A 50017-nucleotide genomic window follows, 5' to 3' on the forward strand; every position below is an offset into this window, starting at 1 on the left:
TTGAACGACACGCCTCCGCGTACCTTTGTACCCAGGAGCGGGAAGTAAGTGGATTCTGGGACACCTTCAACCGCAGCGACCAAATCGCGATCAGGTTCAAAACCAAACTCGCGAACGGCAGATGCCCTTGGTGCTCGCTCGTTCGCAATGTGCCGCTTTGCAAACACCTGCTCGGCCCTGACCTCGCGGACTTGAACTTGTGGAACCACTGCCAAGGCGACGGTCTTGCCGAATTCCGGATCGACCCACTCATCCTTGACCTTGGAGTGGCCATATCCAAAAGTAAAAACGAAGGTCTTGCCGTTCCTCGGTACCCAAAGGATGCCACCTGGAGACTGGCTTTCAAGTTGGGGTGCTGCATTCGGCAGTAGCAAACTGGAAACTTGCCCCAACCATTTTGGAGGCTCCGCGTCAGAAGGCAGCGCCATAAAAATGCCGTCGGGAACCGACTCGACCAAGGGAGAGACTGACGCACTAACGGCAGTTAGTTGTTGACGTGCCTCCGTGACCTTGGATGCTCTCAGCAGGTAAACGCTAACGCTAAGCCGTACTGGGGCTCCTGAACTCGCCATGGCACTCTCCCTTCACTTGGTTTTTTGAAATAATTTTCAGGCGCGGAACACTTCTTCCGCCATGTTGTCCAGTTTCTCCTTCACCGCTCGCCAGTTCGGCATGTGGCGGTCCAGAGTTCGGTAGAACTTTGGGCTGTGGTTGTGGTGAAGCAGGTGGCAAAGTTCGTGGAGCAGCACGTATTCAATGCACTCGCGTGGGGCCTTCACCAGCAACGGGTTCAGCGTGATGCGGCCCGATGGGGAACAGCTTCCCCATTGCACGGTCATGAACTGCAGGCGTGTCGGTGGTAGCTGGTTGACCCAACGTAGTGGGGCGGCCACGGCGGCAAGACGGTCTGCGAACAGCTCCCGTGCCCGCTGCCGGTACCAGGCATCCAGTGCTGACTTGATGGTGCTCGGGTCGTGTTCCGGTACTGTCACAGAGATGAATGCACCGCGCATGCGTGCCTCAATGGCGGCGTCGGCGTTGACGATGACTTTCAGGCGATAGCGGCGGCCCAGGTAGTGCAGCGATTCACCGCTCACATAGTCGCGGGGGAGCACGTGGGCCCGTCGCGCCCTAGCAGCGCCCACATGCTGGCTGATCCATCGTGCGCGCTTCTTCACCGCAGCCAGCACGTCTGCCAATGGTGCGGCGTCCGGTGCGTCTACCAGCACGCGCGCGTCGGGCTCAACATGAATGGCAACGCGCGTCACGGTGCGCGATGACTGGCGGCGCAGGCTGAAGGCGATCACTTCGCCGCCATAGGCAAAGCGATGTTGGGATGTGCGCTCAACGTCTTGCATGCTCAAGACTTGCTCAATCCCACGCGGGTGATCTGAATGACCTGCTCCACCACCAGCTTGGCGTTGTCCAGGCCCAGCGTGCCGAACAGCAGAGGTAGCAAGCCCTTGCGGATGGCGGCTTCGATGTTCTGCGGGTTGAGCGAGTTCTCGGCCACGGCATCGCGCACCACGGTATCCATGGCCATGGCTTGCTGCACCAAACTACCCACCGCATCGCTGCTCAGCGCGGCAAACGCCTCGTCACCCAGCACCAGGCGGATCGCGCCGAAGTAGGCCTTGGCATGTGGCTTGTCTGCCAACACATCCGGCACGCCAGGCGTGACGCGGGATTCCAATTGCTGCTCAAAGGTCTGAAACAAGGCGTACTGTTTCAGTGGGTGGTCGAACATGGCCTCTGCTTCGGCGATGGCCTGCTTCAGCAGCTCGCCAAACACCTTTTGTGCATACGGGTCTTCGGCCAGTTCTTGTTCAATGGTCTTGCGCAGGCGCGTGCGGATCATGTCCGTTTCGTTGCGCGTTTTTTCCTCTGACCAGTCTTTCGGGTCTTCGGCCTTGCCCAATTGGTGCACCAGGTAAACGCCCTCGGGCTCACGCACTTCGGTGCCAATGACCTGCTTGTCCACCAGCTTGCGGATTTGCTCCTCATAAGCGCTGTAGTCCACGATCTCCATGGCGTCGCGGCGTGCCGTCTGCCGCAGTTCGGTGAAGAAGCGCAGATCGGCCTTGTACCGGGCAATCAAGCCTTCGGAAAAGCTCTTGTCCTCGAAGAAGCTGCGGCTTGATAGCGCAGTCTGCAAGCACAGACCAAACGCTGTCAGGGCCTCGTAGAAGTCATCGCGCAGTTTCTGCCGCTCGTCGTAGTCCTCACCATCGGACCCCTTCACGAACTTTGGGGTCAACAACTGGCGGTACTGTTCTCGGTCGAGCTTGTTCACCACCGACTTGAAGAACGACCACAGCTTGTCGTGCAAGGCCGGTAGCTGCTTGTACTCGGTGCTGAACTGGTGGTAGAGACCCTCCAGGTCACTCACGTCAAAGCCACCTTGGGTACGTGTCTCCAGGTCTTGATAGGCGCGGATTGCGGTATCCAGCTCCTTCAAGATGCCTCGGTAGTCCACCAGCACGCCGTATCGCTTGGCATCGTGCAGGCGGTTCACTCGCGCCACTGCCTGAATCAGGTTGTGCCCCTTCAAGGGTTTGTCGATGTAGAGCACGGTGTTGCGCGGCTCGTCGAAGCCGGTCAGCAACTTGTCCACGACGATCAGCAAGTCGGGGGCGCTGTCCGTGCCAAAGTCGCTGACGATCTGCTTTTCATACGTCTCGGGGTCATGGCCGTGGCCGACCATGTTCTGCTTCCACCACTTCTGCACTTCGGGCAGGGTGTCCTCGTCCACGTCGGAGTTGCCTTCGCGCGTGTCTGGGGCGGAGATCACCACGGCGCTGGTGACCAGGCCCGTGTCGTCAAGAGCTTTCTTGTAGCGGATGGCGTCGAGCTTGCTGTCCGTAGCTACCTGGCCTTTCAGGCCCAGACCGAGCTTCTTGATGTTCTCGTTGAAGTGGGTGGCAATGTCCCAGGCGATCAGCTCGATGCGGTTGGCCGCGCCGTAGATGGCGCCCTTCTTGGCGAACTTCCTTTTCAGGTCGGCGCGTTGCGCGTCACTGAGGTTGACGGTGATCTTGTCGAACCAGCGGTTGACGGCATCCTCGTTGATGTCTAGTTCGGGCACGCGCTCTTCGTACAGCAGCGGGGCCACGGTTTCGTCCTCCACGGCGCGTTGCATGGTGTAGGCATGCACTATGGGGCCAAACTTGTTGGCCGTCTTTTCCTCCTTCAGCAGCGGCGTGCCAGTGAAGGCAATGTAAGCAGCATTGGGCAGCGCCTTCTTCATGCGCTCGTGCGTCTCGCCACCATGGCTGCGGTGGCCTTCGTCCACCAGCACGATGAGGTTGGGGGAGTCGTTGCGGCACTCGGGCAACTTGGATGCTGTATTGAATTTGTGCACCAGCGTGAACGAGATGCGCTCCGTACCGCTGCCAATCCGCTTGGCCAGGTCACGGCCCGACAGACTGCGGCTCTTTTCGCCATCTTTCTGCGTGGCGATGCTGGAGCCAAACGCGCCACCGGTCATGAAGTTGCGCGAGAGCTGGCTTTCCAGATCAATCCGGTCGGTCACCACCACCACGCGGCATTCTTTCAAGGCATCCACCAACAGCAGTGCCTTGGTCAGGAACACCATGGTGAAGCTCTTTCCAGACCCCGTGGTGTGCCACACCACACCACCTTCGCGGCCACCGTCGGGCCGCAACAGGCTGATGCGTGCCAGCAGGGCACGGATGCCAAAGAACTGCTGGTAGCGCGCCACGATCTTGCCCACCTTGCGGTCGAACAGCACATAGCCGCGCAAGAACTCCAGCAAGCGCACAGGCGTGAGCAGGCTCACCAGCAAGCGGTCCTGGTCCGTGGCCTGCATGGGTGCGCTCCACAGTGCGTCGAAGTAGGCGACCAATGCGGCGGGCTTGCCTTCAAACAATGCGGCGCGCGTTGCAGGTTTCAATGCGGCGTTCTTGAGGGCCTGCATGTGCGCCTCATCAAACTCTTCCTCACGCCACTTGGCCCAGAACTTTGCCGCCGTGTGCGTGGTGCCGTAGCGCCCCTCGGTCTGACTGATGGACAGCAGCAACTGGGCATACGCAAACAAGTTGGGTATCTCGTCCGGCCGCTGGTTGCGCAGGTGCTGGCTGATGCCCTCGGTCACCATGGCCTTGGCTGGGTGACTGCCGCCGCCCGTCTCGGGCCGCTTGACCTCGATCACCACCAAGGGGATGCCGTTCACGTAGCCCACCACATCGGGCGTGCGGTGGTGTGTGCCCTGCGCGGCCAGCACCTCCAGTTCTTCTGTCACGTCCCAGCGGTTGGCCGTGGCTTCCGTCCAGTCGATTACGTGGATCGTGGGCTGGTGTTTCTTGCCATCGGGCATGAACTCGGTAACCGTGATGCCAAGCGCCAGCTTGCCGTATAGCCGTTCGTTGGCGGGCATCAACCCTTCGGCCAGGCTGAGCGCCGACAACTCACGCACGATCTGGTCGATCCCGCTGGGTGATAGCGGGTACCACTCGCCCTTGTATTCGTAGCGCCGGGTTTGCAACACCTCGATCAGCCGGGGTTTGAGTAATACCTCTCGTGTGCTGCCTCGCAAGGCCAGTGCCTGTGCCGTGGTCAGGAAGTTCCAGCCCAGGTTGCACAGCAGGTGCAGCGCGGGCAGATGGGCGCTGTATTGTTCGCGGGAGTTGGGCGTGGTATTCATGCCTGCGCCTCTGTTTCAGCGTCAGGCAGCTTGACTCGGCGCTTGCCGGTCAGGAGGTGGGACATGAGGACGGTTTTTTCCTGCTTGAGCAGTTCAAGATCGCGCTCCTGTTTCTCGACCCATTTCACCGCAGTCGTAAGAACGTTTGCAATCTGGCCCTGCACGTCCAACGGTGGCACCGGCACCTGGCAAGCCAGAAAGTCCACAGGTCGAATGTTCAACAGCCCATTGTTGCGAACGCCGGTGTTGACGAGGGCTCCAAGTTGGTCGTGCAAATAGTCCGCACGAAACAGATGCTCATAGAAAGCTGAGTTCAGCTTGGCTGATAGCTTGAAACAGACATAAACGTTGGGCACTAGGCCACGTTCATGCCTCTTCAACGCGAAGACGCAGCCAAACTCGTAGAGCTTGGAGTTGCCCTTGTTGTAGGCGAATTCACCGCGATCCAGCGCGATGTAGTTCTCGACGCTCTTACCAGCCATGAAGCGGCTGTATTTCTCGTCTTGGCGCACGAAGCCGCTGCCGGACGAGATCATGAGAACAGGCAAGTCCTCGTCGTCAGTCGCCCGTCGCTGAACCCTTTCAGAGACCTCGCCAATTGGAAACGTGTCCCACTCAGCTCGCGCTGCGGGCTTGATGAGCAAGTGTTGCAGTAGAGCCTCTACTTGCCTTTGACCATTCGCTATCAATTTTTCCGCAGTGGCGATGGATTGATCCCAAGTGGCGAGCATTCGGGCGACGCAACGCTGTTCATTGATAGGAGCGACGGGGACTGCGATTTGCTTGAGCAATCCTGCATTCAAATGCGAGATACCGCCGGAGTGTCCAAAGTCCCTGATGTTCTCGTACTGCGAGGAGAGAAACTGGAAGTAAAAATCTGGGTCGTGGCCATCGTTGAGCAAGATGGCTGCAGAGTTTTGATTGGTCGTAGCCTCAATACCCAGCTTTGCCACCTGCCCACGTGTCTTGCCTTGACCGTACATGGCCATCAGTAGCGTGCCTGGCGGAAAGAGCTTGGCAGACGAGTTTTGCAACCCTGCGGCCGTGATCTTCTCAGCGGTGTCGGTGATGGTGTTGAACTGGATTTCACCAGTCGTGACCCAGGGCACGTCGCCGCCCCAATATTCGGGTTTGCTCCGATCAGGTGTGCCGCCGGAACTGATGCGTGCTATTTCGCCCAACGTTGAACGGTGCCATGTTTTAGGCAGCATCGTGTTCTCCCTTTTTCGCAACCGTGCGGCGGAATTTCTGAGCGCCCGCCTTTTGAACCTGTAAGTTCGGCTTACAGGTTGCTGTGTACGGCTTGGGCGACTTACTCATAGCCCAGCTCCTTCAAATACACGGCCATTTGTGCCTCCAGGCCTGCCAGCTCGGCTTTGAGCTGTTCGCGTTCCTTGCGCACGGCCATCAGGTCGATTTCGGCTTCTTCCTCGAAGGTGTCCACGTAGCGGGGGATATTGAGGTTGAAGTCGTTCTCGGCGATTTCCGTAGGCGTGGCGAGGTGGGCGTATTTCTCCACACCCTGCCGTGTGAAGGCCGTGGTCAGGATGCGTTGCAGATCGGCTTCGCGCAGGTAGTTCTGGTTTTTGCCAGCTTCATAGTCGCGGCTGGCGTCGATGAACAGCACCTTGTCGTCGGCCTTGTTCTTGCGGAACACCAGTACCGCGGCGGGGATGCCGGTGCCGTAGAACAGCTTTTCAGGCAGACCGACCACCACTTCGAGCAGGTTTTCTTCAATCAGTTTCTGGCGGATGCGCCCTTCGGCTGCGCCACGGAACAGCACGCCGTGCGGCACCACGACGGCCATGCGGCCAGTGCCGGGCTTCATGGTTTCGATCATGTGCAGGATGAAGGCGTAGTCGCCCTTGGTGCGCGGCGGCAGGCCACGGCGGAAGCGGCTGAACTTGTCGGCGTCGGCACCTTCAAAGCCCCACTTTTCCAGACTGAAGGGCGGGTTGGCCACCACGATGTCGAAGTGCTTGAGGCTGGCGTCACTGTCGAGCAGCTTGGGGTTGCGGATGGTGTCGCCCCACTCGATGCGGTGGTTGTCTTCACCATGCAGGAACATGTTCATCTTGGCCAAGGCCCAAGTGCTGCCGATGGCCTCTTGCCCGTAGAGCGCGTATTTGCGCGAGCCGGTGTTCTCACGGATCAAGCGGCCGCATTTCATCAGCAGGGAGCCTGAACCGCATGTGGGGTCGCAAATTTCATCACCCTCTTGCGGCGCCATCAGACGCGCCATGAGCGAGGACACCTCGGGCGGGGTGTAAAACTCGCCCGCCTTCTTGCCACTGGTGGATGCAAAGTTCTTGATGAGGAATTCGTAGGCGTTGCCAATCACGTCGAGCTGGCCGACACGGCTGGGGCGCAGGTCAAGTTCAGGCTTGGAAAAGTCTTCCAGCAGGTGGCGCAGGATGTCGTTCTTCTGCTGCTCGTCACCCAGCTTGTTGGAGTTGAAGCTGATGTCCTGGAACACGTCACGCAGCTTGGTGATGTTGGCCTCTTCGATGGCGTGCAAGGCTTTGTCGATGCGCTCGCCATTGCCTGGGCTGTGCCGCAGCGTGTGCAGCGCATAGAAGCTGGCGCTGGCAGGCAGGACGAAACGCTCGTTCTTGAGCATTTCCTCGATCAGTTCGGGGTGGTCGCCGTACTGCACTTTGTAGGCGTCATAGTGGTCTTGCCAGACATCCGACACGTATTTCAGGAACAGCATGGTCAGGACAAAGTCCTTGTAGATGCTCGGGTCCACGGTGCCACGGAAGGTATCGCATGCGGCCCAGACGGCGGCGTTGATGTCGTCCTGGCTGACCGTTGAGCTTTGCGCGGGTGCGGTCTGGGTGGTGATGTCGTTCATGGTCTTGGATTCCCTGGGTTGTTCAGTGGGCAGCCTGCGCCGAATGGGCCAGGCTTTCAGCGAGTGCCTGGAGTTGTAGCTCGCGGTTGTGAATGAGTTGGTGGAGCGCGTGGCGCTCTTGGCGCGCGAGGTCGGCCAGCGCGACGATGCGCTGCTGGTCTGCCAGCGATGGCACGCACAGCGTGAGCGACTCCAGCACCGGGCGGCGAATGCTGAGCTGGCTGCTGCCTTCGGCGGCCTGCTGAAGCTGGCGCTGGAATGGCGGCTGGTTGATCTGCCATGCAAGGAAGGCGGGCAGCAGCGGCACCCGTGGCGCTACCTGGAGGTGAAAGAAGTGGGGGCTGCACACGGCCGGGGTGGGCGGCGCGTCGATGCACACTGCGTAGAAGCGCGCACCTTTGCTGACGAACAGCACATCACCGGCCTTGAGCCAGTCTGGCTGTTTGCGGCCCGCCAGGGTGGTGCGCATGACGCTTGACCAGTTCACCCCATGGTCTGGATCGACGTCTTTCATTTGCACGGCCAAGGAGTCGCCATCGGCCGACTCCTCAATGGAGCCCCGAAAGGGGTAACCACTTTGTAGAGTGGTTAGGTTCCCAATGGGAGAATATTCTGCATCAATCGCCATGACGCAGATGATATCCGATATTTTTCGGATTACAAACTATTTGTGCATCATTGAGTTTGATGCGAAGTTTATGACGCCAGGCGCTTAGCCGGTGTCAGTTGGAGGTCGTTCATGGTGTCCGGGTGGCACATCACCCGAAACCACCTCTCGGGGGCGAGCCGCAGCTCTAGCTGCCAATCGTCTGTCGGTGCATCTCGCACCAGTTGAGGCGCTTCGGACATCACATCTCCACGTACAGGCAGCATGGGGTTGAACTGATGCGACCAGTGCGCGCCTGCGGTGATGGGCAGCCAGTACTCCAAGTCGCTGACTTCGCACAGGCTGATGCGGAAGGGCAGCACCGCCTGGACTCCACCGTACCGGCCAAAGACGCTGCCGTGAGGCCGCCGAAGGTATCGGTTCGGGCTGTAACACAGCAGGGCATGGTGCTCGCATTGCAAGGCAATGGCACCAAAGCCAAGCCCCCGAGCCGAAGCGTAGGCGCCTTTTGTATCCTCGTGGGAGTCACAACCTCGCAGGGCCGTGACCGTTTGCCCCATCAGCACAGGGAAGAGGTACGGCCCGCGCATGGCTTACTTGCCGATCGCCTTCGCCATTTTCGTGACGCCGATGTACCAGGACGACGGGAGCCCGTTGAGGTCTGCGGTGCCAACACGCAGGTGCAGTTTGGTGTCGGTATGGGGGTAGGGATCGACGACGTAGGGTTGTGCCGTCTTGCCATCGCTGGAGGTGTTGCGGTGATAGAGCACGCAGCGGCCGACTTCCCAGTCAGCGTCGTAGTCCACCATGACGATGGCTACCTCGTTCGCGTCTTTGTAGTTGGCGCATTCCTTCCAGACGGTCGCCACCAGTCCGTTCCCGGCCAGCAGTTTGGCGATCATGTCGCCGTCGATCCATGCATGGTAGGGGCCAACCTTGGGGAGCCCGAGCCCTTCTGCCTGCCGAAAGATCGCGTCGGTGGTTTTGCCGGACAGCATCGCGATAACGCAAATGACATCGTCATGCCGATCTTGCTGGCCTATGCGTTTGAACGCGGGTTGGAAAGTGGTGGGGGTGGGTGTGGTTGCCATTGAGATTGCTCCTGTGCGTGAAAGAAAAACGCGCACAGCAGCACCAGCCTCTGCGGCAAGGGCCGTCGGAGGCTTGGCGGTCAACGAGGGGGATGGCTGGCAGCCCGAGCGATAAACGGGGCTGCTGTGCGAGCGGTTACCGTGCGCTGCGTGGTGTTCCCGAGCGGCGGCTTTTTCACGGTAGCACGGGGGCAGTGTGCGGATCGAGCGCCGTAAAACTTCGGCAGCCTGCACCTCTTGCGACGCCGAGGCTGATCCGATCCTTCCGACCTTGAGCCACGTGTTGTGGATTCACGTCGCGGCACTCCGCGCGGACTGTTTCCTAGAACACCAAATCGAAGCTAGAATAGAAGACTCTGCAGAACGCAGTTTTGTGGGTAGTGCCGGTGTAGCTCAGTCGGTAGAGCAGCTCATTCGTAATGAGAAGGTCGGGTGTTCGATTCATCTCTCCGGCACCAAAAAATCCATAAAAATCAACAAGTTAAGAAGCCGCCTAGTGCGGCTTTTTGCTTTCTGGCGCTGGGGCACAGCATGGCACACCGAGTTCGCGCCTTCATGCCTGTGCATCGTGGTGCGTAGATCAATTTTGTGCTGTTCGCTTTCAACGACTTGGAGCCCAGCATGAACATCACCCCCGCCACCCACCTGGAACTGAACCAGGCACTGGAAGCCCTCTATCAAGATGCGGCAGTCGCCATCGACTGGTCCGAGCTGTACCGCTGGTTTGGCGAGCAGCCCCTCAACCCCGGCAGCTACGCGCAGATCAAGCTGGGTTGGGAGCACCGATGCCGCGTGACCCATCGCCGCTATGAATTGCCTGAGTTGCGGCTGATCCTTGGCCCGGCAAAGCTGACGGTGATGCGTGACACGTTTCCTGGTGAGAGCCCCGTGATCTGCCTGGATGATCTGGCGGATGGGCAGGAGAGCTTTGCGCTGCCCTAGAAGCAGGTAGTGCTTGCGGCCAGCATTGCGATCCGCAGCACCAAGCTGATTCCGTCCTTGGCCGCCTGATGTGGCGTTTCAGCGCCGATGATCCAGTACCGCCCGCTGGCGGCGTAGGCTTCCATCAGCCGCCTCACCATTTCGTGGGTTCCTCATCGGACTCATGCGCGTCCACAGGTGTGCGCTGTACGACTCGACCCGAGACCTGTTTCGCGTGAATTTCCACCACGCCGTCCGGTCGGGCAAGGATATGCACCCGGTCGCCAGCCCTCCAGCCGACAACGTCAAGAACCGCAACGGGTAATCGGCACCCTGTGGAATTGCCCCATGCTGTCAAAAGCGGCATCGCCTACCTCCATGTGTATACAACGTATAGCCAACAAATTGCCGAGGCCTGCTGGTGGCACCGCGCGGCTTCGCGGTGACGATGACCCTCGGCGGCAGCGCCAAACCCGGTGCTGGCATGGTCTAGTGGCGAGCTGACGCTCACGACCACAAAATGGCTCCGCATGGCGCCCTTCTGGTTAATTACTTGGCTTTGGGGGGCTATGAATCGATGGCCGCACCGGAGTTTTCATCGTCGTCACGGACGACAGGCACCGAGCCGACACCACGCGCCTTCTTCCCGCCGATGGTGATCCGCAGTGGGGGCTTGCGCGGGCGTTCGGGATCGACGGCCGTGGCACCAGTGTGCTCCGGGTGCTGCGGTGCGCTCACTGGACGCAGCCAGTCGCTCAAGTATGGGTCACGACAGCGGAACAGGAACACACCCTGCTGGCGCTCCATTTCGCGCATGTCATGGGAGGCCTGGTCGAAACGCGCCGTGACGATGGCGATCTCCTTGTCGAAGTACGCGTTCAAGACCGACAAGAACTTCCGTGTCAGCATCAGTGGCAACAGCTCTACCGGCGGCTTGCGGCGGTTGGCATACCCAATCTGTTTGCCGATGGTGCCACTCAGTTCCGCGCGGTGGTCACGCAGTGAAACGCCAATCTCCACGCCACGCTTGCGCAAGATTGCGCCGTGGCGGCTGCGCGTCGCCGGGGTGAGTGATTTGTTGAGGTCTTCACCCGCGAAGTAGCGATGCAAGGTGTTGCGCACACCCACGTACAGGCCGGTTTGGTTTACCTCGTCAAGGGACTTCACAAAGGGGGTGGTCAAGCCAGCTTGCGTGAACACGTCCTCGATGGCGGTGAGCACCTTTTCGGGGTCAAGGGTGCGGGGATCGTCAATTCCGTGTTTGACCAGCATCCCGCGCTCAAGAAATGGCTCGACGCGAATATCTGAGGCTACGGCGGCCCGCAGGTGCTTGGCGAATGGCTTCATGTTCTCCGCAATGAAGCCCACCATGCGGGCCTTGCGTTCCGTGGGGCGTGCTAGCAGGGCTTTGAGGTAGGTGCGCAACATGGCGCGGTCCACATGCGCGTAGGTGGTCATGGCCTTGTTGGTGCGCATCACCTTGACTTTCCATAGGCGGTAGTGCGCCAGGCGCAATGGCGACAAGCACTCGAGGTGGCGCAGCAAGCGTTTCTGTGCGTTGGCGGCGGCCTTTGGTGAAGAGCAACTTACGTGGTAGCTGGGCTCCATGTCTTCAAGGCGCGCGGTGTCGATGAAGTACTGCACTTCGCTGGGCGTGAAGCCGAAGTGCAGCAAGAACAAACGGATGAACTTGGCGAGGGTGTGCAGAATGAACGGGATGTCGATGTGCTCGCCCAACAGGTAGTTCTGCCCGCGCAAGATGGCGTTGACGGGTAGCCAGATATGCAGACGCCAGTAGATGTCGTTCTTGTGGCGCTCCTTCACCGGCGTCATGCGGAATTGCGCACCGGTGAGCGGGCTTTGGTAGTAGCCGTCGGTGTGTTTGAAAGTTGTGCCGTTTTCTTGCAGGAATGCAACCTGCTGGAAACGGTTCGCGTCTGTGAATTTGACCGGTCTAATGAGGCCGGAGATGGTGGCGGCGTCGAGCATGGTTGCAATGTCGGTGGCTATTGTGGCGAGCAGCCATGTGTGCCGTTACTTGGTTGCTCGCCTCTGGGTTGAAGTACATGCCTGGCGTGCACTACCAGGCCTCGGCCGTCGTCTCTGACTGGCGAAACGGGTTTCGGCAACGGCCGGTGCGCAATAGGTCGATCAGCCAGCCGAGGCCGACCGTGGGCCACATGCAATAGGCTGGCAGATCGACATGCACGCCGCGTTCATGCCAGGTGACTTCCACATGGCTGGAAGTGGGCTGCGTGCGCACGTTGACTGTGGTGGTTCCCTCCGCCAGTTCGTTCAGCCGGTCGGTGTTCGCGATTCGTGCCACTTGGGACATGCTTGCAGTGGCGCCGTTGCGCAGGTAGTGGTTCTCCAGGCAAAGCATGGCCAGGCCCAGTGAATCAAGGCCCTCGAACGAAGCCTCGCGGATGCGGAATACGACACCCGCAATTCGACGGTCGATCCAGTGTTGCGGCTTGAACATCAGCGCCATGTGCAGCAACGAGTTGTCGTCGCCGATGGTCACGAACTGGCTGAAGATCGGGCGGCGGCTCTCGATGGCATCGCGGGGAGCTGAAACAGCCTGTGGCTGATATGGCAAATGAAGTTCAGTCATGGCCCCACCCGTCGTCAAGTTGCAGTCCGGCGTATTCAAGCGCGGCATTCCAACTGGTGTACTTGCCCGCCAGGACCGGCACGCGGCCGGGGCCGATAGGGTGGCTGCGCAAGTAGGAGATCAACGCCTTGACCGTGTCCGTAGTTGGTTGCTCCAAAAGCCAACTCAGCCCGTGGTCCTTCCATTTGAGGGGCGACGTCAACTCAATGGTCAGGTGCGATTTGCCATGCGCAAATACGTTGATCTCCTCTTCCTGGTGGCTCGCAATCACGTCGAAGGTGCAGACACCATCGGTCTTGAGGTTGAATGTTTGGCGTGTCCGCTGCGCCGGGTCCTTCCAGAACACTGTATGAAAGATCTGAATTCCAGCGACAGCGTGACGCAGCACCTGGTTTGGATCGCGATCAGCGCAATAGAGGCAAAACGGCGTCGTGCCGACATCCACATTAAAGGCGGTTTCACCGGCCTTTGCAGGGTCGTTGGGATCGTAGAACTTCATGTTCTGAAAGTCCTCCACCTGTACAGGTAGTTGCCACTTATGGGATTGGATGGTCATGGTGTTCATGGCGTCACCTGCGTATTGCTGTTGAGCCATTGCAGGTACTTGACTCGGTCGATGAAGACGCGGCGCTGACCCGGGGGGCGGATGATGCAACGGTCGAAGCCAATCGAGCGGCGGTACTTGCCGTCGGGGTAGCGGTTCCAGGCTTCGGAATTGAAGATCAGGTGCCGCAGCGCCGAGGGGCTGTGCGCGCCAAGCAACGCGGTTTCTGAGATCGTCAGCACGGGTTTCTCGGTGATGCTCAGCTGGGCGGGCGGTGCTGTTGCTTTGCGTTTGCGGGCCCCCTTACTGGTGGCAGCGGAATCTGCGGCCGTATCCTGTCCCGCTGGGCCAGAGGAGGCCGTCGAGTCGGCCTCGTGTTCAGTGCACCGGGTTCGATCTTGTGGGCTGAATGCCTCGACTCGCGGCGCGGTCATAGTCTCGCGTTTGTCGTGAGGGCTGGTTGCCATGGTCAGACGTAGCTCCTTCCGTTTGAACGGATGGGCAGTGCGTGGTGTGACCGGCCACGTACAAGGCATTGACGGAAGTAGTTGGCTTCACCGACTCAATGACGCACGCAACCCGCCTTCACCCGCTGCACTGCAGAGGTTGAAAGTTATCCGCTCAGCACGTTGCTGATGCGGGGGAGGAAGCCAAGCACTGCGCGGGACGCAGAGACCCGAGGGCTTGGACGGTTGGTGGTTAGAGTCGAATTCAATGCGCGGGTTGTTCATCCGCGTGGCGCGCAAGGAACCAGTACGGCACCTGCGCTGCTGCCATCAGAGTGAAGGCAACCACGCCGAGGTCATGAAGAGTTGGTCTCATGCACAACGGCGTGGGATCAATGCTATCTCGTATCGCCGTGGCCGCTCAAGAATGCTCCTGGCGCACGTCGTTCTGACTCGAATGGACAGGCGGTTTCAGTGATGTTTCCCAATGAAGCACGAGCAATCGCGACCGTCCCGTCGCTTTTTGAGTGGCGGTTTCCGTTGCCTCGACGGCGTTGATGTCGATGACTGACGAGGCGCATTGACCTGCTAAACGCTGGTCGATTTGGACTCAGAAGCGGGTGTCGAAACAGTCAAGCGGGCCTCGTTCATCCGCGTCAGGACGCCAGCGATGTGGGCCTTGCTGAGGTGGGCGTAACGCTTGACCATTTGCAGGTCTTTGTGACCGAGGATTTCGGCGATCTCCGGGCCGCTGGCACCCTCCATGGCCAACATGCTTGCCGTGCAGTGGCGCAAGTCGTGGAACCTGAAGTTTTCGATCTTGGCGCGGCGCATTGCTGTGTGCCAGGCAGTGCGCAGCTCGACCGGGGTGTCCTTCTTGGTGTCGCTGGGGAACAGCAGGTGCTCGGTGATGACGATGCCCTTGTTTGCCTGCATGTGCTCCTGTCGCAAGGATTCAACACGCGCAAGGCCCTGACCAGTCAGGGGAACGCCACGACGCTCGCCGTTCTTGGTCTCGTTGAGGATGACCAGGCTTGGCAGGCCCTGCATGTCGAGCAACAAGTCTCGCCAGCGCAAGTTCATGATTTCGCTGTGGCGCATGCCGGTGGCGAGAGCAACCTCAACCACCACGGACAGAAACTTGTTCTCCGACTGCGCGATGGCAGCTCGCAGGCGTTCGAGTTCTTCGACGCTTAAGTAGCGGATGCGGCCGTTGGCGACCTTCGGCTTTTTGACCTTGTCCATCGGTGATGCGGGCAGCCAGCCCCATTCCTTGGACGCCACATTGAAAGCGTGAGTGAGCAGGGCCATGTAACGCACCACCGTGGCGGGCGCACGCGGCTTGGCCTTCTTGGTGCCGACCGGTGTTGCCAGTAACTCGTCTCTGAACTTGCCAATGATGGCGGGCGTGATGTCTGCCAGGCTGTAGCGGCCAATCTTGCTGATCCACCAGTCCAGTTGAGGACCCTGGGTGCGCAACTCTTTGGGCTTGTGTGGGATCAGTACGCGGCTGCGGTAGTCCTCCAGCATTTCTTCCACGGTGTGGCGCTGGGCGATGACGTGGGGCATGAGGCGCCCGTCGAGCAGTTCGGCCTCAGTCCGCTCCCCCCACGCCTTGGCTTCCTTGAGCTTGTCAAAGGTCTTTGTCTGTGGCGGAAAGCCTTGTAGGCGAACTTGGACGTGATACCGGATCGTGCCGGAGGAGTCGGTGCGTTTTCGAATGCTTGCCATGTGTTTTCCCCTTCACGCTTGAAAATTCAGGGGGACATGGAGCACATCGGGTTTGACTGTCCTGGGCCGTCCTGGCTCCACTTGGGCGCTGTGCCACGAGTGTGCCAAACAACAAAAAAGCGCCACATAGGTGGCGCTTAAGTTGTTGATGCTGATGAGCTTTTTCAGGGTTTTTTCAAGGTGTGAGCAGTTCATTACGAATGAGCTGCTCTACCGACTGAGCTACACCGGCGTTAGCCCGCCATTATAGCGGGGTATGGTAGCTGGTGATGCGGTCGACCTCATTTTTTGAGCCGAGGACCACGCTCACGCGTTCATGCAACTGGCTGGGCTGGATGTCGAGGATGCGTTGACGGCCGTTGGTGGCAGCGCCGCCGGCTTGTTCGACCAGCCAGCTCATGGGGTTGGCTTCGTACATCAGGCGCAGTTTGCCGGGCTTGTTGGGTTCGCGCTTGTCCCAGGGGTACATGAAGACGCCGCCGCGGGTCAGGATGCGGTGCACATCGGCCACCATGCTGGCGATCCAGCGCATGTTGAAGTCTTTGCCGCGCGGGCCTTCCTGGCCTTGCAGACATTCGTCGATGTAGCGCTTCACGGGCTCGTCCCAGTGGCGCATGTTGCTCATGTTGATCGCGAATTCCTTGGTGTCGGCGGGAATGCGCACGTTTTCCTGGGTCAGCACGAACGAGCCTTGTTCGCGGTCCAGGGTGAACATGCTCACGCCGTCACCCACGGTCAGCACCAGGGTGGTCTGGGGGCCATAGACGCAATAGCCGGCCGCGACCTGTTGGGCCCCGGCCTGCAGGAAGTCCTGTTCGGTCACGCCAGGCGAGCCTTCGGGCTTCTTCAGTACGCTGAAGATGGTGCCGATGCTCACGTTGACGTCGATGTTGCTCGAGCCGTCGAGCGGATCGAACAACAACAGGTATTCGCCCTGCGGGTAACGGTTTGGCACCAGGTAGATGCTGTCCATCTCTTCGGAGGCCATGGCTGCCAAGTGGCCGCCCCATTCGTTGGCTTCGATCAGGACTTCGTTGGCGATGATGTCGAGCTTTTTCTGCACCTCGCCCTGAACGTTTTCACTTTCGGCGCTACCGAGCACACCGCCGAGGGCGCCTTTGTTGACGGCCTGGCTGATGCTCTTGCAGGCGCGGGCCACCACTTCGAGAAGCAGGCGCAGTTGCGATGGGATGTGACCGTCGACGCGTTGCTGCTCGACGAGGAAGCGGGTCAGGCTGATTCTGGATGCCATGTTGATTTCTCTCCTTAATCGGCGAGTGCGCGGGTGACAACCTCGCGCACGTCATTGCTGAGTTCGGCCTTGGCGGCCACGCGGGCAATGGCTTCGCGGGCGGCGCTGCGGTAGGGTTCGGCCAGCTTCTTCCAGCGATCCAGGGCGCGGGCCAGGCGGGCAGCCACTTGCGGGTTGATGGCGTCCAGTTCGATCACGCGATCGGCCCAGAACACATAGCCTGCCGCGTCGCTGCGGTGGAAGGCGCCCGGGTTGGCGCTGCAATAGCTGAAGATCACGCTGCGGGCCCGGTTGGGGTTGCGCAGGTTGAAGTCGGGGTGACTCATCAGTTGTCGCACGGCGCCCAGCACGTTGCCGTTGCGATCGGGCGCACCGGCCTGCAGCGAGAACCATTTGTCGATGACCAGGGCCTCGTTCTTGAACAGGGCATGAAAGCGCGCCAGGGCGGGGGCTGCCAGTTCGTGGCCGCTGATCACGAGGGCGCTCAGGGCGTTGAAGCGGTCGGTCATGTTGCCCGCGTCCTTGAAGCGCTGCAGCGCCTTGCCGGGCCAGACGGTGTCGCCGCTTTGGCGCGCCGCCAGGCACAGCATGGTCAGCGCCAAGCCGGCCAGGGCCCGCTTGCCCGACGATTCGGGGTCGGGGCGGTAGCCGCCGGTGTCGCGGTTGGCCTCCCAGGCCTGCTGCCAGTCGGCCTGCAGGGCGCGTGCCAGTTGCTCGCGCATGGCCTCGCGCACGGCATGGATGCGTTGTGGGTCGACCACGTCCAGCTGTTCGGCCAGGTAGGTCTCGGACGGCAGCGTCAGCACCAGTTCCTTGAAGGCGGCATCGAGGTGGGGGTCGGCCAGCACCTGGCGCATGGCGCGCAGGTAGGCGTCGTCCAGCACTTCGGCGCCAGGGGCTTGCTCGGCGGTGATGGCCTTGATGGCGCGGGCCAGCGCCAGGCGTTGACCGGCTTCCCAGCGGTTGAAGGCATCGCTGTCATGGGCCAGCAGGGTCAGCAGTTCGTCGTCGCTGTAGGCATAGTCAAGCACCACCGGGGCCGAGAAGTCACGCAGCAGTGAGGGCACGGGTGCGCTGTCGACGTTGACGAAGGTCAGTGTCTCGCTGGGCTGGCTCAACACAAAGGTGCGGGTGCCGGTTTCGGCCTGCGGCCAGTGGGCCAGCTGCAGAGGCATCTCACGGCCCAGGGTGTCGAGCAGTCCCAGGTTCAGCGGAATCACAAAGGGTTCCTTGAGGGCCTGGCCCGGGGTCGGTGGGCATTGCTGGCTCAACGTGAGCGTGTAAGTGCGGGCTTCCGCGTCGTAGCGGCCCAGGGCCTGCACACGGGGGGTGCCGGCCTGGCTGTACCAGTGCTTGAACTGGGGCAGGCGCTGGGCCAGTTCCGAGCCGGGGTTGGCATCAGCGATCGCCTGGGCAAAGGCGTCGCAGGTGACCGCCTGGCCGTCATGGCGCTCGAAGTACAGCTTCATGCCCTTGGCAAAGCCTTCGCGGCCCACCAGCGTCTGCATCATGCGGACCACCTCGGCACCTTTTTCGTAGATGGTGACGGTGTAGAAGTTGTTGATCTCGATGTAGCTGTCGGGGCGCACCGGGTGGGCCATGGGGCCAGCGTCTTCGGGGAACTGTGCGGTGCGCAGCACGCGCACGTCTTCGATGCGTTTGACCGCACGGGCCGAGGGGCTGCCTGCCAGATCCTGGCTGAACTCCTGGTCGCGGAAGACGGTCAGGCCTTCTTTGAGGCTGAGTTGGAACCAGTCCTGGCAGGTGACGCGGTTGCCGGTCCAATTGTGGAAGTACTCGTGCCCGACCACGCTTTCGATGTTGCTGAAGTCGGCATCGGTGGCGGTGGCCTGGTTGGCCAGCACGTACTTGGTGTTGAAGATGTTCAGGCCCTTGTTCTCCATGGCGCCCATGTTGAAGTCGCTGGTGGCGACGATCATGAAGCGTTCCAGGTCGAGCGGCAGGCCGAAGCGGGCCTCGTCCCAGGCCACGCTGGCCATCAGCGAGTTCATGGCGTGCTCGGTCTTGTCGAGGTCGCCAGGGCGCACGAACACCTGCAGCAGGTGGTCATGGCCGGCACGCGAGCGGATGCGCTGTTCACGTGCCACGAGCTTGCCTGCCACCAGGGCGAACAGGTAACAGGGCTTTTTGTGTGGGTCGACCCACTTGGCAAAGTGGCGGCCTTCCTCCAGTTCGCCCTGCTCGACCAGGTTGCCGTTGGACAGCAGCACCGGGTACTTGGCCTTGTCGGCGCGCAGGGTCACGGTGTAGCTGGCCATCACGTCCGGACGGTCCAGGAAGTAGGTGATGCGACGGAAGCCTTCGGCCTCGCATTGGGTGAAGAACGAGTCGTTGCTGACGTACAGGCCCATCAGCTTGGTGTTCTTGGCCGGGTTGCAGGTGGTGAAGATCTCCAGATCGAAGGCGTCCGGGCCTTCGGGCAGGTTTTCCAGCACCAACTGGTTGCCGTCCATCTTGAACGAGGTGCCTTGGCCGTTGACCAGCACGCGTGCCAAGTTCAGCTCTTCGCCGTCCAGGCGCAGGGCCTGGTTGGCCACCTCGGCGTTGCGGCGCAGGCGCATCTTGTTGAGCACGCGGGTCTTGGTCGGATCGAGGTCGAACGTCAGTTCAACGGTGTCGATCCAGTACGCGGGAGCGGTGTAGTCTGCACGGTGGATGGCCGTGGCTTGTCCTTCTCGCATCATGTGTTTCTTCCTGTGGGCCGGGGTGCCGGCTGGGGCTGGTGGGGTCAGACGCCTTGCTTGAGCGAGGCTTCGATGAAGGCATCCAGATCGCCGTCCAGCACCTTCTGGGTGTTGGAGATTTCGACGTTGGTGCGCAGGTCCTTGATGCGGCTCTGGTCCAGCACATACGAGCGGATCTGGTGGCCCCAGCCCACATCGGTCTTGCTGTCTTCGAGCTTTTGTTGTTCTTCCTGGCGCTTGCGCATCTCGTGGTCATACAGGCGCGAGCGCAGGCGCTTCCAGGCCACGTCACGGTTGCTGTGCTGGCTGCGGCCGTCTTGGCACTGCACCACGATGCCGGTGGGGATGTGGGTCAGGCGCACGGCCGAATCGGTCTTGTTGATGTGCTGACCGCCTGCGCCGCTGGCGCGGAAGGTGTCGGTGCGCACATCGGCCGGATTGATGTCGATCTCGATCGAGTCATCGATTTCGGGGTACACAAAGACGCTGGCAAAGCTGGTGTGGCGGCCGCCCGACGAGTCGAACGGGCTCTTGCGCACCAGTCGGTGCACACCGGTTTCGGTGCGCAGCAGGCCAAAGGCATATTCGCCCTCGATCTTGATGGTGGCGCTCTTGATGCCGGCCACGTCGCCCGGGGTTTCGTCTTCGACGGTGGCCTTGAAGCCCTTGCGCTCAGCGTACTTCAGGTACTGGCGCAGCAGCATGCTGGCCCAGTCGCAGGCTTCGGTACCGCCGGCACCGGCCTGCAGGTCGAGGAAGCAGGGGCTGGGGTCGGCCGGCTGATTGAACATGCGGCGGAACTCGAGCTGCTCGATGCTCTGGGTCAGTTGGGCGCACTCGGCCTCGATGGTCTCCAGGCCGGCCTCATCGCCTTCTTCCTTGCTCATGTCGTAGAGCTCGGTGTTGTCGGCCAGTTCGCTGCTCAGGCGGTCCAGCACCAGGACGACGTCGTCCAGGGCCTTTTTCTCTTTGCCCAGTTCCTGGGCCTTCTTGGGGTCGTTCCAGACGTTGGGGTCTTCCAGCGAGGCGGTTACCGTGCGCAGGCGTTCAGCTTTGGCAGGGTAGTCAAAGATACCTCCGTAACTCTTCGGTGCGCTGGCTCAGGTCTGCCAGGGTGGTGCCGATGAGGTTGACGCGTTCTGCTTCCATGATTTTTATCCTGTGAGTGTTCGGGGGCATGCCGAGGGGGCGCCGGGCGCCAATGGCTGGGCATGCAAACCCTGCATTTTCTCACGGGTCGTGACAGGACTCCTGGCGGGGCGGTTTCCGGCCCAAATAAAAAAGGACCGCCGAAGCGGTCCTGGAGGCAGGCAGAGGCAGAGGCAGGGGCCGGCGCCCCGCAGCTCAGTGGATCACCATGAGGGTGAAGGGCGGCACATAGGCTTGCAGCGTCACGAACAGGCCCACCAGGCAGGCCAGGGCCACCGAGTGGAAGAACACGTAGCGCAGGATGTCGCCTTCGTGGTCGAACCAGCGGGTGGCCGTCGAGGCCACGACGATCGACTGGGCGTCGATCATCTTGCCCATCACGCCGCCCGAGCTGTTGGCCGCACCCATCAGGTTGGGCGACAGGCCCAACTGGTCGGCAGCCACCTTCTGCATGCCGCCGAACAGCACGTTGGCCGCGGTGTCGGAGCCGGTCAGGGCCACGCCCAGCCATCCCATCAGGGTGCCGAAGAAGGGGTAGAACACGCCGGTGGCGGCAAAGGCCAGGCCCAGGGTGGTGTCCACGCCCGAGTAGCGGGTCAGCGTGCCCAGGGCCAGCATCAGCACGATGGTCAGCAAGGAGTAACGCACCAGCCAGATGGTTTTGCCATAGGACTTCACCAGCGCGGGCAGGCCATAGCCCATCACCAGGCCGCCGATCAGGGCCGACAGCAGAATGCCGCTGCCGGTGGCCGAGAGCAGGTTGAACACGTACTCGGCGCTTTCGGCCGTGGGCTTGGGCACCACGGGGGGCATTTTCTCGATCAGCTTGTGCAGGCCGTCAATGGCGAACTTGGGTGAGAAGAGACCGTTCAGATAGGTCTTGGTCACCGGCAGGCCCCAGGCGAACACAAAGGCGGTCAGGATGACCCAGGGTGTCCAGGCCTTGACCACGGCCGAGGTGGGGTGCTTGATCGGTGCCACGGGCTTCTGGGCCTGGCCACCGGTGGTCTCATGACCCTTGAGCGAGACCGAGGTCCAGATCTGGGCCGGCTTCCAGAACTTCAGGAAGGTGACCAGGGCGGCCATCGAGCAGATGGCCGCAATCACGTCGACCAGTTCGGGGCCCATGTAGTTCGACACCAGGAACTGCGGGATGGCGAAGCTCAGGCCGGTCACCAGCAGGGCGGGCCAGATCTGCTTCATGCCTTTCCAGCCGGCAAAGGCCCAGATCAGCCAGAACGGCACCAGCAGCGAGAAGAAGGGCAACTGGCGGCCGATCATGGCCGACACGGCGGCCAGATCGTAGTCGTGCACCTTGGCCAAGGTGATCACCGGGGTGCCCAGGGCGCCGTAGGCCACCGGGGCGGTGTTGGCGATCAGGCTCAGGCCCGAGGCTGCCAGCGGCGAGAAGCCCAGGCCGATCAGGATGGCCGCGGTCACGGCCACCGGGGTGCCGAAGCCGGCCGCACCTTCAAAGAAGGCCCCGAAGGCAAAGGCGATCAGCAGCAGTTGCAGGCGTCGGTCTTCGGTGATGCCGGCAATCGAATCCTGCAGCACCTTGAAGCTGCCGTTTTGTTCGGTCAACTGATGCAGGAAGATGATGTTCAGCACGATCCAGCCAATCGGCAGCAAGCCGGTCAGCCCGCCCAGAAAGGCCGCTTTGCCAGCCATCTCGGCCGGCATGCCGAAGGCGAACACCGCGATTGCCAAGGCGCTGAGCAGGCCCAGGCCGGCTGCGATGTGGGCTTTCAGGTGCAGAAAGCCGAGACCGACCAACATCACCACGACCGGCACGGCGGCCAGCAAGGTGGACAGGACCATGTTGCCTGTCGGGTTGTAAACCTGTTGCCAAACCATTTTTGTCTCCTGTTGTTGATGGGGCGGCGCCACTTTATCGAGGTCAACCGCTTTGTGGCTGTCGAGAAGCTGTCACAAGGTCTCAGATCTGATGAAAAAATTTCAACCGAATGTTGCAAAAATTTTTTAAGGCCTTTTCGGGTGGTTTTTGCTGGAAATAAAGAAATTTGACGTGATTTTGTCAACCGGTGATTACCTGGGGGTGGGTCTTGAAGAAGGCCACCGAACCGACCAGGGCTGTGGCTTGCTGCTGCAGGCTCTGGGCGGCCGCGGCCCCTTGTTCGACCAGGGCTGCGTTCTGTTGCGTGGTCTGGTCCAGTTGCTGCACGGCCTGGCCGATCTGGGCCACACCCAGGCTTTGTTCTTTGCTGGCGGCACTGATCTGGGCCACCAGCCGGGTCACGTCGGCGATCGCGCTGACCACCTCGGTCATGGTCGAGCCGGCCAGCCCGGCCACCTGGGCGCCTTGCTCCACTTGTTCATGGCTGGTCTGGATGAGTTGCTTGATCTCGCGGGCTGCCGCTGCGCTGCGTTGGGCCAGCACCCGCACCTCACCCGCCACCACAGCAAACCCACGGCCCTGTTCCCCAGCCCGAGCAGCCTCGACGGCGGCATTGAGCGCCAGGATGTTGGTCTGAAAGGCAATGCCATCGATGACCCCGGTGATGTCGGCAATCCGGTGGGCGCTTTGCTGCATCTGAAGGACCGAGTTCACCACCGACTGCACGGCCCCGCCAGCCCGCTGCGCCGTATTGGAGGCCTGGTGTGCCACAGCATCGGCGCGCAGTGCGTTGTCTGCGTTGTGCTCCACCGTGGCGGCCATTTCCTCCATCGAGGCCGATGTCTGCTCCAGTGCTGAGGCCTGCTGCTCGGTGCGCAGGCTGAGGTCGTTGTTGCCGGCCGCGATCTCGGCGCTGGCATGGGCCACCCCCTCGGCCCCTGAGCGCACGGTGCTGACCACCTGGGACAGGCGCGCCTGCATGTCGGACATGGCCTGCAGCAGTTCTGCCACCTCATCCCGGCCTGTGGCCCTCAGCGCAAGGCTCAGGTCGCCATCGGCCACGGCGCGGGTGACTTTCACGGCATGGCCCAGCGGGCGTGTGACCGAGCGGCTGAACCACAGCGCACCCACCGCGCTGAGCAGGCACACCAGCCCCATCACCGACAGGCTGATCCAGGTGCTGGCCCGGGCGTGGCTGGCCGCGGCCTCGCCGGATGCTTCGCTGGCGCGCCTGATCAGGGCGGTGGCCTGGTCCAGCAGGCGGGCCGGTTCCCGGTCGATGCCTGTGACCGCCTTGTCGCCGGCAGCGGGGTTGAACTGGGCCTGCTCAAATGCCTGCAGCCCTTGGCGATAGGCCTGCCCCATGTTCTGGTGGGTCTGGCTGAACTGCTCCAGCAGGGCGCGCGCGTCAGCTTGGTCGACCTGGGCGGCCAGTGCGCGCGCGCTTTGCTGAACCAGGGCTTCCTGCTTCTGGAAGGCCCCCCAATAGCGTTCGCGTTGTGCGGGGTCCTGGCCTCGCAGCAGCACGTTCTTCCATTCCTGGATCTGAACCTTGAACTCACTGAGGAGCTGGACCGCACCAATGGCGTTGTCGTGGTCTCTTTGCACCACCTCCCGGTACACACCGATGGACTGGTTCAGCTGAACCAGTCCGAACAGGGCGGCTGCCAGCAGGGCGGCCAGGGCACTGGCAAAGGCCAGTGGCAGTTTGATGCTCAGGCGCATGGTGCGGTTCTCCTCAAGCTCTGGCGAGAACCGACTTGCCACCATCCCACGCTGTCTCAAATGCCCGCGCCAGCGAGCTTCATTGTGCAGAAATTAATGAGAAATGGTGCGATCTGTGATGATTCATCCCAGAAAATCCGCCACCAGTGCTGCCAGGGCTTCGGGTTGGTCGTGGTGCAGCATGTGCCCCGCGTCTTCGATGCGGGCCACGCGGCAGTCGGGGACCCGTTGCAGGCGCTGGTGGTATTCATCCAGGGTGTACTGGCCTTTCCACCATTGACCCAGGCTGTCGTCAGAGGCTTCAACCGCCAGCAGCGGAGCACTGATGCGCGCATAAAGCTCCAGGGCTTCATCGACCCGGTACAGCTGCGCGCTGGTGACTTTGTGGGCCGCTTCACCCAGGATCTGCCACTGCGGCTGTCCGTCGGCGCCAGTCACTTCGTGGGCCCAGTGCTGGGCCAGCCACTGGGCCTTGTCGGGGCCCAGGCGGGGGTTGGTCTTCATCAGGCGCTGCGCGACGCCGTCCAGGCCGTCGTAACCCTTCAGGGCCATGGCCCCCGAGTGAACTTTCTTGAGTTCGTCCATCCAGCGGGCATAGCGCCCAGGTGCCTGAGCCGGGCGGGTGGCGGGCATGCCGAAGCCCTCCAGGTTGACCAGGCGGCGGATGCGCTCCGGACGCGCGCCTGCGTACATCATGGCCACGTTGCCGCCCATGCTGTGGCCCACCAGGTCGACGGCCTGTGTGCCGGTGTAGTGGTCAAGCAGAAAGTCGAGGTCGCCCAGGTAATCGGGAAAACTGTAGTGGTCGCAGACCGCCCCGGTGGTCAGGCCAAAGCCGCGCCAGTCGGGTGCGATCACATACCGGTCGGTGGGCAGGGCGTCGATCACGAACTGGTAGGAGGCCGCCACATCCATCCAGCCGTGCACCATCACCAGAGGGGTCTGGCCGGCCTGCGGCTCGCCCCAGACGCGCACATGGTATTGAAGGCCCCGGATGGGCACGAATTCGCTGCGGGAGAGTCGTTTGGGCTGGTACATCGCGCGGATCATACGGAACGCGCCAAACGGGCGTCAGTCAACTCCAGGACAAGGTCGTGGCACGGGCCAGCAGAAAATTCTGCCCGCCCGTACACTCTTTGCCGCCGTTGTTCGCCAGGGCTGCCGTTCTTTGGGTGGACCCATGGCATGCGCCCTCAGCGGCCCAGATTTTCATCAGACAGACCCATCGGAGTTTTCATGAACAAAGTCCAGCTTGGACAAAGCGATCTGCACGTCACGCCCATCTGCCTGGGCACCATGACCTTTGGCGAGCAGGTCGACGAGGCCACCTCTCATGCCATCCTGGACCGCTCATTGGCGGCAGGCGTCAATTTTCTGGACACCGCAGAGATGTATGCGGTGCCCGCCCGTGCCGAGACCTGCGGCGCCACTGAAACCATCATCGGCCACTGGTTCGCCAAGAACCCCGGTGCTCGCCAGCAGGTGGTGCTGGCCACCAAGGTGGCAGGCCCTTCGCGCGGCATGCCCTGGATCCGAGAGGGCGCGGGCATGACAGCGGCTGACATCGCGGCTTCGTGCGACGCGAGCCTGCGCCGACTGCAGACCGAGGTGATCGACCTCTACCAGATCCACTGGCCCGAGCGTCATGTGCCCGCCTTCGGTGCGATGTATTACGACCCCAGCAAGGAGCGCTCGGTCACCTCGATCCATGAACAGCTTGAGGCCCTGGGCCGCCTGGTGAAGGCTGGCAAGGTGCGTTATGTTGGCCTGTCCAACGAGACCCCTTATGGCGTGCACGAGTTCGTGCGTCTGGCCGAACAGCACGGGTTGCCCCGCGTGGCCACCGTGCAGAACCCGTACTGCCTGATCAACCGCAGCTACGAGAACGCCCTGGACGAAAGCTGCCATCGACTGAACGTGTCGCTGCTGGCCTACTCGCCGCTGGGCTTCGGGCTGCTCACCGGCAAATACGACGCCAGTGGTATCGAAGGTCCTGAGGCCCCGAAGGATGGGCGCATCGCCCGTTATGAGTCGATGCGCAAGCAGCGCTGGGGCCGCCCCGAGGCGTTGGAGGCCGCCCGACGCTACAACGCGCTGGCGCGCGAGCACGGCCTCACCCCCACCCAGTTGGCCCTGGCGTTCTGCTACACCAAGTGGCAGGTGGCCAGCACCATCATCGGTGTGACCTCGGTTGCCCAGCTCGATGAAGACCTGGCGGCCTGGGGCACCACGCTGTCGCCCGAGCTGTTGGCGGCGATCGACGCCATCCGCTGGGAGCAGCGCGACCCCGCCATCTGATCAGCCCGGCGGGCAGGGCTCAGGCGGCTACCGAGGTCAGCGCCCCGGTCCGCCAAGGCGCACCAGGTTCGCCCAGGTCCCAGAACAAGCCGGCCATCAGGGCCAGGCCCTCGCGTGCCACCGAGCCCAGCAGATGCTCGTTCGGGGCGTGCTGTGCGCAGGCCGGGTAGGAATGCGGCACCCACAAGGTGGGCAAGCCCAGACCGTCCGAGAAGATGTCGTTGGGCAAGGAGCCGGCCAGGTTGGGCAGCAGGCTGGCTGGCTTGCCCGTGCTGGCCTGCATCGAAGCCAGGGCCCAGTCGATCCAGGGGTTGTCCAGGGCGAGGCGGGTGGCGGCACAGCGCATGCCCATGTCCAGCCGCACGTCGGTGAAGCCGTGCGCATCCAGGTGCTCACGCAGGTGCTGCTCCGCGTTTTGCCAGTCGGTGCCTACGACAAAGCGCAGCTGGCAGTGCGCCACGGCCGAGGCCGGGATGGCGTTGATCGGCCGCACGGCCGAGCCGGCGCCCAGGCCCAGCACCTCCAGCGTGTTCCAGCCGACCAGGCGCTCGGCCGGCGTCAGGCCCGGCTCACCCCAGCCAGGGCTGAGTTCGGGGTCATCGGTGCCACCGCCCACCGGCAGGTCAAGCAGGGCCTGGCGCAGGCGTTCAGGCGGGGCCGGTGGACGGAGGGCGGCCACGCGCATTTCGCCTTGTGGCCCGATCAGACTGGCCACCGCGTGGCTCACGCGGGTGCCCGGGTTGCTCAACACCCCGCCCCAGTTGCCTGAGTGGTAGGCCCGGGGCCGCGGCTGCACCTGCAGCGAGAAATTGATGGCGCCCCGCGAACCCAGGAACAAGGTGGGGCGCTCGGCATGCACGCGCGGGCCGTCGCTGGCCAGGAACAGGTCGGCGCGCAGGGCCTCACGGTGTTGTTGGCAGAACTCGGCCAGGCCGGGGGAGCCGGCTTCCTCGCCCATCTCCAGCAGCACGGTCAGGTTGTAGCCCAGGCGCTGCTGGCGGGCCTGCAGGGTGTGGGCGAGGGCGCTGAGGTTGATGCTGTGCTGGCCTTTGTTGTCGGCGGTGCCGCGGCCATACCAGCGGTCTCCTTCGACACTCAACTGCCAGGGGTCCAGGCCGTCGCGCCATTGCGGCTTCTGGCCGTTGACCACATCGCCATGGCCATAGGTGAGCACGGTGGGGGCGGCCGGGTCTTCGATGCGGCGGGCCAGCAGGAAGGGGCCCGCACCGGGTACCGGGTTGGGCAGGATCTGCACTTCGAACCCCATCGCCTGCAGCACGGGGCTCATCTCGTCGCTCAGGTAGCCGAGCAGGGCAGCCCGCGAGGCCTCGGTGGCATCGGCCCCCAGATCGCTTTCGGTGCGCCAGGCGACCCGGCGCGCCAGGGTGGCGGCCAGGGCGCCGCTGTCGAGTTCGTGGCGGGCTTGCTGAATCAATTGGTCTCGGGTCATGTCGGGCTTTCGGTGAGGTGGGTGGGCCACCCCGACACCCCGGCGAACACGAGGGTGGGGAGGGTCAGGAGCCGATGTAGCGGTCCTTGCGGTGGTTCATGGTGAGGATCAGGTTCAGCACCACGGCGCCGGCCACTGACAGGGCCACGTTGGGCAGCGGTGCCGTCCACAGGGCCAGCAGCAGGATGGCGCAGTCGATGGCCATCTGGATATGGCCGGCCTTCCAGCCCCGGCTTTCCTGCAGGTAGAACGCCAGGATGCCGACCCCGCCCAGGCTGGCGCGGTGGCGGAACAGCATCAAGAAGCCGACGCCCAGCAGCACGCCGCCGAGCACGCTGGCATAGACCGGGTCGAGCTGCGCAAAGCTGATCCAGTGCGGGGTCCATTCGGCCAGCAGCGACAGCAGGGCCACCGCCACGATCGTCTTGAGCACAAAGGCGCGCTCCATGCGGCGCCAGGCCAGCACGTAAAAGGGCAGGTTCAGCACGAAGAACACCTTGCCGAAGCTGATGCCACTGGCGTAATGCACGATGAAAGCCAGCCCGGCCATGCCCCCGGTGAGCAGGTGGTCGTGCCCATAGATGGCCACGCCCAGGGCGATCAGCAGGGTGGCTGAGAACAGCGCGAAGGCGTCTTCCGTGAGGCTGTGGGGGGCCACACCGCTGACGGGTGAACTCGGCGCGGGCGCTGCGGCTGGGGGAGATTCGGGGGCTCCCGGTTGCGGCATTGGCGCGGCGATCGGCGCCACTGTCTGGGCAGGTTCTGGTGTGTTCATGGCGAGGATTGTCCGAAAAGTCGTGCACGGCCTGCAGCAAGAGCGGGGCCAGGCCGTGGAAAGCCGGGTAGCAGACCACAGGGCGGTGCCCGAAGGCGTGATCCGGATCAGACTTTGTCGGAAATGCAGGGTTCGGCCTGTCGAGCCGCGCCGCTGCCAGAGGGGTGTGCATGCCCGGCATCACTCCAGTGTGAGGTGGGCGCGTGCTGCAGCGGCGCGGAACTGGGTGATCTCTTGCTCCATCAGCCGGGTCATGGTGGCCGGATCCTGGTACACCGGCTCCAGGGCCTGAGCGCGAAACTGCTTTTGCACTTCGGGCAGGGCCATCACCGCGCGCAGCTCGCGGCCCAGGCGCTCCAGCACGGGGGCGGGCGTGCCGGCGGGGGCGGCCATGGCGTACCAGCCCTCGAAGCTGGCGTCGGGCAGGCCCAGTTCGGTCAGCGTGGGCACCTGGGGCAGCGAGCTCACCCGGACGCGGCTGGGGGTGGCCAGCGCACGCAGTTTGCCCGCCTTGATCAGGGGGCCGGCACTGGCCACGGTGTCAAAGGTCGCCTCGACCTCGCCCGACATCAGGGCTGTGCTGACCTGGGCGCTGCCCTTGTAGGGGATGTCTTGCAGCGTGACGCCTGCACTCAAGCCCAGCAGCAGGCCAGCCAGGTGGGGCGCGGTGGCGCTGCCATAGGTGGCGTAACGCACCGAGCCGGGTTGACGCCGAGCAGCATTCAGCAGCTCCGGCAAGGTCTTGAAGGGTGACTGGGCGGGCACCACCACCACCAGTGGGGCCCGGGCCAGCACGGCCACGGCACTCAGGTCCTTGAAGGGGTCGTAGTTCAGTCGGGGCTTCAGGGCCGGGTTCACCGAGAAGGTGGTCGAGCCCGACACCAGCAAGGTGTAGCCGTCGGGGGCGGATCGGGTCACGGCTTCGGTGCCGATCAGGGTCGAGGCCCCGGGCTTGTTGTCGATCACCACCGCCTGCCCCAGGCGCGGTGCCAGGGCCTGCCCGAGGGCGCGGCCCACGATGTCGGTGCCGCCACCGGGTGGAAAAGGCACCACGATGCGCACCGACCGGTTGGGCCAGGGCTCGGCGGTGGCCAGGGCGGTCTGGCTCAGACTGGCGCATCCGGCCAGGGCCAGAAGGGAAAGGGCACAGCGGCGTTGCATGGCATTCCTTTTTTGCCGCGGCAGAGGCTGCGGCGCTCAACAGAGGGGGGGATGAAGACTTGCTGGGCTCCATTAGAAGCCGAGTGAGGGTTTGTCAGGGCATGAAAAATGCTTGCTCTCATTAGAGAATTCACAAAGCAACGTTGCCTTGATCAGAACGTTGAATGCCAAAGGACCCGCCGTGAAACTGCCCTTGTTCAGCCTGCCCTTGCGCTACTTTGTGGTGGTGGCCCGCACCCGCAGCGTGAGCGAGGCCGCGCGCCAGCTCCATGTCGCGGCTTCAGCGGTCAGCCGCCAGGTCAGCCTGCTGGAAGACGCGTTGGGCCTGGCCTTGTTCGAGCGCGCTCACCGGGGCATGACGCCCACCCCCGCTGGGGAACGCCTGTTGGCCCATCTGTCGTCGGCCACCGAAGAAGGTCAGTTCGTGCTGGAGCAGTTGGGCGGCTTGGCCGGTCGGGTGCGGGTGCGCCTGGCTTGTACCGAAGGTTTCGCCGCGGGTTTCGTGGCTGGCGCATTGCAGTCGTTTCGACAGGCCCACCCAGGGGCCCAGTTGGCGTTGCAGGTGGTGGCTCCTGATCAGGTCAATCAGTTGCTGCGCCAGGGCGAGGTGGACCTGGGGCTCAAGTACAGCCTCAGCCCCGAGAAGGAGGTGGAGGTGCTGCACACCGTGCTGGCCCCGGTGCTGGCCGTGATGCGCCCCGCTCATCCGTTGGCGGCCAAGCCCCGTGTGCGGCTGGCCGAAGCGGTGCGTTACCCGCTGCTGCTGGGTGAACCGGGCACCACCAGCCGTCGCCTGTTCGACCAGGGCTGCGCCCTGCAGGGGCTGCAATATGCACCGGCCTTGGTGAGCAACTTCTCGCCCGCCCTGATGTCGATGATGGGTGAGCTGGATGTGTTGCCCGCGGGCTACCTGACGGTGTCGCACGCGGTGGAGCAAGGCCAGCTCAAGGCCGTGCCATTTGCCGAGCCCGGCCTGCAGCAACGGCGGCTGTGCCTGTTGGCACAAAGCGGGCGGCCTTTGCTGCCCCCGGTGCAGGCCCTGGCTGACCTGCTGGTGGCCGGAGTGGGGCAGTTCGGCAAGCGCAAGGTGCGCGCCAGGGCACCGCGCCGCGCGCCGGTGGCCAAGGCGTAACATCTCAACCCTGTTGTTTGCCGGGCCGATGGGCCCGGGACTGTCCATGGCCAAGAAAGAACACGTCTCCGAAACACCCGCCACCCAGTGGCTCAAGGCCCACCGGGTGGCCTACACCGAACACCCATACGAGTACCTGGAGCACGGCGGCGCCCTGCACAGCGCCGAGGTGCTGGGGCAGGACCCCTACACCGTGGTCAAGACCTTGATCATGCAAGACCAGGATGCCAAGCCCCTGGTGGTGCTGATGCATGGCAACCGCAAGGTGTCGACCAAAAACCTGGCGCGCCAGATCGGGGCCAAGTCGGTGGAGCCCTGCGCACCCGAGGTGGCCAACCGGCACAGCGGCTACCTGGTCGGGGGTACCTCGCCCTTCGGAACGCGCAAGCAAATGCCGGTCTACATTGAGGAAACCATCCTGGGCTTGCCCCGCATCTGCATCAACGGCGGGCGTCGCGGGTTTCTGGTCGGCATCGACCCTCAGGTGTGCGTGGCTCAACTGGGTGCCCGGCCGGTGCAGTGCGCGCTGGCAGAATGAGCGCCTTGGACCTGAAACGGGCGCATCTGCGGCCGGCTCAGGGCTTTTTGCAGATAGCACAGAGGTAGAACAAGTTGGAGATTCTTTACACACTGGCGGCCACGCTGTTGGCCTACCTGCTCGGCTCGCTGTCGTTTGCCGTCATCGTGAGCCACGTGATGGGCCTGAATGACCCGCGCACCTACGGCAGCAAGAACCCCGGCGCCACCAATGTGCTGCGTTCGGGCAGCAAGGCTGCAGCCATCGTCACCCTGTTGCTGGATGCCTTGAAGGGCTGGCTGCCCGTGGTGTTGGTGCGCTGGTACGGCCCCCGCTGGGGCCTGGACGACGGGACGGTCGCGTTGGTGGGGCTGGCAGCCTTTCTGGGCCATCTGTACCCGGTGTTCTTCCGCTTTCAGGGGGGCAAGGGCGTGGCCACGGCGCTGGGGGTGTTGTTCGGCGTTGATGCCGTGCTGGGCCTGGCGGCCGGGGCGATCTGGTTGCTGATGGCGGTGCTGTTCCGCTATTCGTCACTGTCGTCACTGACGGCGGCCGTGGCGGCCCCGCTGGTCTATGTGCTGGCCAGTGGCACGGCCTGGTATGCCGAGACGCCCGAGTTGCTGGCCCTGGTGGCCATGGCCGCTTTCCTGGTGTATCGGCATCGCGAGAACATCCAGCGCCTGCTGGCAGGCACTGAGTCACGTCTGGGGCAGAAGAAGAAATCCTGAGGCCCAGGGCCTGGTGCCTGGAACCCGTCAGCCGCAGCCTGTCAGTAGCTGCGTGGCTGTTGCGAGCGGGCCACCGAGATCATGACCGCGTGGTTGATCATGAGTTTGACGGCATCGGAGGGCACGGCGGCCTGGATGCGTTGCTCGCCCAGGGCAATGTTGCGCAGACGAGGGTGCGGATAGGGCTCGCCCCGCGGGTCGATCAGGCTGGCTACCAGGGGTTGGTTGAGTTGCGCGGTGCGCCTCAGCACCACGGCCAGGTCCTGGTTGTCAAGCCTCACGTAGGTGCCTGGCGGGCACAGGCCCACATGCCGTACCAAGGCCTGGGCCACGTCGTCATGGCGCCCCTGACTGGCACTGATGACCGCGCGCAGCGAGTCGGTCACGCTGCGACCCGGACGCGAGCGCCGCGGGCTGATCATGGCCGCATAGCGGTCGGTCACCTGCAGGATGTGGGTCAGGCGCAGCATCGGGTCGGGCGCGCTGCCGGGCAGCGTCATGGGCAGGTTCTCGTGGTGCGAGGCCACGATGGCCAGCCAGAGTTCATCCTTGATGCCCACGCGGGCCAGCAGCATGCAGCTTTTGACCGAGTGGGCGTCGATGTTGGTCTGCTGCTCGACCGAGGGGCGCGTGGTCTGTTCGGCCAGTTCGTCCTGCAGCGCCGTCATCGAGATGTTCATCGTCAAGGCGGCGGCCACCAGACTGTCGCGTTGCCCTGCGGGCAGTTGCAACTCGAGGGCGATGATGTGGCAAAGCGCCGCGCACACCAGGGAGTGGGTGGTGCTGTAGCCTGCGATCGAGGTGCCCGCCATCTGGAACAGCAGGTATAGCGCGGTGTCGGCATCCTGCTCGAGCAGTTCCTGCATCCAGCGGTCGTGCTGTCGAAGTTTTTGATGAAAGCCTTCAACGTTGTCGGGCACGGCCAGCAGCATGCCCAGCCCGGACTCCAGGTCGCTCCATTGGCTCAGCAGGTCCTCATAGCTTTCGCTCGGACCCTCCTGGGCCAAGTGCATGGGCAGGGTGTCGCCGCTCACAGCCGCTTTTCCAGCACCATCTGGTCACTGACCCGGTGCATCTGGAACCGATTCAGGAAGCTGTTGCCCAGCAGTACCACCGGCATGGCCATGGGGGTGACAACCGCCTCCACATCAAATACTTCAACATCGCCGACGCGCACGCTTTGAAGCTGGATGCGCCAACCCTGCGCCGTGCCGTTGGCCGTCTGCATCTGTACTGGCTGTCCACCGAGAAAGGCCAGCCCCATGCGTTCGGCGTCCGCGCGGCCGATGGACACCACCGTGGCCCCTGTGTCGACCACGAACTGCATGATCTGGCCGTTGATGGCGCCTTGGCTTTTGAAATGTCCGGCACTGTCCGAGGTCAGGGTGATCCGCTTGCCATTGGCCGGGCGCGCCGCCGCGCTGCCGGGCTTGAGCTGCACCGGCGACTCGCCCAGGCGCAGGGTGAAGCGCTGGCCGTCCTGCTCCAGCACGGCGCTGTCCTTGTCAAGGGACACCAGCCGCACGCCCTGAAAGGTCTCGCCCAGGGCCACGGCCTTGGGGGCGGAGGCCCCCACCAGCAACAAAGCTTTTCCACCGAGGATGCCGGACAGGACCACCTGGCCTGTCGCCGGCAGGCACAGGCCCAAAGCCAGCCCCGCCAGGGCCAGGCCGACAAGTCGGGGCCTCAGTGAGGGGGGCGGCATGAACCGGTGGGGCATGCGCAGAGGATCAGTCGCGGAAGTTGTTGAAGTCGACCGGGATGTCGGTGATGTCTTTGCGGATCAAGGCCATGGCGGTCTGCAGGTCGTCGCGCTTGGCGCCGGTGACACGCACGGCATCGCCCTGGATGGCGGCCTGAACCTTGAGCTTGCTGTCCTTGATCAGCTTCTGGATCTTCTTGGCAGCCTCGGATTCGATGCCATTGCGCACTTTGACCACCTGCTTGACCTTGTCGCCGCCGATCTTCTGGACCGCGCCCTTGTCGAGGAAGCGCACGTCCACATTGCGCTTGGTCAGCTTGTTGCGCAGGATGTCTTCGACCTGGTCGAGCTGGAACTCGGCGTCGCCGAACAGGGTGATTTCCTTGTCCTTGAGTTCGATGGCGGCGGAGGTGCCCTTGAAATCGAAGCGGGTGCTGATTTCCTTGGCCGCGTTTTCAACGGCATTTTTGACTTCCACCAGATTGGCTTCGCAGACGGTATCGAATGAGGGCATGACGGGATGAACCAGGGCAAATGAGACAATATCGCCGATGTTAGTCGAGAAAAATGTCCCGCTCCAGCCTTACAACACCTTCGGGATCGTGGCCCGTGCCCAGACCCTGGTGCGCGTGCGCGCTCCGGCGGATCTGGTGGAGCTGATGGCCGACCCCGAACTGGGCCCAGCCCCCAAATGGGTGCTGGGTGGGGGCAGCAACATCGTGCTCACGGGCGATGTGCGCGATGTGGTGCTGAAGATGGAGATCAAGGGCCTGCGCGTGCTGGACGAAACGCCCCGCGCCTGGATCGTCGAGGCGGGCGCTGGCGAGGCCTGGCATGACACCGTGGCCTGGACCCTGGACCAGAACCTGCCCGGCCTGGAGAACATGGCCCTGATCCCGGGCACCGTGGGCGCCTCGCCGGTGCAGAACATCGGCGCCTATGGCGTTGAATTGCAGGACCGCTTTGAATCACTCGATGCGTTTGATCTGCTGACCGGGCAGACCTTCAGCCTCGATGCTGCCCAATGCGCCTTCGGCTACCGCGATTCGGTGTTCAAGCACCGGGCGCCCACGTCGCCGCAGGATGCCTCGCTGCCCCTGGGGCTGGGCCTGGCCGGCCGGGCCGTGATCACCCGGGTGCGCCTGCGCCTGCCCAAGCCTTGGAAACCCGAGTTGGGCTATCTGGATCTGGAGCGACGCCGAGTCCAGGCCGGCATTGAACAGCCCGAGGCGCGGCAGATCTTCGACTGGGTGTGCGACATCCGCCGCAGCAAATTGCCCGACCCGGCTGAGGTGGGCAATGCCGGCAGCTTTTTCAAGAACCCCTCGGTCACCCCCGAACAATGTGCCGACATCATTGCCCGCGAGCCCCGCATCGTGCATTACCCCATGGCCGATGGCAGCATCAAGCTGGCGGCGGGCTGGCTGATCGACGCCTGCGGTTGGAAGGGCAAGTCGGTGGGCAAGGCGGGGGTTTATGACAAGCAGGCCCTGGTGCTGGTGAACCGCGGCCAAGGTGCCGACAGCGTGACCGGCGGCGAGGTGATGACGCTGGCACGCGCCATCCAGACCAGTGTCTATGAACGCTTCGGCATCCGGCTGGAGCCCGAGCCCGTGGTGATCTGAACCCCGGGGCCCGGGCCGGTGGGGCCGGTTCAGGCCACCATCTTCTTGAGCGAGGCGATCACGGCCGGGCCGTTGAAGGGCTTGACGATCCAGCCCTTGATGCCGGCGGCTTTGCCGCGCTCTTTCATGGCGGGTGAGTTTTCGGTGGTCAGCATGATGATGTTGACGTTGCTGTTCTTCAGCTCGCTGCGCACTTTTTCGGCCATGGTCAGGCCGTCCATGTTGGGCATGTTGACGTCGCAGATCACCAGTTTGAGGGCTGGATCGGACTTGATCTTGCCGAGGCCGTCTCGGCCGTCGATGGCAAATGCCACATTGAGACCATTGGATTTCAGAAAGTCACCGACCTCATTGCGAACGGTGCTGGAGTCGTCAACGACGAGAATTTGTGCCATGGGTTGTTCCTTCTTGGGTCAAAACAATTCGAGTTCGCCGGTCGACATCAGGTTTTCCACCGAGGCCTGGTTCTCCATGAAGTCCTCGGGGCGCCAACTCAGGTTGAAGATGAAGCGCTGGTAGATCACGATCGGCGTCATGTCCGGTTGGGCCGGGTTCGTCAAGGTGCACCGGAAGCACAGCTGGGGGTCGGTCGAGCCAAACGAGATGTAGCGGTGCAGGTGGTTGATGATGATGGGCACCTGGGCCAGCAGCGGGCCGGACGATTCGAGTCGCCCATATCGGTTCTTGAAAGCACCCCAGATCAGGTTGGTGATTTCGCCCAGCAGCCCGTTGAGGTTTCGGAAATCATCGCCATCCGTGGCTGAAATGTGGGTGTGCTCTGCTTTGACAAGCTGTTGCAGGTTGGCCTCGATGGCCTGCAGGCTCATGTAGCCGCGGCACCAGGGGCTTTCGATCGGGATCAAGGTGAAGATTTCGCCGTAAAGCAGGCGGTCGCGCACGATGTACGGCGTGTCGATGTGCAGTTCCAGGCCCTGGAACTGGCTGCGCAAGGCCGTTTGCGTGATCTCGGTGATGCCGCGCACCAGGGCGTTGGGGTAGTACTGGCAGAAGATGCTGTCCTGGATCACCGGCTCGAGGCGGGCGATGCTGCCCATGGTGTAGCCCGCCATGAACGCGCTGCGATCGGCCAGGGCCAGGTCGTCCAGGCCCTCAAGTTGCTCGCGGCGCAGAAAGATCGGCAGTTCAGGGCGCAGCTGGTGCACCTGGCGACCGAGTTCGATACCGGCCTGGGCATCGTCGCCGATGCGTTCGGCGATCAGGATGGCGCCCAAATCGACGTTGGATCGGAGCACGGCCAACAGGTTGCCGCGGTTGACCCGCAGGGGAGACAGGCTGTGGCTGGTGCAAAAATCCTTGATGGCGTGTTGGCAGTCGGGGTCGCTGTCGAGGACCAGCACTTTGCTGATCACGGTGGCGGCTTCGGTCATGGACGGTTCCTGTTGAAACATTGAAGTGCAGGTGTCAGAACATTTCGAGTTCGCCGGTGCCTTGCTCGGCCAAGTCGGGGAGCTGGAAGTCGAAGTCGAGGTCTTCCGATTCGCTCACGCAGAGGGTCAGAAAAAGGGGCGGGCTGTCGGTCACACTGAGCCGGAAGTGCTGCAGATGTCCGTACTTGAGGATGCCCAGATGGGTCGTGCAGCGGCTGTCGATGATGTTGGGGGTGGACATGCCCACCCAGGGGAAGATCGAGCCCAGATCGCGGTTGACGCCGCCGCAGCACAGGTTGCCTGCTTCGCAGATGGCATCCAGAAATGATTGCTCCGACATCTCTTCGACCTTTTGCCGGCTGAGCCGGGCAAAGTGGTGACGCATGGCATCGTTGTGGCTGAAGTGCAGCACGATCAACATGCGAAACGTCAGTGAGGCAATGCTCAGCATGGCCGCGTGCGATTCGGGTGGCTGCTGCAACCCTGGCACGGCGACCAGGTCCGTCACCTCGTCAGGCGAAGGCGCCAAGGCGGCCCTCAGACCCTGCATCACCATTCTGTCGAAGCCCGCTTTGGCTCGGCTGCTGATCATGCGGTGGCGTCCTGTTCTCTGACAAGATTCAGGATCTTTCGGTTTTGCAGTTCCAGCCCGGTGACGGCACCCACGATCATCTTGCCGCCGGCCTGCATGTCCTGGAAGGTGGTGGTGGTGATCAAGTCGTTCTCGTACAGGCTGCTGCGGAAATCCTGGGCCAGCTTTTCGGCGCGCACCGACAGTGAGCGCATCTCGTCGGCCACGACCGCAAAGCCGCGACCCATGGTGCCGGCGCGCGCTGCTTCGATCGAGGCGTTGAGCGCCACGATCACCAACTGGCGCACGATGGAGGCGAATTCGTCGTTCTTGTTGTGCATGGCCCGGTTGTGGCCGAGCAGGAAGTCCATGCTGGCGTGCCAGCGTTCGTAGGTTTTGCCCACGTTGCGCAGCTCGGTGATGGAGCGGTCCAGCGTGCCGCACTGGTTGGCGATCTGGGTCTGAGACTGGCTGGCCTGCGCTTGGCTGTGCGTCAGGCGCAGCTGTTGTTCGCCGATCAGTGCCTGCTGGCGGGTGTCCCATTGCCGTTGCGCATCGTGCAGGCGCTGCTCCAGGGCTTCGATCTGCTCTTGCAGATCGTCGATCCTGGCCTGGGCGCGCTGCTTGCTGTCTTCCATCAGCTGTCGCGGAACCATGGTCTGCAGGGTGGCGTTCAGCCTGTGAACACGCCAGCCCAGCAGCAGGCTCAGCACGATGGCGCCCAACAGCAGGGTCATCATCAGTGTGGTCGTCATCTCGCGTACCTTTTCTTGCTCAAGCGGTTTGCGGTCGTTGTTGCGTCATGGCGTACACACCCAGTGAAGCGGGGAGGTGGATCCGGGTCTCGAAGGGCACGTATTCGCGCTGGGTCGCCTCGGACAAAAGGTGCAACTCGATGCGACCACCAGCTGATTCGACAAATATCTTCACGGCGTCCATGCCGACGCCTCGCCCCGACACCTCGGTGACTGCGCTGGCCGTGGAGAAGCCGGGGGCGAAGATCAACTGGGCCAGATCCTGGGCTTCGGGGTGTTGGCTGGCATCGAGCAGGCCTTGTTCGATGGCCTTGGCCCGAATGCGCTGCAGGGCCAGGCCTTTGCCATCGTCGCTCAGCACCAGGTGCAGACCTTGGGCGTCCAATTGCAGGTTGATCCGGATGGTGCCGGCTACCGGCTTGTCGGCGGCGATGCGGTCCAGGATGGGCTCAATGCCATGATCCAGGGCGTTGCGCAGCAGGTGCATGAACACATTGCGCAACAAGGGGCCGGCCTCCGGCCGCAGCAGCACGCCGTGATCGGCCAGGGCCAGCTTGGGCGCCTCCTTGCCCAGTTCGAGGGCCAGCGAGGGCAGCGATTCAAACACGCTGGACAGTGTTTCCTGCAGCGATTTACTGCCCAGGGTGGCCAGGCGGCTCTTGATGTCTTGGATGGCCTGTGCAGCGGCGCTCAGGTCGCTGGTGTCCACGCCCTCCAACATCTGCAGCGTGTGCTGTATTTCGGCCTGCGAGACGGTGTGGCTGGTCTCATTGGCGGTATTTAGGCCGCGGCTGAGCTTGTCGGCATTCAGGGTGGCGTATTCCTCCAGCGTGTTGCAGGCCTGGGCCAGTTCACTCAGATAGCGCTCGTTGTCCCATTCCAGGCCTTCCTGCTGGCGCAGGTCGTCATAGCTTTGTTCGGCCTGGTGCAGCACGTCGGTCAGGGTGTTCAGACCGTAGGTGCGCGCGTTGCCCTTGACGGTGTGCATGTTGCGGAACAGAAGCCCCAGTTGCTGGCGCCGCGTCGCGTCGTCCTGGCTGGCGGCGGTTTCGAGGGCTTGCTGGTTCTGGTCGAGGAACTGGCGTGCACTGGCCAGGAAGCCATTGAAGCGATCTTGTGGCACCGACAGAATTTCCCCGATCATGGCCAGCTCGCGTTTCTGGGCATCGGCCGCCTTGGCCAGGGATTTGAGTTCGGTCACATCACGCACGCACAGCAGCAGGCGCTCGGTGCTGTCTTGCTCGTTGGTGATCGGCGACCAGATCAGGTCCAGGATCTTGACGCGGCCATCGGGCAGGGCCTTTTCGACCTCGCGGGGCAGCAGGTGGGCATTGAAGTCGAAATTCATGCGGTCTTCGCCGATGCAGGCGGCTACGGCAGCTTCGACCTGCGAACGGGCATCGGCACCCAGGTTCACGCCGGCAAAGATCACCTCGAAGAAGTCGCGCCCGGCGATGTCTTCTGTCTCCAGCACGGTGCTCAGGAAGTCAGAAAACTCGGGGTGGATGGTGTTGCCGTTTTCGATCGTCAGAATGCCCTGGGGCACGTTGTGCAGCATGGCGTGGATGTCGGCAGTCTTCTGGCGCACCAGAGCGCTGCTTTCCTCGATCTTTTCGATCATGGTGTTGAATGCGGCGATCGAGCGCCCAACCTCATCCTGTCGGGTGACGGGCAGGCGGTGCGTGTAGTCCTGGCTGGTCGCGATCTCGGTCATCTTCAATTCCATGTCCTTGATCGGGTGGACCACCTGGCGGTACAGAATGCGGCCGATGGCCACCAACAGCAGCACGGCCAGCACGGTGGCGATGGTCAGCGTGGTGGTGGTGCTGGTGAGGTGGCTGTTCATGCTCTCGATGGCCGCATCTTTGCTGCGGCGCTTTTCGATCTGCAGGGTGTCGAGCAGGGCACCTTGTTCGCGCAGGTACTGGTCGACCGTGGCACCCATGTTGGCCTCTGCCATGTCCTTCATGCCCTTGAGCTTGAAGTTGGCGGTGTCGTCGATGGCGCTGAAGTAGTTCTTCAGGCTTTCTGCGGCCTCTTTGACCAGCCCTTTCTGGGCGGTGCTGTCGGCCATATCGAGTTGGTGGTCCAGCGCCTTTTGCAGGATCTCCTTCTTCTGGGCCAGCTCGTCGCGGGTGCGGGCCACGGTCTGCTCATCGGGGGCGGCCACCATGCTCATGGCGGCCATCTGCACATCCTTGAGTTGGCCCTGCAACTCCACCGAGTGCATGGCGCTGGGCACCACGCCCTCGGTCACGCTGCGTACCTCGGAGGCACTGCCATGGGACTGGAGGACGGCAAAGGCGCCGATCGAACTCAGTGCCAGAAAGGTCAGGGTGATCAGCAACACAATGCGTTGACGTATGTTCATGGCAGTGTCCTTCGCGAGAGTCGATCCACCGAACGCCAGATGCCGGCTTGTGGCCGTGGGGTGTGAACGGTGGTGATGGGTTGGGTGGTTTGCCGTGTCGCCTGTAAGCTGGTTGCGTGAGCAGACTGGACAGGTGCCGGGCTTGGGTTTTGATCTTCCCGGGATGCCATGACCCCCCGATGGCGAAACCGTGACGCCTGTGTGAAACGGCGCCATGCATGGCCTGGTGATGGTCGTTCGGGTGATTTTTATGATCAACGGATGTTGGTTTTACGTTGAAATGACAAAGAGTGATTCGAGGCGCCAACGTCCACCCAGTGGGCTGCGCACGAAAAAAAAGCCAGTCGGCTGCAGGCCGCTGGCTTTTGGGGGGATGCCGCTCGAAGGCAGCATCAAAGGGGGGGGCTCAGTCCTGCTTGCGCGGCAGCGAGGGCAGGGGCGAGTTGCCGCCCAACGACAGGAGGCCGGCATTGGTGTAGATGCCCAGCTTGTCGCGGGTGTCGACGATGTCGAGGTTGCGCATGGTCAGCTGGCCGATGCGGTCGGCTGGTGAGAAGGGGGCGTCTTCAACCTTTTCCATCGACAGGCGCTCGGGCGCGTAGGTCAGGTTGGGGCTTTCGGTGTTCAGCAGCGAGTAGTCGTTGCCACGGCGCAGCTCCAGCGTGACGGTGCCGGTGACGGCGCGGGCCACCCAGCGCTGGGCGGATTCGCGCAGCATGATGGCTTGCGGGTCGAACCAGCGGCCCTGGTACAGCAGGCGACCCAGCTTCAGGCCGTTGAGGCGGTACTGCTCGATGGTGTCTTCGTTGTGGATGCCGGTGACCAGGCGTTCGTAGGCGATGTGCAGGAGGGCCAGGCCGGGGGCCTCGTAGATGCCTCGGCTCTTGGCTTCGATGATGCGGTTCTCGATCTGGTCACTCATGCCCAGGCCGTGACGGCCACCGATGCGGTTGGCTTCCAGGATCAGTTCGACGGGGTCATTGAACTGGATGCCATTGAGAGCCACGGGCTGGCCTTCTTCGAAGGTCACGCTGACTTCTTCGCGCTTCACCTCGACATCGTCGCGCCAGAAGGCCACACCCATGATGGGGTTGACGATGCGGATGCCGCTGTTGAGGTTTTCCAGGTCCTTGGCTTCGTGGGTGGCACCCAGCATGTTGGAGTCGGTCGAGTAGGCCTTTTCAGCCGACATCTTGTAGCCGAAGCCTTCGGCGGTCATGAAGGCGGACATCTCGGCGCGGCCACCGAGTTCGTCGATGAACTTCTGGTCCAGCCAGGGCTTGTAGATCTTCAGGGCCGGATTGGTCAGCAGGCCGTAGCGGTAGAAGCGCTCGATGTCGTTGCCCTTGAAGGTGCTGCCGTCGCCCCAGATGTTGACGTCGTCTTCCTTCATGGCGGCCACCAGCATGGTGCCGGTCACGGCGCGGCCCAGCGGGGTGGTGTTGAAGTAGGTCACACCCGCGGTGGAGATGTGGAAGGCGCCGGCCTGCAGGGCGGCAATGCCTTCGTGGGCCAGTTGGGTGCGGCAGTCGACCAGGCGAGCCTGCTCAGCGCCATAGAGCTTGGCCTTGCGCGGGATCTCTTCGTAGTCGGGCTCGTCGGGTTGGCCCAGGTTGGCCGTATAGGCATAGGGCAGGGCGCCCTTTTTCTTCATCCACAACAGCGCGGCACTGGTGTCCAGGCCGCCGGAGAAGGCGATACCGACTTTTTGCCCCAGGGGCAGGTCTTGCAGAATGGTGGCCATGTTCGGTCCTAGTGGGTGGATCAGCCGAAATGGCAGATGTAGTGGTAAGCCTCGGTCACGCGGATCTCGAACGAGGAGTTGCCGGGGACCTTGAACGATTCGCCCGCGCCTGCCTTGACCCATTCCGTGCTGCCAGCCAGCTTGTATTCGCACGAGCCGCCCACGCCTTCCATGATTTCCGGGGCGCCGGTGTTGAAGGTCAGCGTGGCGGGCAGGATCACGCCGACGCTTTTCTTGGTGCCGTCGGCCAGGGCGAAGCCGTGGCTCACGCACTTGCCGTCAAAGTAGACGTTGGCTTTCGTGGTCAAGGCCACGTTCTGGATGGTTTCAGTGGTCATGGAGGTGAATCCGTTGGAGGTGAGGCCACAAGCCGACCTGCAGGCGTTGCGCAAGAAGTCGAATTCGGGCAAACCTCGATTTTAGGCCACGCCGCGGGCCTGTGCCCGGGCGCGCAGACTCACTGCCGTACCCATCGCGCATCGCGCATCAGTGGGCCGGGTAGGGTTGGGGCGTGTTGTTGTAGACCGGCGCCGTCACGGGCTGCGGGCCCGAGGCCGGGTAGCCGGGGTGGCTGACACGGCCATTGATGACCGGGCTCACCTGCACGGGCAGGTACTGGCCAGGGTCGTTGGGCATCTGGACCGTGTACTGGCGACCAGCGTATTCGTAGGTCACGTTGTAAGCCACGGTCCGGTTTTCATAGACCGTCTGGGTGCTGCAGTTCTGGACGTTGCGCACCTGGGGCTGGCTGGGGGCCTCAATCGAATTGCCAAGCAAGGCCCCCCCGAGCACACCGATCACCGTGGCCACGGCCTTGCCGCTGCCGCCGCCCACGGCATTGCCCACGGCACCGCCGGCCACGGCGCCCATGGCCGCACCGGCCCCTGAGGTGGTGCCGGGGGTGGCGACTTGCTGGTTGGTGCAGACCTGCTGGGGCACCGCCACCTGCTGAATGATGGGGGTGGTGGAGACCACTCGGGCCATTTCCTGGGCCGACGCTGCGCCGGCCAACAGAGTGGTGCTCAAGAGGGCCAGGCCGAAGACAAAGGGCTTGTTCATGGAAAACCTCAGTTCAAGTGTTGTTTGCTGAACGCTTGTGGGCGCTTCAGGGTTGACCCGCAGTCTAGAGAGCGGGTTCCTGAGGTGTGTCGGCGCGGCTGTAAATGGATGTAACAGGACGTGAGGCCCGACTCAGCGGCTACGCTGCGTCCAGGCTTCGGCCTTGAAGCCCACCGTGAAGCGAGGTTGGGCCTGGGGGCCCCAGTCAACGACGGGGCGCTTGATCACGCTGGGTTGCTGCAGCATGAGGGCGCGGGCGCCGGCATCGTCCTGGACCGTGGCTTGCAAGGCCGGTTCCAGCTTGCGCCAGGTGGTGCCTTGGCGGTTCACCAGCTTGTCCCAGCCCAGGGCCGGTAGCCAGGCGTCCAGCTCGGCCTCGGGCACGCCTTGTTTCTTGAAGTCATGAAAGTCGAATGCCAGCCCTTGCTCGGTGAGCCATTGGCGGGCTTTCTTGACGGTGTCGCAGTTGGGGATGCCGTAGACGGTGATCTTGGGGTGATTCATGGGCCGAGATGATGCAGCAGGCCGTGCTGCGCGACAATCCTGGGTCTTATGAGAAATCCCCTGCCTACCACCCTGGACGCCTGGCTGACCCATTGCGAGCGGCTGCACCCGAAAAACATTGAGATGGGTCTGGACCGCGTGCGCGAGGTGGCGCGTCGCATGGACCTGCGTTTTGACGTGCCTGTGATCACGGTGGCGGGCACCAATGGCAAGGGCTCGACCTGTGCCATGCTGGAGGCCATCCTGCTGCAGGCCGGCTACCGTCCCGGTGTGTACACCTCGCCGCACCTGGTGCATTTTCAGGAACGCTGCCGGGTGCATGGCGAGATCGTCACGCCCGAAGCCCTGCTCCCGCACTTTGAGGCCGTTGAGCTGGCGCGCCTGCGGGGCGATGAGGTGTCGCTGAGCTATTTCGAGTTCACCACGCTGGCGATCCTGCGCTGCCTGTCGATGGCCGGGCTGGATGTGGCCATCCTGGAGGTGGGCCTGGGCGGGCGTCTGGATGCGGTCAACCTGATCGATGCGGACTGCGCCGTCATCACCAGCATCGACCTCGATCACATGGAGTACCTGGGCCACGACCGCGAGACGATTGGCCTGGAGAAGGCCGGCATCATGCGCACCGGTCGCCCGGTGGTGGTGAGTGACCCGCTGCCGCCGCAAAGCGTGCTGGATCGGGCGCTGGAGATCGGTGCTGATCTGTGGCGTTTCGGTACGGATTTCAATTTCTCAGGCGACAAGCTGCAATGGGGTTGGGCCGGCCGCGGGCGCCGTTACAGCGGTCTGGCCTACCCCGCCTTGCGCGGCGCCAACCAATTGGTCAATGCCTCTGGTGTGCTGGCGGCTTTGACGGCCTTGCGCGAACGCCTGCCCATCACAGCCCAGGCGGTGCGCAATGGGCTGGCCATGGTGGAGTTGCCCGGTCGCTTCCAGATCGTGCCGGGCCAGCCCACGCTGGTGCTGGACGTGGCGCACAACCCCCATTCGGTGGCGGCCTTGTCGGCCAATCTCGACGCCATGGGCTTCTATCCCTGTACCCATGCGGTGCTGGGAGCGATGGCCGACAAGGATCTGGGGCCCATGCTGGCGCGCATTGCTCCCTTGGTGGATCGCTGGTATTTCACCGACCTGCCGACCCCGCGCGCCGAGTCGGCCGCCGGGCTGCAAGCCAAGTGGCACGCACTGCAGATGGTGGCGGGCGGGCGACGTGAGGTCAGCACGGCCACCTTCCCGGATCCTCAGCAGGCCTTGGCGGCGGCCGTGGCCGCCGCAGACCCGGCTGATAGAATCGTGGTCTTTGGATCGTTCTTCACGGTGGGTGGTGTTCTCAAAGACGGCATTCCCCGCCTTCACGCCAAACATCTGGACGCCTGACGCCCACACTTCATGGCTTTTTTCAAGTTTCGCTGGCCCCTGGGGGGCGCTTCCAAAGGCCGTGACGAGCGGCCGCCGGCTTCATCGCAAGGTGACAGTGTGGAAGTGCTGCGCCGCCGCGCCCGCCATCGATTGATCGGTGCCGCCGTATTGGTCTTGGCTGGCGTGTTGGGCTTTCCGCTGCTGTTCGACACCCAGCCCCGACCGATTCCGGTGGACATCCCGATCGCCATCCCGGATAAGAACAAGTCGCCTGCGCTGGCTTTGCCGACGCCGCCGGTGACCGTCGGCAGCGCGTCTGATTCAGGCATCGGCCCTGACGAAGAGGTGGTGCCTTCCTCCAGCCCGCGCACAGAAACCCGAGCCGCCGCCAAACCGGCCGCTGAACCGCGCAAGGAAGCACCCAAGGTTGAGGCCAAGGCTGAAACCAGGCCCGAATCCAAGTCTGAGCACAAAGACAAGCCAGAGGCCCGCGCGGAGCGAAAGCCCGACCCCAAGCCGGAATCCAAACCCGAACCCAAGCCCGAAGCCCGGGCCGTGGCCAAGGCCGAAGCGAAGCCGGAACCCAAACCCGAAACCAGATCCGATGGCAAGGCCGCGGAGGATGCCGCCCGGGCGCGTGCCTTGCTCGAAGGCAAGAGTGCCGCTGAAGCGCCTCATGCACCTGCCGCCGCAGACAGTGCCCGCTTCATCGTCCAGGTGGGCGCCTTCAGTGATGCTGCCAAGGCTCGCGACGCCCGACTCAAGCTGGAAAAGGCAGGGCTGAAAACGTATACCCAGGTGATCGAGACCGGTGACGGCAAGCGCATTCGCGTGCGTGTGGGCCCATTTGCGGGCAAGGCAGAGGCCGACAAAGCGGCCTCGCGCATCAAGTCACTTGATCTTCCAGCATCCATCCTGACCTTGTGAGCAGTGATGCATAAGGCTGACGGATGGCTGTAGCGGACATGGTCCTGCTGGCGGTGCTGGGGGTGTCCCTGGTGATCGGCGCCTGGCGGGGGTTGGTGTATGAGACGGTCTCACTGGCTGGATGGGTGGTTGCATTCATCGCCGGGCAGTGGTTTGCCCTGGACGCTGCGGCGTACTTGCCGCTCGGATCAGCTGATGGATCGTTGCGTTATGCGGCTGGTTTTCTGGTGGTGTTTGTGGCGGCCATCTTTGCCTCGGCGTTGGTGGCTTTCATGGCGCAGAAGTTGGTGGCGGCCATCGGTATGCGGCCCGCAGACCGCGCGATGGGGGCCTTGTTTGGCCTGGTTCGCGGGGCGGTATTGTTGCTCGCGGTGGCGGTGGTGATTCAGGTCACGCCGCTGCACGAGGGCGGATGGTGGCAGGAGTCAAAAGGTGCACCGGTGCTTGCGGCGGTGCTGGATGGTTTGAAGCCGGCGTTGCCGGCACAGTTTGGAAGATATCTTCCTTGATCGGGGTTTTGTCATGTGTGGAATCGTCGGCGTTGTCAGCAACGCCCCTGTGAATCAGCTTATCTATGATGCCTTGCTGCTGTTGCAGCACCGCGGCCAGGATGCGGCCGGCATCGTGACCCAGCAGGAGCGCAAATTCTTCATGCACAAGGCCAAAGGCATGGTGCGTGACGTTTTCCGCACCCGCAACATGCGGGCTCTGCCGGGATCGGTGGGCCTGGGTCAGGTGCGTTACCCCACGGCCGGCAATGCCTACAGCGAGGAAGAGGCCCAGCCCTTCTACGTGAATGCACCTTTCGGCATCGTGCTGGTGCACAACGGCAACCTGACCAATGCCAAGACCCTGCGTTCGGAGCTGTTTTCCACCGATCACCGCCACACCAACACCGAAAGCGATTCGGAGGTGCTGCTCAACGTGTTCGCCCATGAGTTGGAACGCGCGACCCGCGGCTTGCCTCTGCAGGCTGAAGAGGTGTTCACGGCCGTGCGTGCGGTGCACAAGCGGGTCAAGGGTTCGTATGCCGTGATCGCCCTGATCGCGGGTCATGGCCTGCTGGCTTTCCGCGATCCTCACGGTATCCGTCCCTTGGCCATGGGCCGCAGTGCGGATGGCACCGTGATGGTGGCCAGTGAGTCGGTGGCCTTGGAGGGCACAGGCCATGTGTTCGAGCGCAACGTCGAGCCGGGCGAGGCCGTGTTCATTGACCTGAAGGGTCAGATGTCGTCTCAGCAATGCGCCGACAACCCCAAGCTCAATCCCTGCATTTTTGAATTTGTCTACCTGGCTCGCCCTGACTCGGTGCTGGACAATATTTCGGTCTACCAGGCCCGCCTGAACCTGGGTGAGAGCCTGGCCAAGCGGGTGGTTTCCACGGTGCCCCCGAGTGAGATCGATGTGGTCATTCCGATCCCCGAGTCCAGCCGGCCCAGCGCCACCCAACTGGCACACCTCTTGGGTATCCCTTACCGCGAAGGGTTCGTCAAGAACCGCTATGTCGGCCGCACTTTCATCATGCCGGGCCAGGGTGTGCGCAAGAAGTCGGTGCGCCAGAAGCTCAATGTGATCGGCAGCGAGTTCAAGGGCCGCAACGTGCTGCTGGTCGATGATTCGATCGTGCGCGGAACCACCAGTCGCGAGATCGTGCAGATGGCACGCGATGCTGGCGCCAACAAGGTTTACATGGCCAGCGCAGCACCGCCGGTGCGTTACCCGAATGTGTACGGCATTGACATGCCCACCAGCTCTGAACTGGTGGCCCATGACCGCACGGTCGAAGAGGTGCGCCAGATCATCGGCTGCGACGCCCTGATCTACCAGGATGTGGATGGCATGAAGGCCGCCATCGGCTCTCTCAACAGCAGCATCAGCGGCTTCGATGCCTCGTGCTTTGATGGCGTTTACGTGACTGGTGACATCACCTCTGACGACATCGCCCGCCTCAACGAGAACCGTGTGGGACAGGAAGAAGGCGAGCCCGATACCTCGCGCTTGGCCTTGCCCAACGCCCAGGAGGCCTGAGCCCGCCAAGGCCTTTTTTGCCCTTCACCTCGCCCTGGCCACTTCGGTGGCCAGTGGCCTTTTAGAACTGAACACCATGACCACCGTTTCCCCCACTGTGCGCACGCGTTTCGCGCCTTCGCCAACCGGCTTCATCCACCTGGGCAACATCCGCTCGGCGCTTTATCCCTGGGCCTTTGCCCGCGCCAACCAGGGCGTGTTCGTCTTGCGCATCGAAGATACCGACCTGGAGCGCTCCTCCCAGGCCGCGGTCGATGTGATCATTGAAGGCATGAAGTGGCTGGGCCTGGACCATGACGAGGGGCCGTTCTACCAAATGCAGCGCATGGCGCGCTACAAGGAAGTGCTGGCTCAGTTGCAGGCTGCTGGCCACGTCTACCCGTGCTACATGAGTGTGACGGAGCTGGATGCGCTGCGTGAACGTCAGATGGCGGCCAAGGAAAAGCCGCGCTATGACGGCACCTGGCGTCCGGCACCTGGCAAAACCCTGCCCCCGGTCCCCGAGGGGGTGCAACCGGTGCTGCGCTTCAAGAACCCCCAGGAAGGTTCTGTGGTGTGGGAGGACAAGGTCAAAGGGCGCATCGAGATCAGCAACGATGAATTGGATGACCTGGTGATTGCCCGTCCCGATGGCACGCCGACCTACAACTTCTGCGTGGTGGTCGACGACATCGACATGGCGATCACCCACGTGATCCGTGGTGATGACCACGTGAACAACACGCCGCGTCAGATCAACATCTTCCGTGCGCTGGGCCAAGAGCCCCCGGTGTATGCCCACCTGCCCACCGTGCTCAATGAGCAGGGTGAAAAGATGAGCAAGCGCAACGGCGCCAAGCCAGTGACCCAATACCGTGACGAGGGCTACCTGCCCGATGCCATGGTCAATTACCTGGCGCGACTGGGTTGGTCGCATGGTGACGATGAAATTTTCAGTCGTGAGCAGTTCCTGGGCTGGTTCAGTCTGGATCACCTGGGGCGCAGCGCCGCCCAGTTTGACGAGGCCAAGCTGCGCTGGGTGAATGCACAGCATCTCAAGGCACTCGATGACGCGACCCTCGCTGGCTTGGTGTTGCCCTTCGCTGCCAAACTGGGCTTGTCGGGCCTGGATGATGGTCGCCTGCCGGCCATCTGCGGCCTGTTCAAGGATCGTTGCGACACGTTGGTGGCCCTGGCCGACTGGGTGAAGGTGTTCTACGCTGAAGAAGTCAGCCCCCAGGCCGACGAACTGGCCAAGCACGTCACGGATGCGGTGCGCCCAGCGCTCCAGGCGCTGGATGCCCGTCTGCAGGTCTGTGCCTGGGACAAGCCTTCAATTTCCGCGGCCATCAAGGAAACACTGACCGAATTTGGCCTTAAGATGCCGCACTTGGCGATGCCAGTGCGTGTTCTCACGGCTGGTACGGCGCATACGCCGTCGGTCGATGCACTGCTTGAATTGCTCGGTCGAGAAAAAATTTCGCTGAGATTGCGAAACGCCTGAAAATGTGACTATAATTTGAGGCTCAGGAGTTAACGACATAAATAAAACGATGTTGAAGACAAATGAGCTAACTTGAAGTTAAATCAAGCTAGATGTGGGGGTATAGCTCAGCTGGGAGAGCGCTTGCATGGCATGCAAGAGGTCATCGGTTCGATCCCGTTTACCTCCACCACAGTTTGATTTGATGGTTAAGTAGTCCAAGGTTTTGACCCTATCGTCTAGAGGCCTAGGACATCACCCTTTCACGGTGAGTACCGGGGTTCGAATCCCCGTAGGGTCGCCA

General features: G+C 62.8%; 45 protein-coding genes and 3 tRNA genes (1 of these 48 only partly in view). 14 read left to right on the forward strand and 34 right to left on the reverse strand.

What is annotated here, in order from left to right:
* The 7 genes from AC3WUT_RS10110 to AC3WUT_RS10140 form a co-directional block, all read right to left on the reverse strand.
* Nucleotides 1-572 carry the beginning of a TIGR04141 family sporadically distributed protein gene (locus AC3WUT_RS10110; protein WP_492346948.1) on the reverse strand. Its footprint begins 1024 nt before the window's first position, so 572 of the gene's 1596 nt are visible here — the first part of the coding sequence; the start codon lies at nt 570-572; its stop codon lies beyond the left edge, outside the window.
* Nucleotides 573-608: 36 nt separating this feature from the next.
* Complete coding sequence (locus AC3WUT_RS10115) at nt 609-1358, reverse strand: M48 family metallopeptidase (RefSeq protein WP_492347063.1); 750 nt, start codon at nt 1356-1358, stop codon at nt 609-611.
* 2 nt (nt 1359-1360) lie between these two features.
* Nucleotides 1361-4663, reverse strand: a complete 3303-nt coding sequence (locus tag AC3WUT_RS10120) for a type I restriction endonuclease subunit R (RefSeq protein WP_492346949.1) — start codon at nt 4661-4663, stop codon at nt 1361-1363.
* On the reverse strand, nt 4660-5874 hold the full coding sequence (locus AC3WUT_RS10125; protein WP_492346950.1) for a restriction endonuclease subunit S: 1215 nt from the start codon (nt 5872-5874) through the stop codon (nt 4660-4662). Before AC3WUT_RS10125 ends, AC3WUT_RS10120 begins: the two co-directional genes overlap by 4 nt.
* 101 nt (nt 5875-5975) lie before the next feature.
* Entirely contained in the window at nt 5976-7517 is a 1542-nt protein-coding gene (locus AC3WUT_RS10130) for a type I restriction-modification system subunit M (RefSeq protein ID WP_492346951.1), read from the reverse strand.
* A gap of 22 nt (nt 7518-7539) precedes the next feature.
* The gene (locus AC3WUT_RS10135) at nt 7540-7986 is read right to left on the reverse strand and encodes a restriction endonuclease subunit S (RefSeq protein WP_492346952.1); all 447 of its coding nucleotides are present in this window, start codon (nt 7984-7986) and stop codon (nt 7540-7542) included.
* Nucleotides 7987-8717: 731 nt separating this feature from the next.
* Nucleotides 8718-9215: a hypothetical protein gene (locus AC3WUT_RS10140; protein WP_492346953.1), complete on the reverse strand. Its 498-nt coding sequence runs from the start codon at nt 9213-9215 to the stop codon at nt 8718-8720.
* A gap of 382 nt (nt 9216-9597) precedes the next feature.
* Between AC3WUT_RS10140 and AC3WUT_RS10145 the strand changes: the two genes are divergently transcribed.
* A tRNA-Thr gene (locus tag AC3WUT_RS10145) sits at nt 9598-9673 on the forward strand.
* A 163-nt stretch (nt 9674-9836) separates the two neighbouring features.
* On the forward strand, nt 9837-10157 hold the full coding sequence (locus tag AC3WUT_RS10150) for a hypothetical protein (protein ID WP_492346954.1): 321 nt from the start codon (nt 9837-9839) through the stop codon (nt 10155-10157).
* Here the strand turns inward: AC3WUT_RS10150 and AC3WUT_RS10155 are convergent.
* The 12 genes from AC3WUT_RS10155 to AC3WUT_RS10210 form a co-directional block, all read right to left on the reverse strand.
* On the reverse strand, nt 10154-10282 hold the full coding sequence (locus AC3WUT_RS10155; RefSeq protein ID WP_492346955.1) for a hypothetical protein: 129 nt from the start codon (nt 10280-10282) through the stop codon (nt 10154-10156). The two genes, AC3WUT_RS10150 and AC3WUT_RS10155, sit on opposite strands and share 4 nt — an antisense overlap.
* A 421-nt stretch (nt 10283-10703) precedes the next feature.
* Complete coding sequence (locus AC3WUT_RS10160; protein ID WP_492346956.1) at nt 10704-12125, reverse strand: hypothetical protein; 1422 nt, start codon at nt 12123-12125, stop codon at nt 10704-10706.
* 91 nt (nt 12126-12216) lie between these two features.
* Nucleotides 12217-12750: a hypothetical protein gene (locus AC3WUT_RS10165; RefSeq protein WP_492346957.1), complete on the reverse strand. Its 534-nt coding sequence runs from the start codon at nt 12748-12750 to the stop codon at nt 12217-12219.
* The gene (locus tag AC3WUT_RS10170; protein ID WP_492346958.1) at nt 12743-13315 is read right to left on the reverse strand and encodes a hypothetical protein; all 573 of its coding nucleotides are present in this window, start codon (nt 13313-13315) and stop codon (nt 12743-12745) included. The genes AC3WUT_RS10165 and AC3WUT_RS10170 overlap by 8 nt, the downstream gene beginning before the upstream one ends.
* Nucleotides 13312-13536 (reverse strand): hypothetical protein, encoded by a 225-nt coding sequence (locus AC3WUT_RS10175; RefSeq protein WP_492346959.1) that lies wholly within the window; start codon nt 13534-13536, stop codon nt 13312-13314. The genes AC3WUT_RS10170 and AC3WUT_RS10175 overlap by 4 nt, the downstream gene beginning before the upstream one ends.
* Before the next feature lie 792 nt (nt 13537-14328).
* A complete protein-coding gene (locus AC3WUT_RS10180) occupies nt 14329-15471 on the reverse strand; it encodes a tyrosine-type recombinase/integrase (RefSeq protein ID WP_492346960.1) in 1143 nt (380 codons plus the stop codon).
* A gap of 244 nt (nt 15472-15715) precedes the next feature.
* Nucleotides 15716-16723: a class 1 fructose-bisphosphatase gene (locus AC3WUT_RS10185; protein ID WP_492346961.1), complete on the reverse strand. Its 1008-nt coding sequence runs from the start codon at nt 16721-16723 to the stop codon at nt 15716-15718.
* A 14-nt stretch (nt 16724-16737) separates the two neighbouring features.
* Nucleotides 16738-19425 (reverse strand): aminopeptidase N, encoded by a 2688-nt coding sequence (pepN, locus tag AC3WUT_RS10190; protein WP_492347064.1) that lies wholly within the window; start codon nt 19423-19425, stop codon nt 16738-16740.
* Nucleotides 19426-19472: 47 nt separating this feature from the next.
* A protein-coding gene (gene prfB, locus AC3WUT_RS10195; RefSeq protein ID WP_492346962.1) for a peptide chain release factor 2 occupies nt 19473-20577 on the reverse strand; the annotation gives its coding sequence in 2 pieces (ribosomal slippage) (nt 19473-20495 and nt 20497-20577; 1104 coding nt in all).
* Nucleotides 20578-20772: 195 nt separating this feature from the next.
* Nucleotides 20773-22434: an L-lactate permease gene (locus AC3WUT_RS10200; RefSeq protein WP_492346963.1), complete on the reverse strand. Its 1662-nt coding sequence runs from the start codon at nt 22432-22434 to the stop codon at nt 20773-20775.
* Nucleotides 22435-22615: 181 nt separating this feature from the next.
* Entirely contained in the window at nt 22616-24160 is a 1545-nt protein-coding gene (locus tag AC3WUT_RS10205) for a methyl-accepting chemotaxis protein (protein ID WP_492346964.1), read from the reverse strand.
* 123 nt (nt 24161-24283) lie between these two features.
* Nucleotides 24284-25198 (reverse strand): alpha/beta fold hydrolase, encoded by a 915-nt coding sequence (locus AC3WUT_RS10210; RefSeq protein WP_492346965.1) that lies wholly within the window; start codon nt 25196-25198, stop codon nt 24284-24286.
* Nucleotides 25199-25396: 198 nt separating this feature from the next.
* Between AC3WUT_RS10210 and AC3WUT_RS10215 the strand changes: the two genes are divergently transcribed.
* Nucleotides 25397-26458, forward strand: coding sequence for an aldo/keto reductase (locus tag AC3WUT_RS10215; RefSeq protein WP_492346966.1), 1062 nt, complete (start codon nt 25397-25399; stop codon nt 26456-26458).
* Nucleotides 26459-26477: 19 nt separating this feature from the next.
* Here the strand turns inward: AC3WUT_RS10215 and AC3WUT_RS10220 are convergent, their stop codons facing one another.
* The 3 genes from AC3WUT_RS10220 to AC3WUT_RS10230 form a co-directional block, all read right to left on the reverse strand.
* Nucleotides 26478-27908, reverse strand: a complete 1431-nt coding sequence (locus AC3WUT_RS10220) for a M20 family metallopeptidase (RefSeq protein ID WP_492346967.1) — start codon at nt 27906-27908, stop codon at nt 26478-26480.
* Nucleotides 27909-27972: 64 nt separating this feature from the next.
* Nucleotides 27973-28683, reverse strand: a complete 711-nt coding sequence (locus tag AC3WUT_RS10225) for a DUF6198 family protein (RefSeq protein WP_492346968.1) — start codon at nt 28681-28683, stop codon at nt 27973-27975.
* Nucleotides 28684-28863: 180 nt separating this feature from the next.
* Nucleotides 28864-29844 (reverse strand): Bug family tripartite tricarboxylate transporter substrate binding protein, encoded by a 981-nt coding sequence (locus AC3WUT_RS10230; RefSeq protein ID WP_492346969.1) that lies wholly within the window; start codon nt 29842-29844, stop codon nt 28864-28866.
* Between the two features lie 181 nt (nt 29845-30025).
* Between AC3WUT_RS10230 and AC3WUT_RS10235 the strand changes: the two genes are divergently transcribed.
* From AC3WUT_RS10235 to plsY, 3 genes are all read left to right on the forward strand, one after another.
* Entirely contained in the window at nt 30026-30976 is a 951-nt protein-coding gene (locus AC3WUT_RS10235) for a LysR family transcriptional regulator (RefSeq protein ID WP_492346970.1), read from the forward strand.
* 46 nt (nt 30977-31022) lie between these two features.
* Nucleotides 31023-31514 (forward strand): Cys-tRNA(Pro) deacylase, encoded by a 492-nt coding sequence (ybaK, locus tag AC3WUT_RS10240; protein WP_019577626.1) that lies wholly within the window; start codon nt 31023-31025, stop codon nt 31512-31514.
* A 74-nt stretch (nt 31515-31588) separates the two neighbouring features.
* Complete coding sequence (plsY, locus tag AC3WUT_RS10245; protein ID WP_492346971.1) at nt 31589-32221, forward strand: glycerol-3-phosphate 1-O-acyltransferase PlsY; 633 nt, start codon at nt 31589-31591, stop codon at nt 32219-32221.
* A gap of 41 nt (nt 32222-32262) precedes the next feature.
* Here the strand turns inward: plsY and AC3WUT_RS10250 are convergent, their stop codons facing one another.
* From AC3WUT_RS10250 to AC3WUT_RS10260, 3 genes are read right to left on the reverse strand one after another with little or no spacing between them, the layout of a single operon-like run.
* Nucleotides 32263-33255: an HD-GYP domain-containing protein gene (locus tag AC3WUT_RS10250; RefSeq protein WP_492346972.1), complete on the reverse strand. Its 993-nt coding sequence runs from the start codon at nt 33253-33255 to the stop codon at nt 32263-32265.
* Entirely contained in the window at nt 33252-33941 is a 690-nt protein-coding gene (locus AC3WUT_RS10255) for a retropepsin-like aspartic protease family protein (protein ID WP_492346973.1), read from the reverse strand. The genes AC3WUT_RS10250 and AC3WUT_RS10255 overlap by 4 nt, the downstream gene beginning before the upstream one ends.
* Nucleotides 33942-33951: 10 nt before the next feature.
* A complete protein-coding gene (locus AC3WUT_RS10260; protein ID WP_019577630.1) occupies nt 33952-34437 on the reverse strand; it encodes a YajQ family cyclic di-GMP-binding protein in 486 nt (161 codons plus the stop codon).
* A gap of 37 nt (nt 34438-34474) precedes the next feature.
* On the opposite strand from AC3WUT_RS10260, the gene murB reads away from it, so the two are divergent.
* Entirely contained in the window at nt 34475-35548 is a 1074-nt protein-coding gene (gene murB, locus AC3WUT_RS10265; RefSeq protein ID WP_492346974.1) for a UDP-N-acetylmuramate dehydrogenase, read from the forward strand.
* A 29-nt stretch (nt 35549-35577) separates the two neighbouring features.
* Here the strand turns inward: murB and AC3WUT_RS10270 are convergent, their stop codons facing one another.
* The 9 genes from AC3WUT_RS10270 to AC3WUT_RS10310 form a co-directional block, all read right to left on the reverse strand.
* Nucleotides 35578-35943, reverse strand: coding sequence for a response regulator (locus tag AC3WUT_RS10270; RefSeq protein ID WP_492346975.1), 366 nt, complete (start codon nt 35941-35943; stop codon nt 35578-35580).
* Between the two features lie 18 nt (nt 35944-35961).
* Nucleotides 35962-36936 (reverse strand): chemotaxis protein CheX, encoded by a 975-nt coding sequence (locus AC3WUT_RS10275; protein WP_492346976.1) that lies wholly within the window; start codon nt 36934-36936, stop codon nt 35962-35964.
* A gap of 34 nt (nt 36937-36970) precedes the next feature.
* Nucleotides 36971-37528 carry a hypothetical protein gene (locus AC3WUT_RS10280; RefSeq protein WP_492346977.1) on the reverse strand — a complete coding sequence of 186 codons (558 nt, stop codon included), beginning with the start codon at nt 37526-37528 and terminating at the stop codon, nt 36971-36973.
* A complete protein-coding gene (locus AC3WUT_RS10285; protein WP_492346978.1) occupies nt 37525-38262 on the reverse strand; it encodes a methyl-accepting chemotaxis protein in 738 nt (245 codons plus the stop codon). The genes AC3WUT_RS10280 and AC3WUT_RS10285 overlap by 4 nt, the downstream gene beginning before the upstream one ends.
* Nucleotides 38263-38281: 19 nt before the next feature.
* Nucleotides 38282-40633 carry an ATP-binding protein gene (locus AC3WUT_RS10290; RefSeq protein WP_492346979.1) on the reverse strand — a complete coding sequence of 784 codons (2352 nt, stop codon included), beginning with the start codon at nt 40631-40633 and terminating at the stop codon, nt 38282-38284.
* A gap of 406 nt (nt 40634-41039) precedes the next feature.
* Entirely contained in the window at nt 41040-42377 is a 1338-nt protein-coding gene (gene argG, locus AC3WUT_RS10295; RefSeq protein WP_492346980.1) for an argininosuccinate synthase, read from the reverse strand.
* 20 nt (nt 42378-42397) lie between these two features.
* Entirely contained in the window at nt 42398-42715 is a 318-nt protein-coding gene (gene ppnP / locus AC3WUT_RS10300; protein ID WP_492346981.1) for a pyrimidine/purine nucleoside phosphorylase, read from the reverse strand.
* 148 nt (nt 42716-42863) lie between these two features.
* A complete protein-coding gene (locus tag AC3WUT_RS10305; protein WP_492346982.1) occupies nt 42864-43436 on the reverse strand; it encodes a glycine zipper 2TM domain-containing protein in 573 nt (190 codons plus the stop codon).
* A gap of 132 nt (nt 43437-43568) precedes the next feature.
* The gene (locus tag AC3WUT_RS10310) at nt 43569-43940 is read right to left on the reverse strand and encodes an ArsC family reductase (protein ID WP_492346983.1); all 372 of its coding nucleotides are present in this window, start codon (nt 43938-43940) and stop codon (nt 43569-43571) included.
* Nucleotides 43941-43988: 48 nt separating this feature from the next.
* Here AC3WUT_RS10310 and folC point away from each other — a divergent pair, with 48 nt between their 5' ends.
* From folC to AC3WUT_RS10345, 7 genes are all read left to right on the forward strand, one after another.
* Nucleotides 43989-45314: a bifunctional tetrahydrofolate synthase/dihydrofolate synthase gene (folC, locus tag AC3WUT_RS10315; protein ID WP_492346984.1), complete on the forward strand. Its 1326-nt coding sequence runs from the start codon at nt 43989-43991 to the stop codon at nt 45312-45314.
* A gap of 12 nt (nt 45315-45326) precedes the next feature.
* Nucleotides 45327-46223, forward strand: a complete 897-nt coding sequence (locus tag AC3WUT_RS10320; RefSeq protein ID WP_492346985.1) for an SPOR domain-containing protein — start codon at nt 45327-45329, stop codon at nt 46221-46223.
* Between the two features lie 23 nt (nt 46224-46246).
* Entirely contained in the window at nt 46247-46732 is a 486-nt protein-coding gene (locus AC3WUT_RS10325; protein ID WP_492346986.1) for a CvpA family protein, read from the forward strand.
* A gap of 13 nt (nt 46733-46745) precedes the next feature.
* Entirely contained in the window at nt 46746-48251 is a 1506-nt protein-coding gene (purF, locus tag AC3WUT_RS10330) for an amidophosphoribosyltransferase (RefSeq protein ID WP_492346987.1), read from the forward strand.
* Nucleotides 48252-48327: 76 nt separating this feature from the next.
* On the forward strand, nt 48328-49734 hold the full coding sequence (gene gltX, locus AC3WUT_RS10335; protein ID WP_492346988.1) for a glutamate--tRNA ligase: 1407 nt from the start codon (nt 48328-48330) through the stop codon (nt 49732-49734).
* 96 nt (nt 49735-49830) lie between these two features.
* Nucleotides 49831-49906, forward strand: a tRNA-Ala gene (locus AC3WUT_RS10340).
* Between the two features lie 35 nt (nt 49907-49941).
* Nucleotides 49942-50017: transfer RNA gene (locus AC3WUT_RS10345), tRNA-Glu, on the forward strand.

The sequence above is a fragment of the Curvibacter sp. EU05-FHT14A10 genome (assembly GCF_058791075.1).

Bases quoted from the DNA above. Each gene is read 5' to 3' on its own strand.
- AC3WUT_RS10115 (WP_492347063.1), bottom strand. From the start codon at position 1,358: ATGCAAGACGTTGAGCGCACATCCCAACATCGCTTTGCCTATGGCGGC.
- AC3WUT_RS10120 (WP_492346949.1), bottom strand. From the start codon at position 4,663: ATGAATACCACGCCCAACTCCCGCGAACAATACAGCGCCCATCTGCCC.
- AC3WUT_RS10125 (WP_492346950.1), bottom strand. From the start codon at position 5,874: ATGCTGCCTAAAACATGGCACCGTTCAACGTTGGGCGAAATAGCACGC.
- AC3WUT_RS10130 (WP_492346951.1), bottom strand. From the start codon at position 7,517: ATGAACGACATCACCACCCAGACCGCACCCGCGCAAAGCTCAACGGTC.
- AC3WUT_RS10135 (WP_492346952.1), bottom strand. From the start codon at position 7,986: ATGCGCACCACCCTGGCGGGCCGCAAACAGCCAGACTGGCTCAAGGCC.
- AC3WUT_RS10140 (WP_492346953.1), bottom strand. From the start codon at position 9,215: ATGGCAACCACACCCACCCCCACCACTTTCCAACCCGCGTTCAAACGC.
- AC3WUT_RS10150 (WP_492346954.1), top strand. From the start codon at position 9,837: ATGAACATCACCCCCGCCACCCACCTGGAACTGAACCAGGCACTGGAA.
- AC3WUT_RS10155 (WP_492346955.1), bottom strand. From the start codon at position 10,282: ATGGAAGCCTACGCCGCCAGCGGGCGGTACTGGATCATCGGCGCTGAA.
- AC3WUT_RS10160 (WP_492346956.1), bottom strand. From the start codon at position 12,125: ATGCTCGACGCCGCCACCATCTCCGGCCTCATTAGACCGGTCAAATTC.
- AC3WUT_RS10165 (WP_492346957.1), bottom strand. From the start codon at position 12,750: ATGACTGAACTTCATTTGCCATATCAGCCACAGGCTGTTTCAGCTCCC.
- AC3WUT_RS10170 (WP_492346958.1), bottom strand. From the start codon at position 13,315: ATGAACACCATGACCATCCAATCCCATAAGTGGCAACTACCTGTACAG.
- AC3WUT_RS10180 (WP_492346960.1), bottom strand. From the start codon at position 15,471: ATGGCAAGCATTCGAAAACGCACCGACTCCTCCGGCACGATCCGGTAT.
- AC3WUT_RS10185 (WP_492346961.1), bottom strand. From the start codon at position 16,723: ATGGCATCCAGAATCAGCCTGACCCGCTTCCTCGTCGAGCAGCAACGC.
- pepN (WP_492347064.1), bottom strand. From the start codon at position 19,425: ATGCGAGAAGGACAAGCCACGGCCATCCACCGTGCAGACTACACCGCT.
- AC3WUT_RS10200 (WP_492346963.1), bottom strand. From the start codon at position 22,434: ATGGTTTGGCAACAGGTTTACAACCCGACAGGCAACATGGTCCTGTCC.
- AC3WUT_RS10205 (WP_492346964.1), bottom strand. From the start codon at position 24,160: ATGCGCCTGAGCATCAAACTGCCACTGGCCTTTGCCAGTGCCCTGGCC.
- AC3WUT_RS10210 (WP_492346965.1), bottom strand. From the start codon at position 25,198: ATGTACCAGCCCAAACGACTCTCCCGCAGCGAATTCGTGCCCATCCGG.
- AC3WUT_RS10215 (WP_492346966.1), top strand. From the start codon at position 25,397: ATGAACAAAGTCCAGCTTGGACAAAGCGATCTGCACGTCACGCCCATC.
- AC3WUT_RS10220 (WP_492346967.1), bottom strand. From the start codon at position 27,908: ATGACCCGAGACCAATTGATTCAGCAAGCCCGCCACGAACTCGACAGC.
- AC3WUT_RS10225 (WP_492346968.1), bottom strand. From the start codon at position 28,683: ATGAACACACCAGAACCTGCCCAGACAGTGGCGCCGATCGCCGCGCCA.
- AC3WUT_RS10230 (WP_492346969.1), bottom strand. From the start codon at position 29,844: ATGCAACGCCGCTGTGCCCTTTCCCTTCTGGCCCTGGCCGGATGCGCC.
- ybaK (WP_019577626.1), top strand. From the start codon at position 31,023: ATGGCCAAGAAAGAACACGTCTCCGAAACACCCGCCACCCAGTGGCTC.
- AC3WUT_RS10255 (WP_492346973.1), bottom strand. From the start codon at position 33,941: ATGCCCCACCGGTTCATGCCGCCCCCCTCACTGAGGCCCCGACTTGTC.
- AC3WUT_RS10260 (WP_019577630.1), bottom strand. From the start codon at position 34,437: ATGCCCTCATTCGATACCGTCTGCGAAGCCAATCTGGTGGAAGTCAAA.
- murB (WP_492346974.1), top strand. From the start codon at position 34,475: ATGTTAGTCGAGAAAAATGTCCCGCTCCAGCCTTACAACACCTTCGGG.
- AC3WUT_RS10270 (WP_492346975.1), bottom strand. From the start codon at position 35,943: ATGGCACAAATTCTCGTCGTTGACGACTCCAGCACCGTTCGCAATGAG.
- AC3WUT_RS10275 (WP_492346976.1), bottom strand. From the start codon at position 36,936: ATGACCGAAGCCGCCACCGTGATCAGCAAAGTGCTGGTCCTCGACAGC.
- AC3WUT_RS10280 (WP_492346977.1), bottom strand. From the start codon at position 37,528: ATGATCAGCAGCCGAGCCAAAGCGGGCTTCGACAGAATGGTGATGCAG.
- AC3WUT_RS10285 (WP_492346978.1), bottom strand. From the start codon at position 38,262: ATGACGACCACACTGATGATGACCCTGCTGTTGGGCGCCATCGTGCTG.
- AC3WUT_RS10290 (WP_492346979.1), bottom strand. From the start codon at position 40,633: ATGAACATACGTCAACGCATTGTGTTGCTGATCACCCTGACCTTTCTG.
- argG (WP_492346980.1), bottom strand. From the start codon at position 42,377: ATGGCCACCATTCTGCAAGACCTGCCCCTGGGGCAAAAAGTCGGTATC.
- ppnP (WP_492346981.1), bottom strand. From the start codon at position 42,715: ATGACCACTGAAACCATCCAGAACGTGGCCTTGACCACGAAAGCCAAC.
- AC3WUT_RS10305 (WP_492346982.1), bottom strand. From the start codon at position 43,436: ATGAACAAGCCCTTTGTCTTCGGCCTGGCCCTCTTGAGCACCACTCTG.
- AC3WUT_RS10310 (WP_492346983.1), bottom strand. From the start codon at position 43,940: ATGAATCACCCCAAGATCACCGTCTACGGCATCCCCAACTGCGACACC.
- folC (WP_492346984.1), top strand. From the start codon at position 43,989: ATGAGAAATCCCCTGCCTACCACCCTGGACGCCTGGCTGACCCATTGC.
- AC3WUT_RS10320 (WP_492346985.1), top strand. From the start codon at position 45,327: ATGGCTTTTTTCAAGTTTCGCTGGCCCCTGGGGGGCGCTTCCAAAGGC.
- AC3WUT_RS10325 (WP_492346986.1), top strand. From the start codon at position 46,247: ATGGCTGTAGCGGACATGGTCCTGCTGGCGGTGCTGGGGGTGTCCCTG.
- purF (WP_492346987.1), top strand. From the start codon at position 46,746: ATGTGTGGAATCGTCGGCGTTGTCAGCAACGCCCCTGTGAATCAGCTT.
- gltX (WP_492346988.1), top strand. From the start codon at position 48,328: ATGACCACCGTTTCCCCCACTGTGCGCACGCGTTTCGCGCCTTCGCCA.